54 protein-coding genes (2 of these 54 running past the window's edge) are annotated in these 55,951 nt (G+C 63.7%); 40 read left to right on the forward strand and 14 right to left on the reverse strand.

Features of this window, described 5'->3' with window-relative positions; all coding sequences use genetic code 11:
• Positions 1-748, reverse strand: the 5' portion of a protein-coding gene (locus tag ACIP02_RS09550; RefSeq protein ID WP_400615565.1) for an inner membrane protein YpjD. Its footprint begins 62 nt before the window's first position; only the first 748 of its 810 coding nucleotides appear in the window; its start codon is at positions 746-748; its stop codon lies beyond the left edge, outside the window.
• Between the two features lie 374 nt (positions 749-1,122).
• Between ACIP02_RS09550 and ffh the strand changes: the two genes are divergently transcribed.
• The 12 genes from ffh (at position 1,123) to ACIP02_RS09610 (ending at position 11,094) form a co-directional block, all read left to right on the forward strand.
• On the forward strand, positions 1,123-2,499 hold the full coding sequence (ffh, locus tag ACIP02_RS09555; RefSeq protein ID WP_012270758.1) for a signal recognition particle protein: 1,377 nt from the start codon (positions 1,123-1,125) through the stop codon (positions 2,497-2,499).
• Between the two features lie 234 nt (positions 2,500-2,733).
• Positions 2,734-2,985 carry a 30S ribosomal protein S16 gene (gene rpsP / locus ACIP02_RS09560; RefSeq protein ID WP_008094480.1) on the forward strand — a complete coding sequence of 84 codons (252 nt, stop codon included), beginning with the start codon at positions 2,734-2,736 and terminating at the stop codon, positions 2,983-2,985.
• Between the two features lie 5 nt (positions 2,986-2,990).
• Positions 2,991-3,527 (forward strand): ribosome maturation factor RimM, encoded by a 537-nt coding sequence (gene rimM, locus ACIP02_RS09565; RefSeq protein WP_201207780.1) that lies wholly within the window; start codon positions 2,991-2,993, stop codon positions 3,525-3,527.
• A gap of 3 nt (positions 3,528-3,530) precedes the next feature.
• The gene (gene trmD / locus ACIP02_RS09570) at positions 3,531-4,283 is read left to right on the forward strand and encodes a tRNA (guanosine(37)-N1)-methyltransferase TrmD (RefSeq protein ID WP_008094486.1); all 753 of its coding nucleotides are present in this window, start codon (positions 3,531-3,533) and stop codon (positions 4,281-4,283) included.
• Positions 4,284-4,325: 42 nt separating this feature from the next.
• On the forward strand, positions 4,326-4,676 hold the full coding sequence (gene rplS, locus ACIP02_RS09575) for a 50S ribosomal protein L19 (RefSeq protein ID WP_003252148.1): 351 nt from the start codon (positions 4,326-4,328) through the stop codon (positions 4,674-4,676).
• A gap of 95 nt (positions 4,677-4,771) precedes the next feature.
• Positions 4,772-5,179, forward strand: a complete 408-nt coding sequence (locus tag ACIP02_RS09580) for an acyl-CoA thioesterase (RefSeq protein WP_201207781.1) — start codon at positions 4,772-4,774, stop codon at positions 5,177-5,179.
• Between the two features lie 252 nt (positions 5,180-5,431).
• Complete coding sequence (xerD, locus tag ACIP02_RS09585; RefSeq protein ID WP_400615570.1) at positions 5,432-6,328, forward strand: site-specific tyrosine recombinase XerD; 897 nt, start codon at positions 5,432-5,434, stop codon at positions 6,326-6,328.
• Positions 6,329-6,481: 153 nt separating this feature from the next.
• Positions 6,482-7,225, forward strand: coding sequence for a thioredoxin fold domain-containing protein (locus tag ACIP02_RS09590; protein ID WP_201207839.1), 744 nt, complete (start codon positions 6,482-6,484; stop codon positions 7,223-7,225).
• A gap of 83 nt (positions 7,226-7,308) precedes the next feature.
• Entirely contained in the window at positions 7,309-8,613 is a 1,305-nt protein-coding gene (locus ACIP02_RS09595) for a homoserine dehydrogenase (RefSeq protein WP_400615572.1), read from the forward strand.
• A gap of 55 nt (positions 8,614-8,668) precedes the next feature.
• The gene (gene thrC, locus ACIP02_RS09600) at positions 8,669-10,078 is read left to right on the forward strand and encodes a threonine synthase (RefSeq protein ID WP_400615574.1); all 1,410 of its coding nucleotides are present in this window, start codon (positions 8,669-8,671) and stop codon (positions 10,076-10,078) included.
• 235 nt (positions 10,079-10,313) lie between these two features.
• Positions 10,314-10,733 (forward strand): histidine kinase, encoded by a 420-nt coding sequence (locus tag ACIP02_RS09605; protein WP_400615577.1) that lies wholly within the window; start codon positions 10,314-10,316, stop codon positions 10,731-10,733.
• 79 nt (positions 10,734-10,812) lie between these two features.
• Positions 10,813-11,094, forward strand: a complete 282-nt coding sequence (locus tag ACIP02_RS09610; protein ID WP_051096702.1) for a DUF3509 domain-containing protein — start codon at positions 10,813-10,815, stop codon at positions 11,092-11,094.
• A gap of 285 nt (positions 11,095-11,379) precedes the next feature.
• Here ACIP02_RS09610 and ACIP02_RS09615 read toward each other — a convergent pair whose 3' ends face one another.
• Positions 11,380-12,255: a TIGR02285 family protein gene (locus ACIP02_RS09615; RefSeq protein ID WP_400615580.1), complete on the reverse strand. Its 876-nt coding sequence runs from the start codon at positions 12,253-12,255 to the stop codon at positions 11,380-11,382.
• Positions 12,256-12,275: 20 nt separating this feature from the next.
• A complete protein-coding gene (locus ACIP02_RS09620; RefSeq protein WP_400615582.1) occupies positions 12,276-13,475 on the reverse strand; it encodes a CaiB/BaiF CoA transferase family protein in 1,200 nt (399 codons plus the stop codon).
• A 131-nt stretch (positions 13,476-13,606) separates the two neighbouring features.
• Between ACIP02_RS09620 and ACIP02_RS09625 the strand changes: the two genes are divergently transcribed.
• Both ACIP02_RS09625 and recJ read left to right on the forward strand, forming a co-directional pair.
• On the forward strand, positions 13,607-14,149 hold the full coding sequence (locus ACIP02_RS09625; protein ID WP_400615584.1) for a YaeQ family protein: 543 nt from the start codon (positions 13,607-13,609) through the stop codon (positions 14,147-14,149).
• Positions 14,150-14,157: 8 nt separating this feature from the next.
• Positions 14,158-15,867: a single-stranded-DNA-specific exonuclease RecJ gene (gene recJ / locus ACIP02_RS09630; RefSeq protein WP_400615586.1), complete on the forward strand. Its 1,710-nt coding sequence runs from the start codon at positions 14,158-14,160 to the stop codon at positions 15,865-15,867.
• A 219-nt stretch (positions 15,868-16,086) separates the two neighbouring features.
• Here the strand turns inward: recJ and ACIP02_RS09635 are convergent, their stop codons facing one another.
• On the reverse strand, positions 16,087-16,350 hold the full coding sequence (locus tag ACIP02_RS09635) for a DUF3077 domain-containing protein (protein ID WP_400615588.1): 264 nt from the start codon (positions 16,348-16,350) through the stop codon (positions 16,087-16,089).
• A 775-nt stretch (positions 16,351-17,125) separates the two neighbouring features.
• Between ACIP02_RS09635 and ACIP02_RS09640 the strand changes: the two genes are divergently transcribed.
• Entirely contained in the window at positions 17,126-18,232 is a 1,107-nt protein-coding gene (locus tag ACIP02_RS09640) for an NADH:flavin oxidoreductase/NADH oxidase (RefSeq protein ID WP_400615590.1), read from the forward strand.
• Between the two features lie 595 nt (positions 18,233-18,827).
• Here ACIP02_RS09640 and ACIP02_RS09645 read toward each other — a convergent pair.
• The 5 genes from ACIP02_RS09645 to ydcS all read right to left on the reverse strand — a co-directional run bounded on the left by ACIP02_RS09645 (position 18,828) and on the right by ydcS (position 24,312).
• The gene (locus ACIP02_RS09645) at positions 18,828-20,252 is read right to left on the reverse strand and encodes a gamma-aminobutyraldehyde dehydrogenase (RefSeq protein ID WP_400615593.1); all 1,425 of its coding nucleotides are present in this window, start codon (positions 20,250-20,252) and stop codon (positions 18,828-18,830) included.
• Positions 20,253-20,268: 16 nt separating this feature from the next.
• Positions 20,269-21,075, reverse strand: a complete 807-nt coding sequence (locus ACIP02_RS09650) for an ABC transporter permease (protein WP_400615596.1) — start codon at positions 21,073-21,075, stop codon at positions 20,269-20,271.
• Entirely contained in the window at positions 21,065-21,976 is a 912-nt protein-coding gene (locus ACIP02_RS09655) for an ABC transporter permease (RefSeq protein ID WP_400615599.1), read from the reverse strand. The genes ACIP02_RS09650 and ACIP02_RS09655 overlap by 11 nt, the downstream gene beginning before the upstream one ends.
• On the reverse strand, positions 21,973-23,010 hold the full coding sequence (locus ACIP02_RS09660; protein WP_400615601.1) for an ABC transporter ATP-binding protein: 1,038 nt from the start codon (positions 23,008-23,010) through the stop codon (positions 21,973-21,975). Before ACIP02_RS09660 ends, ACIP02_RS09655 begins: the two co-directional genes overlap by 4 nt.
• A gap of 150 nt (positions 23,011-23,160) precedes the next feature.
• Entirely contained in the window at positions 23,161-24,312 is a 1,152-nt protein-coding gene (gene ydcS, locus ACIP02_RS09665) for a putative ABC transporter substrate-binding protein YdcS (protein WP_400615604.1), read from the reverse strand.
• Positions 24,313-24,527: 215 nt separating this feature from the next.
• On the opposite strand from ydcS, the gene ACIP02_RS09670 reads away from it, so the two are divergent.
• The 15 genes from ACIP02_RS09670 to ACIP02_RS09740 all read left to right on the forward strand — a co-directional run bounded on the left by ACIP02_RS09670 (position 24,528) and on the right by ACIP02_RS09740 (position 40,986).
• Complete coding sequence (locus tag ACIP02_RS09670) at positions 24,528-25,211, forward strand: tellurite resistance TerB family protein (protein ID WP_400615606.1); 684 nt, start codon at positions 24,528-24,530, stop codon at positions 25,209-25,211.
• 243 nt (positions 25,212-25,454) lie between these two features.
• Positions 25,455-27,077: a methyl-accepting chemotaxis protein gene (locus ACIP02_RS09675; protein WP_400615608.1), complete on the forward strand. Its 1,623-nt coding sequence runs from the start codon at positions 25,455-25,457 to the stop codon at positions 27,075-27,077.
• A gap of 5 nt (positions 27,078-27,082) precedes the next feature.
• Positions 27,083-27,589, forward strand: coding sequence for a chemotaxis protein CheW (locus ACIP02_RS09680; protein ID WP_400615610.1), 507 nt, complete (start codon positions 27,083-27,085; stop codon positions 27,587-27,589).
• Complete coding sequence (locus tag ACIP02_RS09685; protein ID WP_400615612.1) at positions 27,586-28,872, forward strand: CheR family methyltransferase; 1,287 nt, start codon at positions 27,586-27,588, stop codon at positions 28,870-28,872. Before ACIP02_RS09680 ends, ACIP02_RS09685 begins: the two co-directional genes overlap by 4 nt.
• Positions 28,869-29,534 (forward strand): chemotaxis protein CheW, encoded by a 666-nt coding sequence (locus ACIP02_RS09690; RefSeq protein ID WP_400615614.1) that lies wholly within the window; start codon positions 28,869-28,871, stop codon positions 29,532-29,534. Before ACIP02_RS09685 ends, ACIP02_RS09690 begins: the two co-directional genes overlap by 4 nt.
• The gene (locus tag ACIP02_RS09695) at positions 29,531-31,852 is read left to right on the forward strand and encodes a hybrid sensor histidine kinase/response regulator (protein WP_400615616.1); all 2,322 of its coding nucleotides are present in this window, start codon (positions 29,531-29,533) and stop codon (positions 31,850-31,852) included. Before ACIP02_RS09690 ends, ACIP02_RS09695 begins: the two co-directional genes overlap by 4 nt.
• Entirely contained in the window at positions 31,849-32,862 is a 1,014-nt protein-coding gene (wspF, locus tag ACIP02_RS09700; RefSeq protein ID WP_400615619.1) for a Wsp signal transduction system protein-glutamate methylesterase WspF, read from the forward strand. Before ACIP02_RS09695 ends, wspF begins: the two co-directional genes overlap by 4 nt.
• A 51-nt stretch (positions 32,863-32,913) precedes the next feature.
• Positions 32,914-33,918 (forward strand): Wsp signal transduction system regulator diguanylate cyclase WspR, encoded by a 1,005-nt coding sequence (gene wspR, locus ACIP02_RS09705; RefSeq protein ID WP_400615622.1) that lies wholly within the window; start codon positions 32,914-32,916, stop codon positions 33,916-33,918.
• A gap of 249 nt (positions 33,919-34,167) precedes the next feature.
• A protein-coding gene (gene prfB, locus ACIP02_RS09710; protein WP_400615624.1) for a peptide chain release factor 2 occupies positions 34,168-35,263 on the forward strand; the annotation gives its coding sequence in 2 pieces (ribosomal slippage) (positions 34,168-34,239 and positions 34,241-35,263; 1,095 coding nt in all).
• A gap of 92 nt (positions 35,264-35,355) precedes the next feature.
• Complete coding sequence (lysS, locus tag ACIP02_RS09715) at positions 35,356-36,858, forward strand: lysine--tRNA ligase (protein ID WP_012270790.1); 1,503 nt, start codon at positions 35,356-35,358, stop codon at positions 36,856-36,858.
• Between the two features lie 208 nt (positions 36,859-37,066).
• Complete coding sequence (locus tag ACIP02_RS09720; RefSeq protein WP_400615741.1) at positions 37,067-37,771, forward strand: TetR/AcrR family transcriptional regulator; 705 nt, start codon at positions 37,067-37,069, stop codon at positions 37,769-37,771.
• Between the two features lie 28 nt (positions 37,772-37,799).
• Positions 37,800-38,348, forward strand: coding sequence for a hypothetical protein (locus ACIP02_RS09725; protein WP_400615626.1), 549 nt, complete (start codon positions 37,800-37,802; stop codon positions 38,346-38,348).
• A gap of 142 nt (positions 38,349-38,490) precedes the next feature.
• Entirely contained in the window at positions 38,491-39,768 is a 1,278-nt protein-coding gene (locus ACIP02_RS09730) for a flavohemoglobin expression-modulating QEGLA motif protein (protein WP_400615628.1), read from the forward strand.
• A complete protein-coding gene (locus tag ACIP02_RS09735; protein WP_400615631.1) occupies positions 39,740-40,663 on the forward strand; it encodes an alpha/beta hydrolase in 924 nt (307 codons plus the stop codon). Before ACIP02_RS09730 ends, ACIP02_RS09735 begins: the two co-directional genes overlap by 29 nt.
• A complete protein-coding gene (locus ACIP02_RS09740; RefSeq protein WP_125857655.1) occupies positions 40,660-40,986 on the forward strand; it encodes a hypothetical protein in 327 nt (108 codons plus the stop codon). Before ACIP02_RS09735 ends, ACIP02_RS09740 begins: the two co-directional genes overlap by 4 nt.
• A 332-nt stretch (positions 40,987-41,318) precedes the next feature.
• On the opposite strand, the gene ACIP02_RS09745 is transcribed toward ACIP02_RS09740, so the two are convergent.
• The 3 genes from ACIP02_RS09745 to ACIP02_RS09755 form a co-directional block, all read right to left on the reverse strand.
• Positions 41,319-42,110: an OmpA family protein gene (locus tag ACIP02_RS09745; protein ID WP_400615634.1), complete on the reverse strand. Its 792-nt coding sequence runs from the start codon at positions 42,108-42,110 to the stop codon at positions 41,319-41,321.
• 50 nt (positions 42,111-42,160) lie between these two features.
• Positions 42,161-42,574 carry a DUF4398 domain-containing protein gene (locus tag ACIP02_RS09750; protein WP_400615636.1) on the reverse strand — a complete coding sequence of 138 codons (414 nt, stop codon included), beginning with the start codon at positions 42,572-42,574 and terminating at the stop codon, positions 42,161-42,163.
• Between the two features lie 273 nt (positions 42,575-42,847).
• The gene (locus tag ACIP02_RS09755) at positions 42,848-43,192 is read right to left on the reverse strand and encodes a pilin assembly protein (RefSeq protein WP_400615638.1); all 345 of its coding nucleotides are present in this window, start codon (positions 43,190-43,192) and stop codon (positions 42,848-42,850) included.
• 258 nt (positions 43,193-43,450) lie between these two features.
• Here ACIP02_RS09755 and ppc point away from each other — a divergent pair, with 258 nt between their 5' ends.
• The 7 genes from ppc (at position 43,451) to ACIP02_RS09790 (ending at position 50,803) form a co-directional block, all read left to right on the forward strand.
• Positions 43,451-46,078, forward strand: coding sequence for a phosphoenolpyruvate carboxylase (gene ppc / locus ACIP02_RS09760; protein ID WP_400615640.1), 2,628 nt, complete (start codon positions 43,451-43,453; stop codon positions 46,076-46,078).
• Positions 46,079-46,335: 257 nt separating this feature from the next.
• The gene (gene adk / locus ACIP02_RS09765; protein ID WP_029885102.1) at positions 46,336-46,986 is read left to right on the forward strand and encodes an adenylate kinase; all 651 of its coding nucleotides are present in this window, start codon (positions 46,336-46,338) and stop codon (positions 46,984-46,986) included.
• Positions 46,987-47,285: 299 nt separating this feature from the next.
• Positions 47,286-47,960, forward strand: a complete 675-nt coding sequence (gene tsaB, locus ACIP02_RS09770) for a tRNA (adenosine(37)-N6)-threonylcarbamoyltransferase complex dimerization subunit type 1 TsaB (protein WP_400615642.1) — start codon at positions 47,286-47,288, stop codon at positions 47,958-47,960.
• A gap of 131 nt (positions 47,961-48,091) precedes the next feature.
• Positions 48,092-48,382, forward strand: a complete 291-nt coding sequence (locus ACIP02_RS09775; protein ID WP_400615645.1) for a hypothetical protein — start codon at positions 48,092-48,094, stop codon at positions 48,380-48,382.
• 3 nt (positions 48,383-48,385) lie between these two features.
• Positions 48,386-49,255: a DUF72 domain-containing protein gene (locus ACIP02_RS09780; protein WP_400615648.1), complete on the forward strand. Its 870-nt coding sequence runs from the start codon at positions 48,386-48,388 to the stop codon at positions 49,253-49,255.
• 28 nt (positions 49,256-49,283) lie between these two features.
• Positions 49,284-50,114, forward strand: coding sequence for an oxaloacetate decarboxylase (locus ACIP02_RS09785; RefSeq protein WP_400615651.1), 831 nt, complete (start codon positions 49,284-49,286; stop codon positions 50,112-50,114).
• Positions 50,114-50,803 (forward strand): extensin family protein, encoded by a 690-nt coding sequence (locus ACIP02_RS09790; protein ID WP_400615653.1) that lies wholly within the window; start codon positions 50,114-50,116, stop codon positions 50,801-50,803. Before ACIP02_RS09785 ends, ACIP02_RS09790 begins: the two co-directional genes overlap by 1 nt.
• A 2-nt stretch (positions 50,804-50,805) precedes the next feature.
• Here the strand turns inward: ACIP02_RS09790 and ACIP02_RS09795 are convergent, their stop codons facing one another.
• The gene (locus tag ACIP02_RS09795) at positions 50,806-51,426 is read right to left on the reverse strand and encodes an energy transducer TonB (protein ID WP_400615655.1); all 621 of its coding nucleotides are present in this window, start codon (positions 51,424-51,426) and stop codon (positions 50,806-50,808) included.
• A 103-nt stretch (positions 51,427-51,529) separates the two neighbouring features.
• Between ACIP02_RS09795 and ACIP02_RS09800 the strand changes: the two genes are divergently transcribed.
• A complete protein-coding gene (locus ACIP02_RS09800) occupies positions 51,530-52,306 on the forward strand; it encodes a class I SAM-dependent methyltransferase (RefSeq protein WP_400615657.1) in 777 nt (258 codons plus the stop codon).
• Positions 52,307-52,424: 118 nt separating this feature from the next.
• Here the strand turns inward: ACIP02_RS09800 and ACIP02_RS09805 are convergent, their stop codons facing one another.
• The gene (locus ACIP02_RS09805) at positions 52,425-53,066 is read right to left on the reverse strand and encodes a TetR/AcrR family transcriptional regulator (protein WP_400615660.1); all 642 of its coding nucleotides are present in this window, start codon (positions 53,064-53,066) and stop codon (positions 52,425-52,427) included.
• A gap of 533 nt (positions 53,067-53,599) precedes the next feature.
• On the opposite strand from ACIP02_RS09805, the gene ACIP02_RS09810 reads away from it, so the two are divergent.
• Together ACIP02_RS09810 and ACIP02_RS09815 are read left to right on the forward strand one after the other, a co-directional pair.
• The gene (locus ACIP02_RS09810) at positions 53,600-54,700 is read left to right on the forward strand and encodes an efflux RND transporter periplasmic adaptor subunit (protein WP_400615663.1); all 1,101 of its coding nucleotides are present in this window, start codon (positions 53,600-53,602) and stop codon (positions 54,698-54,700) included.
• Between the two features lie 6 nt (positions 54,701-54,706).
• A protein-coding gene (locus ACIP02_RS09815; protein WP_400615666.1) for an efflux RND transporter permease subunit crosses the window boundary here: on the forward strand, positions 54,707-55,951 show its 5' portion. Its footprint extends 1,821 nt past the window's final position; only the first 1,245 of its 3,066 coding nucleotides appear in the window; its start codon is at positions 54,707-54,709; its stop codon lies off the right edge, out of view.

Here is a 55,951-nt window from a genome sequence, read left to right on the forward strand (position 1 = left end):
AGAAACCGGCCAGCGTCCAGCGGATGGCCTTGTGGCCACGCCAGCCCAGCCGCGTGCGGCCCCACAGCAGCACGCTGAACACCACCCAGGCCACGCAGGCCAGCAAGGTCTTGTGCACCAGGTGCTGGGCAAACAGGTTGTCGAGGAACAGCCAGCCGGAGATCAGCGACAGCGACAGCAGGCACCAGCCGGCCCAGAGGAAGCCAAACAGCAGGCTTTCCATGGTTTGCAGGGGCGGGAAGTTGCGGATCAGCCCGGACGGGTGCTTGTTCTTCAGCTGGCGGTCCTGCAGCAGCAGCAGCAGCGACTGGAACACCGCGATGGTGAACAGCCCGTAGGCCAGGATCGACAGCAGGATATGCGCAAGGATGCCCGGTTCTTCGTTGATCAGCGGCACCGTGCCGGGCGGCGCGAACTGCGCCAGCAGGGCGGTTACGGCGCCCAGCGGGAACAGCAGCATCAGCAGGTTTTCTACCGGTATGCGCAGGCAGGCCAGCAGGGTCAGGGCAATGACCGCCACGGCAATCAGGCTGGCGGCGCTGAAGAAGTCCAGGCTCAGGCCCAGCGGCGTAATCAGCTGAAAGAACAGCGCGCCGGCCTGGGCCAGCACCGCGACGGCACCCAGCAGGCCAAGCAGGCGCTTGTCGGCCTTGCGGCCCTGGGCCAGGTGCGAGCCCTGGTAGATGGCCGCAGCTATATAAAGGCCGGCGGCGATCAGGTTGGGGATGAGGCTGGGTGAGGAGACCATAAGTCCTGGTTGGCGAGCCTTAAAGAGACGGAGTTTGGCATAGTGAGCTGCAAGCTGGAAGCTGCAAGCCTGAAGCTGCAAGCTTTAAGCTGCAAGCTTCAAGAAAAAGCAGCCATCCCGCGCATCGGCTCTCGCTTGTAGCTTGTAGCTTGTAGCTTGTAGCTTGTAGCTTGAAGCTTGAAGCTTGAAGCTTGAAGCTTGAAGCTTGAAGCTTGCAGCTTGCAGCTTGCAGCTTGCAGCTTGCCGCTCGGAAGCCAAGGTGTGCGCCGCCGCCGCACTTCGCTATAATCGCCGCCTTGCTGTGCCCGGCGGGTGTGCATTACCCCGCGGGCGCCTGACAAACCTCGGCTTTTACTGGGCCTGAAAGGATCACCATGTTCGAAAACCTGACCGACCGCCTGTCACAGACGCTGCGCCATGTCACTGGCAAGGCCAAGCTGACCGAAGACAACATCAAGGACACGCTGCGCGAAGTGCGCATGGCCCTGCTCGAGGCCGACGTTGCCCTGCCGGTGGTCAAGGATTTCGTCAATAGCGTCAAGGAGCGTGCGGTCGGCACCGAAGTGTCGCGCAGCCTCACCCCGGGCCAGGCGTTCGTGAAGATTGTCCAGGCCGAGCTGGAAAGCCTGATGGGCGCGGCCAACGAAGACCTCGCGCTGAACGCCGCCCCGCCCGCCGTGGTTCTGATGGCCGGCCTGCAGGGTGCCGGTAAGACCACCACCGCCGGCAAGCTGGCGCGCTTCCTTAAAGAGCGCAAGAAAAAGAGCGTGATGGTGGTGTCCGCCGACGTCTACCGCCCGGCGGCGATCAAGCAGCTGGAAACCCTGGCCAACGATATCGGCGTCACGTTCTTCCCGTCCGACATCAGCCAGAAGCCGGTGGCCATTGCCGAAGCGGCCATCCGTGAAGCCAAGCTGAAGTTCATCGACGTGGTCATCGTCGACACCGCCGGCCGCCTGCATATCGACGCCGACATGATGGACGAGATCAAGGCGCTGCACGCTGCGGTCAAGCCGATCGAGACCCTGTTCGTGGTCGACGCCATGACCGGCCAGGACGCCGCCAACACCGCCAAGGCGTTTGGCGAGGCGCTGCCGCTGACCGGCGTGGTGCTGACCAAGGTCGACGGTGACGCCCGTGGCGGTGCTGCGCTGTCGGTGCGTGCCATTACCGGCAAGCCGATCAAGTTCATCGGTATGGGTGAGAAGACCGAGGCCCTCGAGCCGTTCCACCCTGACCGCGTCGCTTCGCGCATCCTCGGCATGGGTGACGTGCTCAGCCTGATCGAGCAGGCCGAGCAGACCATCGACAAGGCCAAGGCCGACAAACTGGCCAAGAAGCTGAAGAAGGGCAAGGGCTTCGACCTTGAAGACTTCCGCGACCAGCTGCAACAAATGAAGAACATGGGCGGCCTCGGCGGCCTGATGGACAAGCTGCCGAGCATCGGCGGGGTCAACCTGTCGCAAATGGGCAATGCCCAGGGCGCGGCCGAGAAGCAGTTCAAGCAGATGGAAGCGATCATCAACTCCATGACCCCGGCCGAGCGCCGCGACCCTGACCTGATCAGCGGTTCGCGCAAGCGCCGTATCGCCTTGGGTTCCGGCACCCAGGTGCAGGACATCGGCCGGCTGATCAAGCAGCACAAGCAGATGCAGAAGATGATGAAGAAGTTCTCTGCCAAAGGCGGCATGGCCAAGATGATGCGCGGCCTTGGCGGCATGCTGCCAGGCGGCGGTATGCCGAAGCTGTAATACCTGATTCGGGTGCCTGCCTCTGCTGAGGTGGGCGCCCAGACCCCCGCTACGGCGGGGCAACGGCCGTGGATTTCACGGCTTAACCGGCAAATCTGATCGGTAAGGCAAAGCCTTGCCGAAAAAGTCATTTGCAAATGTCCGTGTATTCCTCGAGAATATGCGGCCTTTTGGGCACCCGTGTGCCTATTTGGCATTCAGATTTGCAGTACCGACTATAGGAACAATGTTCACATGGTAACCATTCGTCTTGCCCGTGGCGGCTCGAAAAAGCGCCCATTCTACCACCTGACCGTGACCAACTCGCGTAACGCCCGTGACGGCCGTTTCGTTGAGCGCGTAGGCTTCTTCAACCCGATCGCATCGGGCGCCGAAGTCAAGCTGTCGGTCAACCAGGAGCGCGTCACCTACTGGCTGAGCCAGGGTGCACAGCCGTCTGAGCGCGTTGCTCAGCTGCTGAAGGACGCTGCCAAGGCTGCTGCCTAAATAGTATGAACGCGACGCCAGAAAAGGCTGACGACCTCATCGTCGTTGGCAAGATTTTTTCGGTTCACGGCGTTCGCGGCGAGGTGAAGGTGTATTCCTTTACCGATCCGATTGAAAACCTGTTGGATTATCCACGCTGGACGCTTCGGCACGAAGGCAAGGTAAAGCAGGTCGAGCTGGTCAGCGGTCGTGGCTCCCAAAAGGGCCTGGTCGTGAAACTGAAAGGCCTCGAAGATCGTGATGAAGCCCGTCTTCTGAGCGGTTACGAAATCTGCATTGCGCGGAGCCTTTTGCCCAACCTGGCTGCCGACGAGTACTACTGGTACCAGTTGGAAGGCCTGAAGGTCATCAACCAGGACGAACAGCTGTTCGGCAAGGTCGATCACCTGTTGGAGACCGGTGCGAACGATGTAATGGTGGTCAAACCTTGCGCAGGCAGCCTGGATGATCGCGAGCGTCTGTTGCCCTATACGGAGCAATGCGTGCTGGCAATCGACCTGGAAGCAGGCACGATGCGGGTTGAGTGGGACGCGGACTTCTAAACGATGGGTAACCTTCGCGTAGACGTCATCACGTTGTTCCCCGAGATGTTCTCGGCCATCACTGAGTACGGCATTACCAGCCGCGCGGTGAAACAGGGGTTGCTTCAGGTGACTTGCTGGAACCCGCGGGACTACACCACAGATCGTCACCACACGGTAGATGATCGGCCGTTTGGCGGTGGTCCGGGCATGGTGATGAAAATCAAGCCTCTGGAAGACGCACTGGTTAGCGCCAGGCAAGCGACCGGAGCATCGGCAAAGGTAATCTACCTTTCGCCGCAAGGCCGCAAGCTGACTCAGCAGGCGGTCAAAGGCCTGGCCGAACAGGAATCGTTGATCCTGATCGCCGGTCGTTATGAAGGCATTGACGAGCGCTTTATAGAGGCTCATGTCGATGAGGAGTGGTCGATTGGTGACTATGTGCTTTCCGGTGGCGAGCTGCCGGCCATGGTTCTGATCGATGCGGTTACGCGGCTGCTGCCCGGAGCTTTAGGGCATGTGGACTCGGCGGAGGAAGATTCCTTTACCGACGGTCTGCTTGATTGCCCGCACTACACCCGACCTGAGGTGTATGCGGATCAGCGTGTTCCCGACGTGTTGCTAAGTGGCAACCATGCACATATCCGGCGTTGGAGGATGAAGCAGTCCCTTGGTAGGACCTTCGAACGACGCGCCGATCTTCTGGAAAGTCGCTCGCTTTCTGGAGAAGAGAAGAAGCTGCTCGAGGAATATCTCCGCGAGCGGGACGATAGTTAAACGTATCGATGGTGGATCGCGTATCCATCTTAGGAGCACAGCATGACCAACAAGATCATCCAGCAGCTCGAAGCCGAGCAGATGAGCAAGGAAATCCCGACCTTCGCACCAGGCGACACCGTTGTCGTTCAGGTTAAAGTGAAGGAAGGTGAGCGTTCCCGTCTGCAGGCGTTCGAAGGCGTTGTTATCGCCAAGCGTAACCGCGGTCTGAACAGCGCCTTCACCGTGCGCAAGATCTCCAGCGGCGTTGGCGTAGAGCGTACCTTCCAGACCTACAGCCCGCAAATCGACAGCCTGGCCGTGAAACGTCGTGGTGACGTGCGTAAAGCCAAGCTGTACTACCTGCGCGACCTGTCCGGCAAAGCCGCTCGCATCAAGGAAAAACTGTCCTGAGTACAGTTTGCCCGGTGGCCAAGGCCGCCTAGCGAGAAAAAAGCAGCCTTCGGGCTGCTTTTTTGCGTTTTGAACCTTCAAAAGACCTGATTGCCATGACTACCCGAGACCAGGAAATCCAGCGCCGCACCGAGTTGTCGGTAACCCGCGTGACCAAGGCAGTGTTCCCCAACACCACCAACCACCACAACACCTTGTTCGGCGGCACCGCCCTGGCCTGGATGGACGAAGTGTCGTTCATTGCCGCCACGCGCTTCTGCCGCCTGCCGCTGGTGACCGTGTCCACCGACCGCATCGACTTCAAGCACCCGATCCCGGCGGGCTCGATCGTCGAACTGGTGGGTTCTGTGGTCAAGGTCGGCAATACCAGCTTGCAGGTACAGGTGGACGTGTTCGTCGAGAATATGTACCTGGACGGCCGCGAGCGGGCAATCCACGGGGTGTTCAGCTTCGTCGCCATCGACGAGGACAAGCGCCCGGTGCCAGTGTTGCCCCAGGCCTGAGTCTTTCTCAGGTGCGACTTGCTGTGTTCGGCTGACGCGGTCCCTGTAGGAGCGGCCTTGTGTCGCGATGGGCTGCGCAGCAGCCCCGGGATTTCAGCGGCGCTGCACCATTTCTGGGGCTGCTGCGCAGCCCATCGCGACACAAGGCCGCTCCTACAGGGAGCGCGTCAGCCGTTCAATGTCCGATTGATCACGACAACCCCCAAGCGGCTGTGAAACACTAACCCCACCTCCAACACCCAGCAGCCCCGAATGCCCGCCCTAGACCACCCCCTGATCGACCAGTTCCTCGACGCCCTATGGCTTGAAAAAGGCCTGGCCGACAACACCCGCGTTTCCTACCGCAGCGACCTGGCCCTGTTCAATGGCTGGCTGCAGGAGCGTTCGGTGTCGCTGCCCGACGCGGGTCGCGAGCTGATCCTCGACCACTTGGCCTGGCGCCTCGACCAGGGCTACAAGCCGCGCTCCACGGCGCGCTTCATCTCTGGCCTGCGCGGCTTCTTCCGCTACCTGCTACGGGAAAAGCTGGTGGCCATCGACCCGACCCTGCAAGTCGACATGCCCCAGCTGGGCAAGCCACTGCCCAAGTCGCTGTCCGAGGCTGACGTAGAAGCCCTGCTGCAAGCCCCAGACCTGGGCGAAGCCATCGGCCAGCGCGATCGCGCCATGCTCGAAGTGCTGTATGCCTGCGGCCTGCGCGTCACCGAACTGGTCAGCCTCACCCTCGACCAGGTCAACCTGCGCCAAGGCGTACTGCGGGTAATGGGCAAGGGCAGCAAGGAGCGCCTGGTGCCCATGGGCGAAGAGGCGGTGGTGTGGTTGGAACGCTACCTGCGCGATGGCCGTGCCGAGCTGCTCAATGGCCGCCCCAGTGACGTGCTGTTCCCCAGCCTGCGCGGCGAGCAGATGACCCGCCAGACCTTCTGGCACCGCATCAAGCACCATGCCCAGGTAGCCGGCATCGACAAACCGCTGTCACCGCACACCCTGCGCCATGCCTTCGCCACCCACCTGCTCAACCACGGCGCCGACCTGCGGGTGGTGCAGATGCTGCTGGGCCACAGCGACCTGTCGACCACGCAGATCTACACCCACGTGGCAAAGGCCCGCCTGCAGCAGCTGCACGCCCAGCACCACCCGCGTGGATGAATGTTTTTCATGTTCCGCCGACCGGTCCTTGCAAGCCCCTTCACCGGTAGCGTGATGTGGTAGGCTTGGGCGGTTTGCACCAAGGGCCGCACGGCCACCGCGTATTTTCCGCAGGTGGCGCCCTCCGGCCCCTGTCCGCCTTCAGGAGTTCCCATGCGCGTGACCCAGTTTTTCGCCGCCGCCGCGTTGGCGCTGGCCAGTACCTTTGCCGTTGCCGCGGCAACCGATAGCAATGCCGGTGCCGAGCAGGCCATCCGTAAATCGTTGCAAAACCTTGAGCTGGAAGTGCCCGTGGAAAGCGTGGCCAGCAGCCCGCTGAACGGCCTGTACGAAGTCAAGCTGCAAGGCGGCCGTGTGCTGTACGCCAGCGCTGATGGCCAGTTCGTGATGCAGGGCTACCTGTTCCAGATCCAGGACGGCAAGCCGGTCAACCTCACTGAAAAAACCGAGCGTCAGGGCATCGCCAAGCTCATCAACGGCATTCCAGCCGCCGAGATGGTGGTTTATCCTGCCAAGGGCGAGACCAAGTCGCACATCACCGTGTTCACCGATACCACCTGCCCGTACTGCCACAAGCTGCATGCCGAAGTGCCCGAGCTGAACCGCCGCGGTATCGAAGTGCGCTACGTCGCCTTCCCGCGTCAGGGCCTCGGCTCGCCGGGTGACCAGCAGTTGCAGGCGGTGTGGTGCTCCAGCGACCGCCGTGGGGCAATGGACAAGATGGTCGAAGGCGAAGAAATCAAGGCTGCCAAGTGCGCCAACCCGGTTGGCAAGCAGTTCCAGCTGGGCCAGTCGATCGGCGTCAACGGTACGCCAGCCATCGTGCTGGAAAGCGGCCAGGTCATTCCGGGCTACCAGCCGGCACCGCAGGTTGCCAAGCTGGCACTGGCCAAGTAATTCAATTCAGTACGCCGTCGTCATGGGGTGACGGTATGTTTCACGGTCGGCAAAGGTGCCGGCCGTTCAATGGGGAGTTCACAGTGAAACCGGTCAAAGTAGGCATCTGTGGGTTGGGGACCGTCGGTGGCGGAACCTTCAATGTACTTCAGCGCAACGCCGAGGAGATTGCCCGCCGTGCCGGGCGCGGTATTGAAGTGGCACAGATCGCCATGCGCTCGCAGAACCCGAACTGCCAGATTACCGGTACCCCCATTACCGCTGACGTGTTCGAAGTTGCGAGCAACCCGGAGATCGACATTGTCATCGAGCTGATCGGTGGCTATACCATCGCCCGCGACCTGGTGCTCAAGGCCATCGAAAACGGCAAGCACGTGGTCACCGCCAACAAGGCGCTGATCGCCGTGCACGGTAACGAAATCTTCGCCAAGGCCCGCGAGAAGGGTGTCATCGTTGCCTTCGAAGCAGCTGTGGCCGGCGGCATCCCGGTGATCAAGGCCATCCGCGAAGGCCTGTCGGCCAACCGCATCAACTGGCTGGCCGGCATCATCAACGGCACCGGCAATTTCATCCTCACCGAAATGCGCGAAAAGGGCCGTGCCTTCCCGGACGTGCTGGCCGAAGCCCAGGCGCTGGGCTATGCCGAAGCCGATCCGACCTTCGACGTCGAGGGCATCGATGCTGCACACAAGCTGACCATCCTGGCGTCCATCGCCTTTGGTATCCCGCTGCAGTTCGACAAGGCCTACACCGAAGGCATCACCCAGCTGACCACTGCTGACGTGAACTACGCTGAAGCGCTGGGCTACCGCATCAAGCACCTGGGCGTGGCCCGCCGCACTGCCGAAGGCATCGAGCTGCGCGTGCACCCGACGCTGATCCCGGCCGACCGCCTGATCGCCAACGTCAACGGCGTAATGAACGCGGTCATGGTCAACGGCGACGCTGCCGGTTCTACCCTGTACTACGGCGCCGGTGCCGGCATGGAGCCTACGGCTTCGTCGGTGGTGGGCGACCTGGTCGACGTGGTCCGCGCGATGACTTCCGACCCGGAAAACCGTGTGCCGCACCTGGCCTTCCAGCCAGATTCGCTGTCGGCCCACCCGATCCTGCCGATCGAAGCCTGCCAGAGCGCCTACTACCTGCGCATCCAGGCCAAGGATCATCCGGGCGTACTGGCCCAGGTGGCCAGCATTCTCTCGGAGCGGGGCATCAACATAGAGTCGATCATGCAGAAGGAAGCCGAGGAACAGGACGGCCTGGTGCCGATGATCCTGCTGACCCATGGCGTGGTCGAGCAGCGTATCAACGACGCCATCGTCGCCCTGGAAGCCCTGCAGGACGTAGTCGGCAACGTTGTGCGCATCCGCGTCGAACAGCTCAACTAATTTTGTTCTCGGGCCGCCCGCGCGGCCTGGGCCTCAGCATCGAAGGTTTGCACCCATGCGCTATATCAGTACTCGCGGCCAGGCACCGGCCCTGAATTTCGAAGACGTGCTGCTGGCTGGCCTGGCCAGCGACGGCGGCCTGTACGTGCCGGAAAACCTGCCACGCTTCACCCAGGAAGAAATCGCCTCGTGGGCCGGCCTGCCGTACCACGAGCTGGCCTTCCGGGTCATGCGCCCGTTCGTCGAAGGCAGCATTGCCGACGCCGACTTCAAGAAGATCCTCGAAGAAACCTACGGCGAGTTCTCCCACGCTGCGGTGGCCCCGCTGCGTCAGCTGAACAGCAACGAGTGGGTACTGGAGCTGTTCCACGGCCCGACCTTGGCGTTCAAGGACTTTGCCCTGCAACTGCTCGGCCGCCTGCTCGACCACGTACTGGCCAAGCGCAACGAGCGCGTGGTGATTGTCGGCGCCACCAGTGGCGACACCGGCTCTGCCGCCATCGAAGGTTGCCGCCGTTGCGACAACGTCGACATCTTCATCCTGCACCCGCACCAGCGCGTGTCGGAAGTGCAGCGCCGGCAGATGACCACCCTCTTCGGCGACAACATCCACAACATCGCCATTGAAGGCAACTTCGATGACTGCCAGGAAATGGTCAAGGCCAGCTTTGCCGACCAGTCGTTCCTCAAGGGTACCCGCCTGGTGGCAGTCAACTCGATCAACTGGGCGCGGATCATGGCCCAGATCGTCTACTACTTCCATGCAGCCCTGCAGCTGGGTGGCCCGGCGCGCTCGGTAGCGTTCTCGGTGCCCACTGGCAACTTCGGTGACATCTTCGCCGGTTACCTGGCGCGCAACATGGGCCTGCCGGTCAGCCAGCTGATCGTCGCCACCAACCGCAACGACATCCTGCACCGCTTCATGAGCGGCAATCAGTACGTCAAGGAAACCCTGCACGCGACCCTGTCGCCGTCGATGGACATCATGGTCTCGTCCAACTTCGAGCGCCTGCTGTTCGACCTGCACGGTCGCAACGGTGGTGCGATTGCCGAGCTGATGGCCAACTTCAAGCAAGGTGGCGGCTTCAGCGTCGAGCAAGACCGCTGGACCGAAGCGCGCAAGCTGTTCGACTCGCTGGCCGTCAGTGACGCGCAAACCTGCGAGACCATCGCCGAGGTATTCGCCGCTACCGGTGAAGTACTCGACCCGCACACCGCGATCGGTGTCAAGGCCGCCCGCGAGTGCCGTCGTAGCCTGGACACGCCGATGGTGGTACTGGGTACCGCACACCCGGTCAAATTCCCGGAAGCGGTCGAGAAGGCCGGTGTGGGCAAGGCGCTTGAGCTGCCGGCGCACCTCAGCGACCTGTTCAGCCGTGATGAGCGTTGCACGGTCCTGGCCAATGACCTGAAAGCGGTACAGGACTTTGTCAGCCAGCACGGTAACCGCGGCAAGCCGCTGTAACCGCGTAGCTTTCTGGGGCTGCTTCGCAGCCCTATCGCGACACAAGGCCGCTCCTACAGGCGACCGCGTCCCATGTAGCTGACGCGTTCCCCTGTAGGAGCGGCCTTGTGTCGCGATAGGGCCGCAAAGCGGCCCCAAAATCTAAGCCTTTTCTGAGGGCTCAATCAGAAACATCCTATTCAGCCGCACCCAGCGCAACACCTAGATTAGCCGGTCCTCCCACCAGGAGCGGCTCATGTACCAGACCTCCGTGTTGATCCACCAGGCACGCCCATCCCACCAGATCCTCCTGCACCAGGCCCTCAATGCCCAAGGTGTGTTCGACGTGCGCATCAGCGCAAGCAGCGCTGAACTGGATGCCTGTCTCGGCGCCAAACACCATCCCGACCTGTTGATACTCGACCACGCCATGCCGATCCAGGCCGGCCTTGCCTTGCTAACCCGGCAGCAACAGGTACGTGCACTGCTGTTCGTGGGTCAACCCATGCCTGAGCGCCACAACCTTGCCCAAGAGGCACGAAAGAAGGGCCTGTGGGTACTCGCCGAGCTGCCCTGGCCACTGTCGATGCCGCGCCTGCAGCATGCCCTGCAAACCCTGCAGGTGCGCCCGGGGCGGCGTATTCAAACTGTCATGTCAGCCCCGCATGCTCACTGAAACAGGTGCAGCATGACGAACTTTCCGCTGCGTCTGTTGGTCAGTTCCTGTATATCCCACCACGCAGCGAGTGAACCGGATGGAAAGAATCTGCAGCCTGCTCAACGACGCCCTGAGCCCTTACCAGACCCACCTCGGCATCGCCGATGCCAGCGGTAACCGCCAACTGACCGTTCATGACCGCCTCGCCGGCATTACCTTGCGGCGCACCGTCAGCGAGCGCCAGTTGCAGGAGCAACGCCTGTTGATCGACCTGGTGGATGGTTTGCACCGTGACCTGCAGATAGCCGAGGGGCGCTTGCAGCCCTGTGTGATCGCGGCACTGCAGCAGCGTCAGCAACCACAGGGAACCTTTGCCTGAGTGGCTCATCAGACACAGTAGGGCAGCCAGCCAGTGCTTTGCTCCGGTATTGGCAAGGCTGTCACGGGAAGTCCCCAAGGACTTTCGCTTGGCCCCGGGCGTCTTCCCCAGCGCCCGGGGTTTCTTTTTTCTGGGCTGCACAGTCCCCCTGTAGGAGCGGCCTTGTGTCGCGATGGGCCGCAAAGCGGCCCCAGATTTCCAGCTTCGCCGCATAAATTGCCGGGGCCGCTTCGCAGCCCTTTCGCGACACAAGGCCGCTCCTACAAAGGACCGCGTAGGGCGCAGCTATTGCGCTTCGAAGAACCGCTTGCTCTCTTCCAGGTAATTTTCCTGCAACGCCGGCTCCAGCCAGCGCGCATACAACCCCGGCAGCACATCCCGGCGCAGCGCCGGCAGCAACTGGTCGATATGCGCCACCGCAGCACGCCCCAGTTCGCTGTCCGAACACCCCACATGCAGAAACTGATAGCGCTCCACGCCCTGCACGGGGTGAAACTGGTAATCAGCCAGTGAGCCCCCTTGTTGCTGAATCAGATAGCGCACCTCCGGCCAGTAGCCGAGCACCAGGCGCAAGCGCCCCAGTTGCTGCATCTGCAGCAAGTTGGCGGTGGCATCGTTGCCGTAGTGGCGGCTGAGAGAGGTGTCAGGCAACTGGCGCAGGATGCCATCGATCTGCGTGCCATAGCTGCGCTCGGCAACAATCCCAAGCTTCAACGGGGTCTTGCTCAGCATGCCGTGCAGGTCCACCTGCTGGCCGTCGAGGTAGGGCGCCACCAGCGCCTGATTTTCCTTGCGCAGCACCAGGCCACCGCTGAGCACGCCCAGCGATGGCATGGAAAAACGCACATACTCGGCACGTTGCGGGGTCCATAGCAGGGTCGGGTCGCAGGTGAAACTGTTGGGGTCTTGCAGCATCTGGATGCCACGGGCGCGGTTGACCCGCACGATGCTGTGGTCGTACTCGGGCATTTGCCCGATCAGCAGCGGTAACAGTTGGTCGACCACGCCCTGGCCTTTTTCCGGGCCTTCAAAAATGGTGAACGGCGGCAGGTCGCGTACCAGCCAGAACAGGCGCTCTTTGGCGCTGGCCGGTTGCAGCAGCAAAGCAGCCAACAGTCCGCACAGCAGGGCCAGGTGGCGACGGCAGTGGGCAGCGCGCATGGAGCCGGGCCGCGCCAGGGTCAGACCGTGCCTGCTGCGCGCAGGCTGGCGATGGCCGCCGCGTCGTAACCGAGGCTGCCGAGCAATGCCTCGGTGTGCTCGCCCAGTGCCGGGCCTACCCACTCGGTAGAACCGGGGGTGTCCGACAGCTTGGGTACGATGCCGGGCATCTTGAACGGTTTGCCGTCCGGCAGTTTGGCCTGCAAGAACATTTCCCGCGCCAGGTACTGCGGGTCGTTGAACATGTCCTCGGCGGAATAAATGCGGCTGGCCGGGACTTCGGCCGTGTTCAGCACCTGCATCAACTGTTCCAGCGGCAGGCTGTTGGCCCAGCGGTCGATCACCCCGTACAGCTCATCGCGGCGCAGGTCGCGGCCATCGTTGGTGGCCAGCGTCGGGTCATTGGCCAGATCGTCGCGGCCGATGGCCTGCATGAAGCGTTTGAAGATTGCGTCGCCATTGGCGCCGATCTGCACATGCTTGCCGTCGGCACTGGTGTGGATGGAGGAGGGGGTGATGCCGGGCATGATGTTACCGGTGCGCTCGCGAATGAACCCGAACACATCGAATTCCGGGACCATGCTTTCCATCATGGCGAATATCGCCTCGTACAGCGCCACGTCCACCACCTGGCCCTGGCCGCCGTTGACTTCCCGGTGGCGCAGCGCCATCAGCGCACCGATCACCCCCCACAGGGCGGCAATCGAGTCACCGATGGAAATGCCGGTACGCACAGGTGGGCGGTCGTCGAAGCCGGTGATGTAGCGCAGGCCGCCCATCGACTCGCCTACCGCGCCGAAGCCTGGTTGGTCTTTCATCGGCCCGGTCTGACCAAAGCCTGACAGGCGCACCATGACCAGGCGCGGGTTCAGCGCATGCAGCACGTCCCAGCCCAGGCCAAGCTTTTCCAGCACGCCTGGGCGGAAGTTCTCGATCAGGATGTCGGCTTCGGCCAGCAGCTTCTTCAGCACCTCGCGGCCTTCGGGGTGCTTGAGGTTGAGGGTGAGCGACTGCTTGTTGCGCGCCTGCACGAACCACCACAGCGAGGTGCCCTCGTACAGCTTGCGCCACTTGCGCAGCGGGTCGCCGCCATCGGGCGATTCGACCTTGACCACCTCGGCACCGAATTCGGCGCAGATCCGCGAAGCGAACGGCCCGGCGATCAGGGTGCCGAGTTCGACAACTTTAAGGCCGGCGAGGGGTTTGCTGGGCGTCGACATGGGGCATCCGTGGCAGTTGGGCAGAGCCGTGGTTTTATCACACGTCGGTTTCGCCGGGTACTGCTGCGGCGCATGGAGGGTGCGGATGGGTTAGACTGTGCCACTTTTCTTTTGCACGAAGCCCGTCGACCATGGCCCAGCCGTCCACCACCTACAAGTTCGAACTGAATCTCACCGACCTTGATCGCAACGTCTACGAAAGCGTCAAGCAAACCATTGCGCGTCACCCTTCGGAAACCGAAGAGCGCATGGCGGTTCGGCTGCTGGCGTATGCGCTCTGGTACAACGAGAACTTGTCGTTTGGCCGTGGCCTGTCGGATGTCGATGAACCGGCGCTGTGGGAAAAGAGCTTGGACGACCGTGTGCTGCACTGGATCGAAGTCGGCCAACCGGATGCCGACCGCCTGACCTGGTGCTCGCGTCGCACCGAACGCACCAGCCTGCTGGCCTACGGCAGCCTGCGGGTGTGGGAAGGCAAAGTGGTGCCGGCAGTCAAGAACCTGAAGAACCTGAACATTGCCGCTGTGCCGCAAGAAGTGCTGGAAACCCTGGCCACCGACATGCCGCGCAGCATCAAGTGGGACGTGATGATCAGCGAAGGTACGGTTTTCGTCACCGACGACCGTGGCCAGCACGAAGTGCAACTGCAGTGGCTGCTCGGTGAGCGTGGCTGAAGCAACCCATGCGCATCGAACCCCGCCCACTGCCATCGACCCTGCCATTTCTGGGTAACCTGCCACCCTTGCTGACCCGCCTGTACGCCGCACGCGGCGTGCAGAGCGAGGCCGAGCTGGACAAAAGCCTGGCGCGCCTGCTGCCTTACCAGCAGCTCAAGGGCATCGAGGCTGGCGTCGACCTGCTGGTCGAGGCCCTCGACCAGCGCCAGCGCATCCTGATCGTCGGCGACTTCGATGCCGATGGCGCCACGGCCAGCACCGTCGGCGTGCTGGGCCTGCGCCTGCTGGGTGCGGCCCATGTCGATTACCTGGTGCCCAACCGCTTCGAGTACGGTTACGGCCTGACCCCGGAAATCGTCGAGGTGGCGTTGCAGCGCCAGCCGCAGTTGCTGATTACTGTGGACAACGGCATTTCCAGCGTCGACGGTGTGGCCGCCGCCAAGGCTGCCGGGCTCAAGGTGCTGGTGACCGACCACCACTTGCCGGGCGCCGAGTTGCCCGACGCCGATGCCATCATCAACCCCAATCAGCCGGGCTGCAGCTTTCCGAGCAAGTCGCTGGCCGGGGTAGGGGTGATCTTCTATGTGCTGATGGCCCTGCGTGCACGCTTGCGCAGCCTGGGCCGTTACGAGGCGCAGCCGCAGCCGAACATCGGTGAACTGCTCGACCTGGTTGCCCTGGGCAGCGTCGCCGACGTGGTGCCGCTGGATGCCAACAACCGCATCCTGGTGCACCAGGGCCTGGAGCGCATCCGCGCCGGCCGCGCCCGCCCGGGGCTGAAGGCCATTCTTGAAGTGGCACGTCGTGATCACCGGCGCATCACCTCGACTGACCTCGGCTTCATCCTCGGCCCACGGCTGAACGCCGCCGGGCGGCTGGATGACATGAGCTTGGGTATCGAGTGCCTGCTGTGCGAAGACGCGGCGCTGGCCCAGGACATGGCCCAGCAGCTGGACGACCTCAACCAGGACCGCAAGTCCATCGAGCAGGGCATGCAGCGCGAGGCCCTGGCCCAGCTCAAGGACCTGCCGGTCGAGTCGATGCCGTATGGCCTGTGCCTGTTCGATGCTGACTGGCACCAGGGCGTGATCGGTATTCTGGCTTCGCGGCTGAAGGAGCGGTACCACCGCCCGACCATTGCTTTTGCTGATGCCGGCGAGGGCATGCTCAAAGGTTCGGCGCGTTCGGTGCCGGGGTTTCATATTCGCGATGCGCTGGATGCCGTGGCCGCGCGCCATCCGCAACTGATCAGCAAGTTCGGTGGCCACGCCATGGCGGCCGGGTTGTCGTTGCCTGAAGGCCATTTCCCGGCCTTTGCCGAGGCGTTTGACGAAGAAGTGCGGCGCCAGCTGCGCGAAGAGGACCTGACCGGTCGGCTGCTGTCCGATGGCAGCCTGGCCGTGGAGGAATTCCACCTCGAACTGGCCAAGGCCCTGCGCCATGCCGGGCCTTGGGGCCAGCACTTCCCTGAGCCGTTGTTCCATGGCGTGTTCCAGCTGGTGGAGCAGCGTGTGGTTGGCGAACGGCACCTGAAGGTGGTGCTCAAGAGCGAATGTGGCTCGGTGCGGCTGGATGGCATTGCCTTCGGCATTGACCGCGAAGTGTGGCCGAACCCGACGGTGCGTTGGGTGGAATTGGCTTACAAGCTGGATGTGAACGAGTTTCGCGGTAATGAGAGTGTGCAGTTGATGATTGCGCACATGGAGCCGCGCTGAGGGTAGGCTGCATCGCTCCCCCAATTGTGCAGGCATGGCGCAGAACACTCATGGGAGGGTGTTTGGCTGTGGCGGTGGTTGGGGCTACCAGGTGCCAGCCTTGATAGTGATGTCGCCTATGAGATCGAGCGCCGCCCGCGCGGCGCTCGATCTCACAGGCGCTGCAAACCTGTCGGCGTAAACCTGGCGGCCATCACGCGAACAACGACCACACCAACCTCAACGCGACATACCTAACTCGGCATCATCCATCAAAGCCTTGGCCATCGCACTCAGGTAATGGGCAGCCCAGATCATCATGGGTTTCTCATCCATCAGGCCGACGATGGTCAGTTCTCGCACATAGCCCATCAATTCGGATGCCTGATCACGGGCGTCGCGGCAGGGTATGCCTGCTTCGATGCGGAACAGGGGGTGGGTTTGGTTTTCACCTTGGAAGAAGGTGGTTTTGCCGACGGTGAGTTGGGTGTCTTCTGTAGTCATTTCTATAGCAATTCCTTGAAGGTTTAAGGAGTTGCCACCGCCGTTTCCACACGAAGGGCGGCAACTGTATGCAGGGTGGAAAACCGGTCTTCAAGGACCCGGTAGGCCAAAAGGCCTCCCGCATACAGCTGCCATTACAACAGGCACTTGAAGATTGGCCGGGTTTCCACACCCGCATCGCTAGATTTCAGCGACCTGGAAAGCCTAAGTGGCAGAGTTTCCAAGAACAATCAGACGCCAGTCGACAGGACTTGTAGGGTATTTCCTCAGACTGGGAATCACCATATCTGGGGTGTAGGGGATATCTGAAATGCCTGTCTGAGTGTTTGGCTGTAGCGGCGGATGGGGCTGACAGGTGCCTGCCTTTAGTGTGATGTCGCCTATCAGATCGAGCGCCGCCCGCGCGGCGCTTCGCGGGGCAAGCCCGCTCCCACATCTGTTTCGGGCCAATTAATCCTGTGGCATCTTCGCGCGCCCCTTGGAGCATGGCTCGATATCGAGTCGTACAAACAAGGGGCGCGCGCTAAAGGCACAGGCATTACTGGCCCGAAATAGATGTGGGAGCGGGCTTGCCCCGCGAAGCGCCGCGCGGGCGGCGCTCGATCTCATAGGCGACATCACTCTCAAGACAATCACCCCCGCCCCCCACCCAAAATCCCATGGAACCTTCCCCCCAACCATTCTGGTCTAGTCTGAATACTGACCGGACCCGGGCCAGGGACGTGTAATTGAGTGCTCGGGCCGGATCACCATTGGAGTCCTTGGGAGGTGCCCCATGAGCCTGCTGCTCGAGCCTTACACCCTGCGTCAGCTGACGCTGCCCAACCGCATCGCCGTGTCGCCGATGTGCCAGTATTCCGCTGTCGATGGCTTGGCCAACGACTGGCACCTTGTTCATCTAGGCAGCCGCGCCGTAGGTGGCGCGGGCCTGGTGATCACCGAAGCCGTAGCGGTCACCGCCGATGGCCGAATCACCGCCGAAGACCTTGGCCTGTGGGGCGATGCGCAGATCGCCCCGCTGCAACGCATCACCCGCTTCATCACCGCCCAGGGCGCCGTGCCGGGCATCCAGCTGGCCCACGCCGGGCGTAAGGCCAGCACCTATCGCCCGTGGCTGGGCAAACAAGGTAGCGTCAAGCTGGAGGAGGGCGGCTGGCAGCCGGTGGGGCCGTCGAAAATCGCCTTCGACCCGCAACACACAGCGCCACGCGAGTTGAGCCAGGACGAGATACAGGATGTGATTGGGGCCTTTGTCGCCTCGACCGAACGCGCCTTGAAGGCCGGTTTCAAGGTGGTGGAAATCCACGCCGCGCATGGCTACCTATTGCATCAATTCCTCTCGCCACTGAGCAACCAGCGCCGTGACGAGTACGGCAGCTGCTTCGAAAACCGCATCCGCCTGACCTTGCAGGTGGTCGAGGCTGTGCGCAAGGTCTGGCCTACCGAACTGCCGCTGCTGGTGCGGGTTTCGGCAACCGATTGGGTGGAGGATGGCTGGAACCCGGATGAAACCGTCGAACTGGCGCGGCGCCTGCGCGGTTTGGGTGTCGACCTGATCGACGTGTCCTCCGGCGGCACCTCGGTCAATGCCGAAATCCCCACCGGTCCCGGCTACCAGACCCGCTTCGCCGAGCGCGTGCGCAAGGAATCGGAAATTGCCACCGGCACCGTGGGCATGATCACCGAACCGGCCCAGGCCGAGCACATCCTGCGCACCGGCCAGGCCGACATCATCTTCCTCGCCCGCGAACTGCTGCGCGACCCGTACTGGCCGCTGCACGCCGACGACGACCTGGGCGGCAACAAGGCCACCTGGCCAGCGCAATACCAACGCGCCACCAGCCGGGCCAACCCGATTCACGAGTCGGATTTGCGCGACTAGGGGCTACCTGTACTGGCCTCTTCGCGGGCTTGCCCGCTCCCACAGGTACATCACCAACCTCAAGGGCTGTGATGTACCTGTGGGAGATCAACCAGCCCTTCATGCTGCGTTGCCGCGCAGGGAACTCTGCCCGCAAGCCCGCCGCATTCGGTGTGGGAGCCGCGCTTGCCGGCGAAGGGCTGCGCAGCGGCCCCAAAGTCTCAAATCACTCACAATCCGTCAGAATTGTGTTGGCTGTATTGGGGCTGCTTCGCAGCCCATCGCCGGCAAGCGCGGCTCCCACAGGGAACGCTCAAGATCAGGACTTATTTCCAGATAGTCGTCCACTGCCTCCTTGAATGCGGCAGACAGCATCCTGCGTGACCGAGCATGAAACCCGACGATTTCGTGGGTTGTGCAAAGGTGACCGACCCATAAGCGGTCTTCCTTGCTGTATTTCACCGTTGCTCTTTGTCCTCGATACTCCATGTCATCTGGCCCTTTGCTCATCCCATTTCGATGGCCGCAAGATAAAGGATTTGGCATTGGGAATGGGCTGAGCCGCTTGTAGGAAAGCGCCTGGATTGAGGTGCGGGCCGCAATCCAGGCTTCACGCTCAATGCTTGATCATCACATGCCGCACACAGGTGTAATCCTCCAGCCCATACATCGACATATCCTTGCCATACCCCGAATGCTTCTGCCCGCCATGGGGCATTTCGCTGACCAGCATGAAGTGGGTATTCACCCAGGTGCAGCCATACTGCAGGCGCGCGGCCAGGCGGTGGGCGCGGCCGGTGTCACGGGTCCAGACCGATGAGGCCAGGCCATAATTGGAGTCGTTGGCCCATTCCAGTGCCTGCGCTTCATCGGTGAAGCGGGTGACCGACACCACCGGCCCGAACACTTCGTTGCGCACGATTTCGTCATCCTGCAGGGCATCGGCCAGCACGGTCGGCTGGAAGAAGAAACCCTCACCCTCGATGGCCTTGCCGCCAGTCACCAGGCGGATGTGCGGCTGGGCGATGGCGCGCTGCACCAGGCCGGCGACCTTGTCGCGGTGCTGGGCGCTGATCAGTGGCCCCAGTTCAGTATCCTCGGCGTCCTGCAGGCCGGGTTTCAGGGTAGCGACCGCTTCACCCAGGCGCTCGACAAAACGCTCGTAGATGCCGTCCTGCACATACAGGCGACACGCTGCCGTGCAATCCTGGCCAGCGTTGTAGAAGCCGAACGTGCGAATGCCGTCGATGGCCGCGTCGATGTCGGCATCGTCGAACACCAGCACCGGCGCCTTGCCGCCCAGTTCCATGTGCATGCGCTTCACGCTGTCGGCGGTGGCGCTGATGATGTGCGCGCCGGTGGGGATCGAGCCGGTCAGCGAGACCATGCGCACCTTGGGGTGGGTGACCAGCGGGTTGCCAACCGTTTGGCCACGGCCAAAGAGAATGTTCAGCACCCCCGGTGGCAGCAGGCCCTGTGCCAGTTCGCCCAGGCGCAGGGCGGTCAGTGGGGTCAGCTCGGAGGGTTTGATCACCACCGTGTTGCCGGCGGCCAGGGCCGGGGCGATCTTCCACGCCAGCATCATCAACGGGTAGTTCCACGGTGCTATCGAGGCCACCACCCCCAGCGGGTCGCGGCGGATCATCGACGTGTGGCCCGGCAGGTACTCGCCCGCCGCCGAGCCGCCCAGGCAGCGTGCGGCACCGGCAAAGTAGCGGAACACGTCGGCAATCGCCGGGATCTCATCGTTGAGCGCGGCGCTCAGTGGTTTGCCACAGTTCTGCGACTCCAGCCGGGCCAGTTCATCAGCATGCGCTTCAATGGTGTCGGCCAGGTTCAGCAGGGCCTGCGAACGCTCCTTGGGGCTGGTTTGCGACCAGCTGTCGAAGGCCTGGTCGGCAGCGCGCACAGCGCTGTCCACCTGCGCTTCGGTGGCTTCGTTGATCTGCGCCAGGGCTGTGCCCTGCGCCGGGTTGAGCACGGTCCAGGTCGGGCCTTGGCCGGCGACCAGCTGGCCATTGATCAGCATCTGCGTTTGCATCGGAACTCCTCCAGGGTCATTTGCCGCTGCCCGCGACGCTTTCGCCGCCACGGGTCAGGTAATAGGCGCCAAGGATCGGCAGCATGGTCACCAGCATCACCAGCATGGCGACCACGTTGGTTACCGGCACGTCGCGCGGGCGGCTGAGCTGGTTCAACAGCCAGATCGGCAGGGTGCGTTCGTGGCCGGCGGTAAAGGTGGTGACGATGATTTCATCGAACGACAGGGCAAAAGCCAGCATGCCGCCAGCCAGCAGTGCCGAGCCGAGGTTGGGCAGGATGATGTAGCGGAAGGTCTGCCAGCCATCGGCGCCGAGGTCCATCGAGGCTTCGATCAGGCTCTGCGAGGTCCGCCGCAGGCGGGCGATCACGTTGTTGTAGACGATCACCACGCAAAAGGTGGCGTGGCCGACCACGATGGTGATCACCCCGGGTTCTATGCCCAAGGCCTTGAACGCCGAGAGCAGGGCGATGCCGGTGATGATGCCGGGCAGGGCGATGGGCAGAATCAGCATCAGCGAAATGCTCTCCTTGCCGAAAAAGCTGCGCCGGTACAGCGCCGCCGAAGCCAGTGTGCCCAGCACCAGCGCGATCAGTGTGGCCAGGCAGGCCACTTGCAGCGACAGCTTGATCGCCTCCAGCACATCGGGGCGGGCGAAGGCCACGGCAAACCACTTCAGGGTAAAGCCCTTGGGCGGGAAGCTGAACGCGGCGTCTTCGGTGTTGAAGGCGTACAGGAAGATGATCAGGATCGGGAAATGCAGGAACACCAGCCCGCCCCAGGCCGCCAGGCGCAGCCCGGTTGACGCTTTTTCAGAGTGCATCGAAGGCCCCCAGGCGCTTGACGATGGACAGGTACACGGCGATCAGCACGATCGGCACCAGAGTGAAGGCGGCGGCCATCGGCATGTTGCCGATCGCCCCTTGCTGGGCATAGACCATGCTGCCGATGAAGTAACCCGGCGGGCCGACCAGTTGCGGCACGATGAAGTCGCCCAGGGTGAGCGAGAAGGTGAAGATCGAGCCGGCGGCGATACCGGGGATCGACAGCGGCAGGATCACCTGCCAAAAAGTTTGCCCGGGGCGGGCGCCGAGGTCTGCCGAGGCCTGTAGCAAGGACGGCGGCAAGCGCTCCAGCGCAGCCTGGATCGGCAGAATCATGAACGGCAGCCAGATGTATACGAACACCATGAAGCGCCCCAGGTGCGAAGTCGACAGGGTGCTGCCACCCACACCGGGTACCGTCAGTACCAGCTGCAGCAGGCCGTCCAGATGCAGCTGCTGGACGAACCACTGAGCCACCCCGCCCTTGGCCAGCAGCAGGGTCCAGGCGTAGGTCTTGACGATGTAGCTGGCCCACATCGGCATCATCACCGCAATGTAGAAAAACGCCTTGGTCTTGCCGCTGGTGTAACGCGCCATGTAGTAGGCGATGGGGAAGGCCAGCACGGCGCTGGCCAGCGACACCGCCACCGCCATGCACAAGGTGCGCAGGATGATGTCGAAGTTCGACGGGTTGAACAGCGCGGCGAAGTTGCCCAGGGTCAGATCCGGGGTAACCGCCATGGTGAAATCGTCGAAGGTGTAGAAACCTTGCCACAACAGGTTCAACAGCGAGCCCAGGTAGATCGCGCCGAACCAGGTCAGCGGCGGAATCAGCAGCAGTGCCAGGTACAGGTTGGGGCGCCGGTACAGCACGTTGGACAGACCGCGCAGGGTGCTCATGGCAACGGCCCTGCGGTGTCTTGCAGCACGGTCATTGCCTCGCGTGGCCAGTGAGCCTGCACCCGTTGCCCGGGTTGCCAGGCCTGTGCCTGTGCCTGCCAGCGGTCGTTGGCCTGGCTGACTGCAAGCAGTTGGCCATTGTCCAGTTGCAACTCGTAGCGGGTGGCGCTGCCCTGGTACTGCACATCGCGCAAAAGCCCGCTGACCTGCACTTCATGGCTGGTTACCACCGGGTCGCCCAGGCGGATATGTTCGGGGCGGATGGAGAACGGCGCCGCGCTGCCGTTCAGCGCCACCGCCAGCTCGCCACGCACCACGTTGGAGGTGCCGACGAACTCGGCGACGAAGGTGGTGGCGGGCTTCATGTACAGGTTGCGCGGGGTGTCGACCTGCTCGATGCGGCCGCGGTTGAATACCGCTACCCGGTCGGACATCGACAGCGCCTCGGTCTGGTCGTGAGTGACAAAGATGAAGGTGATGCCCAGCTGGCGCTGCAGCTTTTTCAGCTCGCCCTGCATCTGTTCGCGCAGCTTCAGGTCCAGCGCGCCGAGCGGTTCGTCCAGCAGCAGCACCCGCGGCCGGTTGACCAGCGCCCGGGCCAGGGCCACGCGCTGGCGCTGGCCACCCGACAGCTGCGCCGGCTTGCGTGCGCCGTAGCCGGCCAGGGCGACCATCGCCAGGGCTTCTTCGGCGCGGCTGTGGCGTTCGGCCTTGGCCACGCCTTTTACTTTCAGGCCGTAGGCGATGTTGTCCAGCACGTTCATGTGCGGGAACAGCGCGTAGTCCTGGAACACGGTGTTGACGTCACGCTGGTAGGGCGGCACGCCGGCGGCCTCCACCCCGTGGATGCGGATCGAGCCGCTGGAGGGTTGTTCGAAGCCGGCGATCAGGCGCAGGCAGGTGGTCTTGCCCGAGCCGGACGGGCCGAGCATGGAGAAGAACTCGCCATCGATGATGTCGATGCTGACGTGGTCGACGGCCTTGACCTCGCCGAAGGTGCGGGAAACCTGGGTGAACTGGACGGCTAGGGGCATGCGTGGGCTCCGGAAAACTGGCTTACTCCTGTTGTGGCCTCTTCGCGGGTAAACCCGCTCCTACAGGAGAAGCGCCACCCTCCCAGGCGGTAAAAAACCTGTAGGAGCGGGTTTACCCGCGAAGAGGCCGCAACAGGCATTCAGGCAACCTCAGCGCCCACCCATGATCGCAATGTAATCCTGGGTCCAGCGGCTATATGGCACGAACTTGCCCCCTTGGGCCTGCGGGGTTTTCCAGAAGGCGATCTTGTCGAAGTTGTCGAAACCGTTGGTCTTGCAACCCTCGGCCCCCAGCAGCTCACTGCCGGTGCATGCCGCCGGCACTGCCGGCAACGAACCGAACCAGGCGGCCACGTCACCCTGTACCTTCGGCTGCAGTGACCAGTCCATCCACTTGTAGGCGCAGTTGGGGTGCTTGGCCTCGGCGTGCAGCATGGTGGTGTCGGCCCAGCCGGTCGCACCCTCCTTGGGAATGGTCGAGGCCACCGGCTGGTTCTCGGCCTTCAGGCCGTTGACCATGTAGCCCCACGAGCTGGAGGCGACCACGCCTTCGTTCTTCACGTCGCTCATCTGCACCGTGGCGTCATGCCAGTAACGATGGATCAGCGGCTGCTGCTGGCGCAGCAGTTCGAGCACCGCCTTGTACTGCTCTTCATTCAGCTCGTACGGGTCCTTGATGCCCAGTTCAGGTTTGGCCGACTTCAGGTACAGCGCCGCGTCGGCGATGTAGATCGGCCCGTCGTAGGCCTGCACGCGGCCCTTGTTCGGCTTGCCGTCAGGCAGGTCCTGCGGCTCGAACACCACGCCCCAGCTGGTGGGTGCCTGCTTGAAGGTGTTGGTGTTGTACAGCAGCACGTTCGGCCCCCACTGGTACGGGGTGCCATACACCTGCTTGTCGACCACGTACCAGCCACCGTTCTGCAGGCGCGGGTCGATGTTCTTCCAGTTGGGGATCAGCGCGGTGTTGATCGGCTGCACCCGCTTGCCGACGATCAGCCGCAGCGAAGCATCGCCCGAGGCGGTGACCAGGTCGTAGCCGCCCTTGGTCATCAGGCTGACCATCTCGTCCGAGGTGGCGGCGGTTTTCACGCTGACCTTGCAGCCGGTTTCCTTTTCGAAGCCGGTCACCCAGTCGTAGGCCTTGTCGCTCTCACCGCGCTCGATGTAGCCGGGCCAGGCGACGATGTCCAGGCGCCCCTCGCCGGGCCCCAGGGCCTTGGGCGGCTCGGCGGCCTGCAGGCTGGCGCTGGCCAGCACGGCGCAGGTGGCGGCGCCGAGCAATGCGGTCTTGTGCACTGACATGTTGTTCCCTCTTTATTGGCGATCTTGTTCGGGGCAGACATCAAGCAAGCAGTGAAGCAAGTTATAAGCGTAGTGCGCAGGTGCGGGGTATTGGCGATATCGAGTCTAGTTGGCTTTTGGCCCGCTAACGCAACATCCGGAAGCAAATCCTCGCTGGCGCGTGATTCGCCAAGCCTTACTCTGGCGGTTGAATTCCGTTATGTGGAGACGCGCGCATGAATACCCGTGGCCTGCTTGACCAACTGCTCCGATCCGGCCAGCAACTGCTCGACAAGAAAGCCGGCCCGGCCAACGCCAGTGGTGCTGCCGGGGGCCTTGGCGGGCTGCTGTCGGGGGCGGGCGGTGGCCTGTTGGGCGGTGGTGCCCTGGGCCTGTTGCTGGGGAGCAAGAAGGCCCGCAAGTATGGCGGCAAGGCATTGACCTACGGTGGCCTGGCCGCACTGGGCGTGCTGGCCTACAAAGCCTATGGCAACTGGCAGGCCAACCAGCAGGTGGCCGCCGCCGAGCCGCAGACCCTCGACCGTTTGCCCCCGGCCCAGGCCGAGCAGCACAGCCAGGCGGTACTGCGCGCGCTGGTAGCGGCGGCCAAGTCCGACGGCCATATCGATGAACGTGAGCGGGCGTTGATCGAGGGTGAATTCACCCGCCTCGACAGTGACCGCGAACTGCAGCACTGGCTGCATGCCGAACTGAACAAGCCGCTAGACCCGGCCGAAGTGGCCCGCGCCGCGCAAACGCCGGAAATGGCCGCCGAGATGTACCTGGCCAGTGTGATGATGGTCGATCAGGATAACTTCATGGAACGTGCCTACCTGGATGAGCTGGCCCGCCAGCTGCGCCTGGACCCGGGGTTGCGTCAGGAGCTGGAAAGCCAGGTGCGGTTGGCTGCAGGCCAGTAAGCGACGCGGTCCGAGTGTAGGAGCGGCCTTGTGTCGCGATCGGGCCGCAGCGCGGCCCCGGCGATATTTGCCATGATGCTGGGCCTTGGGGCCGCTATGCGGCCCGATCGCGACACAAGGCCGCGCCTACCAATAAGATGCGCCTACTGTGTCGCCAGCCGCACTTCACCCGCATAACCGTAAGGCCTCTAGGCTATACTTCGGCGATTTTTCCCGCTCGTTGTGAATTCCTGAGGGCTGAATGTGAAGAACTGGACCTTGCGCCAACGGATCCTGGCAAGTTTCGCCGTGATCATTGCCATCATGCTGCTGATGATCGTGGCCGCCTACTCGCGGTTGGTGGCCATCGAAACTGCTGAGGAGGCGGTGGGCACCGACAGCATCCCCGGGGTCTACTACAGCTCGATGATCCGCAGCGCCTGGGTCGACAGTTACGTCACCAGCCAGCAGTTGGTGGGGCTGTCCAACCGCCGCGAAATCACTTCAACCGACATGGAGCTGTTCAAGGGCTTCGAAGACCGCTTGAAGCAGCACATGGCCAGCTACCAGTCCACCATCCAGGACCAGGACGACCAGGCCCGTTTCAACCAATTCATCCAGCTGGAAGAAACCTACGTGAAGATCGTTGGCCAGGTGCTGGACGCCTACCGCCAGCACAACTACGACGAAGCGCAGCGGTTGATCACCGAGGTGCTCACACCGGCTTGGGTGGAAGGGCGCAAGCACCTGAACGAAGTGATCGAACACAACCGCGCCGCCGCCGACGCGGCCACCAACGATATCGTCAGCGCAGTGAGTACGGCCAAGGGCAGCATGATGGTTTCGCTGTTGCTGGCAATCATCGCCGCCGGTATCTGCGGCCTCTTGCTGATGCGCGCGATCAGCGCACCCATGCAGCGTATCGTGCACGCCCTTGACAAACTGCGCTCGGGCGATCTGAGCGTGCGCCTGAGCTTGGACCGCAAAGACGAATTCGGTGCCATCGAAAGCGGCTTCAACGAAATGGCCGAGGCCATCGCTACCCTCGTAGCCCAAGCCCAGCGTTCGTCGGTACAGGTGACCACTTCCGTGACCGAAATTGCTGCCACGTCCAAGCAGCAACAGGCCACCGCAACCGAAACCGCCGCCACCACCACCGAAATCGGTGCCACCTCGCGGGAAATCGCCGCCACCTCGCGTGACTTGGTGCGCACCATGACCGAGGTCACTTCTGCCGCCGACCAGGCTTCCAGCCTGGCAGGTTCCGGCCAGCAGGGCCTGGCGCGCATGGAAGAAACCATGCACCAGGTGATGGGTGCCGCCGACCTGGTCAACGCCAAGCTCGGCATCCTCAACGAGAAGGCCAGCAACATCACCCAGATGGTGGTGACCATCGTCAAGGTCGCCGACCAGACCAACCTGCTGTCGCTCAACGCCGCCATCGAAGCGGAAAAGGCCGGCGAGTACGGCCGCGGCTTTGCCGTGGTGGCCACCGAAGTGCGGCGCCTGGCCGACCAGACCGCCGTGGCCACCTACGACATCGAGCAGATGGTGCGCGAGATCCAGTCGGCGGTGTCGGCCGGGGTCATGGGCATGGACAAGTTCTCCGAAGAAGTGCGCCGCGGTATGTTCGAGGTGCAGCAGGTGGGCGAGCAACTGAGCCAGATCATTCACCAGGTGCAGGCCCTGGCGCCGCGCGTGCTGATGGTCAACGAAGGCATGCAGGCCCAGGCCACCGGCGCCGAACAGATCAACCAGGCGCTGGCCCAGCTCAGCGATGCCAGCACCCAGACCGTCGAGTCGCTGCGCCAGGCCAGTTTTGCCATCGATGAGCTGAGCCAGGTGGCCGCCGGCCTGCGTGGCGGCGTGTCGCGCTTCAAAGTCTGACCGTGATGAACGACTTGCAACCGCACGGCGCGCGGGCGGAAAACGCCAAGGGGGCGCTGTACCTGCAGTTTCGTATCAAGGACCAGCGCTTTGCCCTGAGCGTGCACGAGGTCATCGAGGTGCTGCCGCGTCAGCCGCTCAAGCCCATTGCCCGGGCACCGGCCTGGGTGGCGGGCATTGTTGCCCACCGCGGCTTGCTGGTACCGGTCATCGACCTTGCCGCGTTGAGCTTTGGCACGCCAGCGGCGCACCGCACCAGCACGCGTCTGGTACTGGTGCATTACCGTGTCGGCCTGCAGCTTGGCCTGATCCTGGAACAAGCCACCGAAACCCTGCGCTGCCACCCCGAAGAATTTCAGCCTTATGGGGTGGACAGCGGCCAGGCGCCGTACCTGGGGCCGGTGCGTCAGGATGCCCAGGGGCTGTTGCAGCGCATCGAGGTCAATGACCTGCTGCCCGACGCCGTGCACGGATTGTTGTACACGCAAGACCCGACAGGGATGCCGACATGATCGAACAGCGTTTCTTCCGCTTCTTGCGCGAGCGCATTGGCCTGGACGTGGACTCGGTGGGCGCGCCCATGGTCGAGCGTGCGTTGCGCCAGCGTTGCGTGGCCGTGGGCGCCACGGACCTGGACGATTACTGGCTGCGCCTGCAGCAGTCGAACGACGAGCAACAGGCACTGATCGAGGCGGTGATCGTTCCGGAAACCTGGTTCTTCCGTTACCCCGAATCCTTCACCGCGCTGGCCAGCCTGGCGCACAAACGCCAGGCCGAACTGGCCGGGGCACGACCGCTGCGGCTGCTCAGCTTGCCATGCTCCACTGGCGAGGAACCCTATTCGCTGGCCATGGCTTTGCTCGACGCCGGCATGGCACCGGCTGCGTTCCTGATCGACGGCATGGACATCAGCCCCGGCTCAGTGGCCAAGGCCGCGCATGCGGTATATGGGCGCAATGCCTTCCGTGGCAGCGACCTGGGCTTTCGCGAGCGCCATTTCGAGGCCCTCGATGAGGGCCACCGCCTGCATGAGCGGGTGCAGCAGCAAGTCAGCCTGCAAGTGGGCAATGTGCTCGACCCGGCGCTGAGCAGCCGTGACGGCCTGTACGACTTCGTGTTTTGCCGCAATTTGTTGATTTATTTCGACGTGCCCACCCAGCAACGCGTGTTCGAAGTGCTCAAGCGCTTGCTGCACCCACAGGGCGTGCTGTTCATCGGCCCGGCCGAGGGCAGCTTGCTGGCACGCCTGGGCATGCGCCCGCTGGGGGTCGCCCAGTCGTTTGCCTATGTGCGTCAGGAAGGCGCCAGCGCGCCATTGTCAGCGCCACCGCCGCCGCCACCGCCGCCACCCGCCAGGCGCACGATGGCGGCGCCGGTGGTACCGGCTTACCCGCCGCCGAATCCGCCAATGCCACGCCCGTTGCGTGTGCTGCCGGTGGTGGCCAAGCCAGCGCCAGCCCATGAGTACCAGCACGAGGCCGCCAGCGAGTTGCTGGCAAATATTGCCCAGCTGGCCAATGCCGGTGCCAGCGAGCAGGCCCGGGCCGAATGCCAGCGCTATCTGGGCCAGTTCGCGCCTTCGGCGCAGGTGTACTACTGGCTGGGGCTGCTCAGTGATACCGAAGGCGATGCGCAACAGGCGCTGACGCACTATCGCAAAGCGCTGTACCTGCAACCGCAACACCCCGAGGCGTTGGTGCACCTGGCGGCCCTGCTGGCGGCGCAGGGTGACCTGGCCGGCGCTCGGCGCCTGCAGGAACGGGCGGCACGGGCTGGCCGGGAGCCTGAACGATGAACAGTGAATCCGCGATGCAGCTGCTGGCTGAGGATGACGCGCACATCGACGACTGCTGGAACCGTATTGGCGTGCATGGCGACAAGCAATGCCCGCTGCTGGAGCGGCACGTGCATTGCCGCAACTGCGAGGTGTATGCCGCAGCGGCCACACGGCTGCTCGACCGCTATGCGCTGATGCAGGATCACCCGGCCGCAGCGCAGCCGGCGGTCGAGGACCACGCTGGCCGCTCCATGCTGCTGTTCCGCCTGGGCGAAGAATGGCTGGCGCTGGCGACCGCGTGCCTGGCCGAGATCGCCCCTTTGCAGGCCGTGCACTCGCTGCCGCACCAGCGCTCGCGCCTGCTGCAGGGGGTAGCCAACGTGCGCGGCGCACTGGTGCCGTGCCTGTCGCTGGCTGACTTGCTGGGTGTGCAGGCTGGCGCTGCCGAGCAACGAAGCGGCCGGGCGATGCCGCGCATGCTGATTTTGGCCAGCGAAGGTGGGCCGGTGGTGATGGCCGTCGAAGAAATCGATGGTATTCACCGGCTCGACCCACTGCTGCTGGGCAGTGGCCAGGACGCCACGCGCTTTACCGCCGCCGTTCTGCAATGGCGTGGGCGCAGCGTACGGGTGCTGGACGATCAACACTTACTGTCTGCCGTGCAGCGGAGCCTGTCATGACCCCAGAGCAAATGCGCGACGCATCGTTGCTCGAGCTGTTCAGCCTGGAGGCCGAGGCGCAGACCCAGGTGCTCAGCGCCGGCCTGATGGCACTTGAGCGCAACCCTACCCAGGCCGATCAGCTCGAAGCCTGCATGCGCGCCGCCCACTCGCTCAAGGGCGCTGCGCGTATCGTCGGCGTGGACGCAGGCGTCAGCGTCGCTCACGTCATGGAAGATTGCCTGGTGGCCGCCCAGGAGGGCCGCCTGCGGTTGAGTGCCGAGCATATCGACGCGCTGTTGCAGGGTACCGACTTGCTGATGCGTATCGCCACGCCAGGCGATAGCGGGGCGCAGGCGACCCTGCCGGTGTTCCTTGCGCAAATGGCCAGCCTGCTCGACCTGGAGGCGCCCGCCGTGCCTGCACCGCCACCGGCTGCAGGGGGGCAACCCGCGCAGCCCCTGGCGCCGTCGCCGCTCGCCTTGCCAGCTGAGCCGCTGCGGTTACCCAGCGAGCCGTCGGAGCCAGAAGCAGAGCCAGAGTCTGAACCGGCCTTGCGGCGCAAGGCTGGCAAGCGCGGTGGCGAAGGGGGGGAGCGGGTGCTGCGGGTCACCGCCGACCGCCTCAACAGCCTGCTCGACCTGTCCAGCAAGTCGTTGGTGGAAACCCAGCGCCTCAAGCCTTACCTGGCCACCCTGCAGCGCCTCAAGCGCATGCACGGCCAGGGCATGCAGGCACTCGACGGCTTGCGCATGCAACTGGAGGACAGTGGCCAGAGCAGCGAAGTGCTCGAAGCCTTGGCGCAAACCCAGCGTCTGCTGGCAGAAACCCAGCAGATCCTGCAACAGCAGGCGGCCGACCTCGACGAGTTCGGCTGGCAGGCCAGCCAGCGCGCACAGTTGCTGTACGACACCGCCCTGGCTTGCCGGATGCGGCCGTTTGCCGACGTGCTGGCCGGCCAGAGCCGCATGGTCCGCGACCTTGGCCGCTCTCTCGGCAAGCCGGTGCGGCTGGTGGTGGACGGGGAAAAGACCCAGGTCGACCGCGATGTGCTGGAAAAGCTCGAAGCACCGTTGACCCACCTGTTGCGCAACGCCGTCGACCACGGTATCGAAGCGCCGGAACGGCGCCTGTTGGCGGGCAAACCGGACGAAGGCGTGGTCCGCCTGCGCGCCTCGCACCAGGCCGGCATGCTCAGCCTGGAACTGATCGACGACGGCGCCGGTATCGATCTGGAGCGCCTGCGCAGCAGTATTGTCGAGCGCGCCCTGTCGCCTGCCGATACGGTGGCGCGCATGAGCGAGGCGGAGCTGTTGACGTTCCTGTTCCTGCCCGGTTTCAGCCTGCGCGACAAAGTTACCGAAGTGTCCGGGCGAGGCGTCGGGCTGGATGCGGTGCAACACATGATCCGCGAGTTGCGCGGCTCGATCGAGTTGACCCAGGTGGCGGGGCAGGGGTGCCGCTTCCATCTGCAGGTGCCGTTGACCCTGTCGGTGGTGCGCAGCCTGGTGGTCGAGGTGGGCGGCGAGGCCTACGCCTTCCCACTGGCCCATATCGAGCGCACCCTGGAAGTGACCGCCGAACAGATCGTGCAGATCGAAGGGCGCCAACACTTCTGGCACGAGGGCCGGCACATCGGCCTGGTGGCAGCCAGCCAGTTGCTCAACCGCCCAATCGGGCAAAGCGACGAAGCCAGGCTGCGGGTGGTGGTAATCCGTGAGCGTGAGCAACTGTACGGTGTGGCCGTGGAGCGGCTGGTGGGCGAACGGGTGCTGGTGGTGATGCCGCTCGACCCACGGCTGGGCAAGGTGCAGGACATCTCTTCCGGCGCGTTGCTGGATGATGGCTCGGTGGTGCTGATCGTCGATGTCGAGGACTTGCTGCGCTCGGTGGAAAAACTGCTCAGTACCGGTAGCCTGGAGCGCATCGAGCGCGGCAACAGCGCTGCCCGTGGCGTGGCCCGCAAACGCATCCTGGTCGTCGACGATTCGCTGACCGTGCGCGAACTGCAGCGCAAGCTGCTGGGCCACCGTGGCTACGACGTGGCGGTGGCGGTGGATGGCATGGACGGCTGGAACGCCCTGCGCAGCGACGACTTCGACCTGCTGATTACCGATATCGACATGCCGCGCATGGACGGTATCGAGCTGGTTACCCTGGTGCGCCGCGACCAGCGCCTGCAATCGTTGCCAGTGATGGTGGTGTCCTATAAAGACCGTGAGGAAGACCGACGGCGTGGCCTGGATGCTGGCGCCGACTACTATTTGGCAAAGGCCAGTTTCCACGACGATGCGTTGCTGGATGCTGTGGTGGAGCTGATCGGAGGTGCTCAGGGATGAAGATCGCCATCGTCAATGACATGCCAATGGCTGTGGAGGCACTGCGCCGGGCGCTCGCTTTCGAGCCCGCACACCAGGTGGTGTGGGTGGCCAGCAATGGCGCCGAGGCGGTGCAGCGCTGTACCGAGCAACTGCCGGACCTGATCCTCATGGACCTGATCATGCCGGTCATGGACGGCGTCGAGGCAACCCGGCGGATCATGGCCGAAACCCCGTGTGCCATCGTCATTGTCACGGTCGACCGCCAGCAGAACGTGCACCGGGTATTCGAGGCCATGGGCCACGGTGCGCTCGATGTGGTCGATACCCCGGCACTGGGCGCGGGTGACCCCCGCGAAGCGGCAGCCCCCTTGCTGCGCAAGATCCTCAATATCGGCTGGCTGATCGGCCAGCAGCGTGTGCCGGCCGCGCGCCCGGTGGCTGCGCCGCTGCGCGAAGCTTCGCAGCGCCGCGGCCTGGTGGCGATCGGCTCGTCGGCCGGTGGCCCGGCGGCCCTGGAACTACTGCTCAAGGGGTTGCCGCGGGCGTTCCCGGCGGCCATCGTGCTGGTCCAGCATGTCGATCAGGTGTTTGCCGCGGGCATGGCCGAATGGCTCAGCAGTGCCGCCGGCCTGCCGGTGCGCCTGGCTCGTGAAGGCGAGCCGCCGCAACCGGGCCAGGTGCTGCTGGCCGGTACCAACCACCATATTCGTCTGCTACAGAACGGCCAACTGGCCTACACTGCCGAGCCTGTCAATGAAATCTACCGGCCCTCGATCGATGTGTTCTTCGAGAGCGTGGCGCGTTACTGGAGCGGTGAAGCGGTAGGGGTTCTGCTCACCGGCATGGGCCGCGATGGTGCACAGGGCCTGAAACAGATGCGTCAGCAAGGCTTTCTGACGATCGCCCAGGACCAGGCCAGCAGTGCCGTGTACGGCATGCCCAAAGCCGCTGCGGCCATCGATGCCGCCGTGGAAATCCGCCCGCTGGAACGCATAGCCGGGCGCTTGATGGAAATTTTCGGAAAATGACGACATGTATTGAATCACGCCGCCAAGCCGGTAGTGATCGGGTGAGCAGCTATGAGTGATTTACCGATCGAAGGTTTTGCGAGCAGCAACGACAACTCGGCGATGGTGCTGCTGGTCGATGACCAGGCCATGATCGGCGAGGCGGTGCGGCGTGGTCTGGCCAACGAGGACAACATCGACTTCCACTTCTGTGCCGACCCGCACCAGGCGGTGGCGCAGGCCATGCGCATCAAGCCCACGGTGATTCTTCAAGACCTGGTCATGCCTGGGCTGGATGGCCTGACCCTGGTGCGCGAGTACCGCAACAACCCGGCCACCCAGGACATTCCGATCATCGTCCTGTCAACCAAGGAAGACCCGCTGGTCAAGAGTGCGGCGTTTGCTGCCGGTGCCAACGATTACCTGGTCAAGCTGCCCGATACCATCGAACTGGTGGCACGCATTCGCTACCACTCGCGCTCCTATCTGACCTTGCTGCAGCGTGACGAGGCCTACCGTGCCCTGCGCGTCAGCCAGCAGCAATTGCTGGATTCCAACCTGATGCTGCAGCGGTTGATGAACTCCGATGGCCTGACCGGGCTGTCCAACCGTCGTCACTTCGACGAATACCTGGAGCTGGAGTGGCGCCGGGCCATGCGCGAACAGCAGCAGCTGTCGTTACTGATGATCGACGTCGACTACTTCAAGGCCTACAACGACAGCTTCGGTCACTTGGCCGGCGACGAAGCCTTGCGCCAAGTGGCCGAGGCCATCCGAGGGTCGTGCTCGCGGCCGACCGACCTGCCGGCGCGCTACGGTGGCGAAGAGTTCGCCCTGGTCCTGCCCAATACCTCGCCCGGCGGGGCGCGGCTGGTGGCCGAAAAACTGCGCCAGACCGTGCTCGGCCTGGGCATCCCGCATACCGCGCCGGTGGCTGACTCGTTCCTGACCGTGAGTATCGGCCTGGCGACCCAGACCCCAGCCGTTGGCAGCCACTGCCGGCAGCTGATCTCGGCAGCGGACAAGGGCCTGTACCAGGCCAAGGACGGCGGGCGCAACCAGGTCGGCATAGCCTGACAACCCAAACCCCTGAGGCTGATGCGCCCCCCTGTAGGAGCGGCCTTGTGTCGCGATGGGCCGCACAGCGGCCCCTACAACTTTTGCTGCGAAGCTGAAATCCTGGGGCCGCTGCGCGCCCCATCGCGACACAAGGCCGCTCCTACAGGGGTAATTGGGGCAATTCGGGCGCCCGGCGGGTCTGCCGCCCTGCGGCGGACTCGGTTATACTCGCAGGCTTTTCACCGAATTCGTGCGAGTAGTCAGCCCATGGAAATCCAACCGATCCTGAACACCATCAAGGACCTCACCGAGCGTTCCCAGTCAATTCGGGGGTATCTTTGACTACGATCACAAGCATGACCGCCTGATCGAAGTCAACCGCGAGCTGGAAGACCCCAACGTCTGGAACAAGCCCGAGTACGCACAGGCCCTGGGCCGCGAGCGTGCCATGCTGGCGCAGGTGGTCGAAACCCTGGACAAGATGTCCAATGGTCTGTCTGACTGCAAAGACCTGCTCGACATGGCCGTCGAGGAAGAAGACGAAGGCGCCGTGGGCGACGTCGTGACCGAGCTGGAAGGCCTGGAAGAAAGCCTGGCCCAGCTTGAGTTCCGTCGCATGTTCAGCGGCGAGATGGACATGAACAACGCCTACCTGGACATCCAGGCCGGCTCCGGTGGTACCGAAGCGCAGGACTGGGCCAACATCCTGCTGCGCATGTACCTGCGCTGGGCCGACAAGCGTGGTTTCGATGCCACCATCATCGAGCTTTCCGAAGGTGAAGTGGCCGGCATCAAGGGTGCCACCGTGCACATCAAGGGCGAGTACGCCTTTGGCTGGCTGCGTACCGAAATCGGTGTGCACCGCCTGGTACGCAAAAGCCCGTTCGACTCCGGCGCCCGTCGCCACACCTCGTTCTCGGCGGTGTTCGTCTCGCCCGAGATCGACGACAAGGTCGAGATCGATATCAACCCGTCCGACCTGCGCATCGATACCTATCGCTCCTCCGGTGCCGGTGGTCAGCACGTAAACACCACCGACTCGGCGGTACGTATCACCCACGTGCCGACCAACACCGTGGTGGCCTGCCAGAACGAACGCTCGCAGCACGCCAACAAGGACACCGCCATGAAAATGCTGCGGGCCAAGTTGTACGAGCTGGAAATGCAGAAGCGCAACGCCGCTTCGCAGGCACTGGAAGACAGCAAGTCGGACATCGGCTGGGGCCACCAGATCCGCTCCTACGTGCTGGATGACTCGCGCATCAAAGACCTGCGTACCGGCGTCGAGCGCAGCGACTGCAACAAGGTTCTGGACGGCGACATCGACCAGTACCTGGAAGCGAGCCTCAAGCAGGGCCTGTAAGCCGCACACCACTGCCGCGCTACCGGCCAACCGCCGGTAGCGCGTGCCCTGCCCGAAAAGGGCAACGAATACCTGATGGAAAGAATGACGACATGAGCGACCTCAAGACCGAATCGCAAGACCTGCAACAGGAAGAAAATGCCCTGATCGCCCTGCGCAAGGAAAAACTTGCCGCCGAGCGCGCCAAGGGCAATGCCTTCCCCAATGACTTCCGTCGCGACAGCTACTGCAACGACCTGCAGAAGCAGTACGCGGACAAGACCAAGGAAGAGCTGGAAGCAGCCGCGATCCCGGTCAAGGTGGCTGGCCGCATCATGCTCAACCGTGGCTCGTTCATGGTCATTCAGGACATGACTGGCCGCATCCAAGTCTACGTCAACCGCAAGACCCTGCCGGAAGAAACCCTGGCAGCGGTCAAGACCTGGGACCTGGGCGATATCATCAGTGCCGAAGGTACCCTGGCCCGTTCCGGCAAGGGCGACCTGTACGTCGAGATGACCAACGTGCGCCTGCTGACCAAGTCGCTGCGCCCGCTGCCCGACAAGCACCACGGCCTGACCGACACCGAGCAGCGCTACCGCCAGCGTTATGTCGACCTGATGGTCAACGAAGAAACCCGCCACACCTTCCGTGTGCGTTCGCAGGTGATCTCGCACATTCGCAAGTTTCTCATCGAGCGCGACTTCCTCGAAGTCGAAACGCCGATGCTGCAGACCATCCCGGGCGGTGCCGCGGCCAAGCCGTTCGAAACCCACCACAACGCCCTGGACATGGCCATGTTCTTGCGCATTGCGCCAGAGCTGTACCTCAAGCGCCTGGTGGTTGGCGGCTTTGAAAAAGTGTTCGAGATCAACCGCAACTTCCGCAACGAAGGCGTTTCGACTCGTCACAACCCAGAATTCACCATGCTCGAGTTCTACCAGGCCTACGCTGACTACCGCGACAACATGGACCTCACCGAGGAACTGTTCCGCGAACTGGCGCAGCTGGTACTGGGCAGCACCGATGTGCCATACGGCGACAAGGTGTTCCACTTCGGCGAGCCGTTCGTGCGCCTGTCGGTGTTCGACTCGATCCTCAAGTACAACCCTGAGCTGACCGCTGCCGACCTGCAGGACGTCGACCGTGCCCGCGACATCGCGAAGAAGGCCGGTGCCAAGGTGCTGGGCCACGAAGGCCTGGGCAAGCTGCAGGTGATGATTTTCGAAGAGCTGGTCGAGCACAAGCTGGAGCAGCCGCACTTCATCACCGAGTACCCGTTCGAAGTGTCGCCGCTGGCCCGTCGCAACGACGACAACCCGGCCGTTACCGACCGCTTCGAGCTGTTCATCGGTGGCCGCGAAATCGCCAACGCCTACTCCGAGCTCAACGATGCCGAAGACCAGGCCGAGCGTTTCCTCGCCCAGGTGGCCGAGAAGGACGCCGGTGACGACGAAGCCATGCACTACGACGCCGACTTCGTGCGCGCCCTGGAGTACGGCATGCCGCCGACTGCCGGTGAAGGCATCGGCATCGACCGCCTGGTGATGCTGCTGACCAACTCGCCGTCCATCCGCGACGTGATCCTGTTCCCGCACATGCGTCCGCAGGCCTGAGTGAATTGAACAAGCCGCCTTTCGAGGCGGCTTTTTCTTGCCTGAAGCATTATGTTGTCTGTACCGGCCTCTTCGCGGGTAAACCCGCTCCTACAGGGATTGCCACAGATCCTGAATGCTGTGCGGTCGTTGTAGGAGCGGCTTTAGCCGCGAAAGGGCCGGCACTGAAGAAACACTGCCCATGAGGTACCCCCCCGTGACACCCGCCATGCCTGACCAGGGCGCCGCCGGCATCGCCACCGCCGTCGCCGAAAGCGTGCAATACCAAGGCCGCAAGACTGCCCGCCAAGGCAGCGAGCAGCGCCGCCAGCTGATCCTCGACGCCGCCATGCGCATTGTCGTGCGCGACGGCGTGCGCGGTGTGCGTCACCGCGCCGTGGCCGCCGAGGCCGGTGTGCCATTGTCGGCCACCACGTATTACTTCAAGGATATCGAGGACCTGCTCACCGATACCTTCGCCCAGTACGTCGAGCGTAGCGCCGCTTACATGGCCAAGCTGTGGGCCAACACCGAAGTGGTGTTGCGCCAGTTGCTGGCCCAGGGCGATGGCAGCCCGCAGGCGCGGGCGCGGCTGGCGGACGAAGTGGCGCGCATGACCGCCGACTATGTGCAGCGCCAGTTGCTCAACCGCCGTGACTTCCTGATGGCCGAGCAGGCCTTCCGCCAGGAGGCGCTGCTGTGCCCGCGCCTGGCCGAGTTGGTGTGCGCCCATGAGCAGATCTTGCTGCACGGCACCCGGCAATTGCTGCAGGTGGTGGGTTCGCGGCAACCGGATCAGGACGCCCAAATGTTGACGGCGATTATCGAGCAGATGGAATATCAGGGCCTGCTCAAGGATGCCGATGCGCAAGCCGATGGGCAGATGCTCGCTATGCTTACCCGATACTTGCAACTGGTGCTGGCATCGGCCTGAGCGAGACCGACTTTTCAAGGAGAACCTGATGAAAGCCTGGCGTGTGGTGTTGTTGACTTTGTCATTCCTGCTGCTGAGCGGTTGTCTGGTGACCTTCCATGAGCCGTTGCCGAGCAACCAGGCGGCGCCCAAGGCCTTGCTTGGCAAGTGGAGCAGCAAGGACGCCTGGGGCGAGCCGCTGAAGCTTGTGATCAGCCGCAGCGGTGGCGGTGCCTACAAGGCGGTGGCCACGGCCAAGGGCAAGGCCCCTGAAGAATATGTGTTCACCGTGTCGCGCCACGGCAACCGCTGGTACTTGTCGGCCGGCGTGCCCAAGCGCCTGGGCGGCAATTTCCTGATCGGCGGGTTCGACATCGTCGATGGCAAGGAACTGGTGGTGTACAACCTGGATGTCGAGCAGGTGCAGCAGGCGGTGGACAAGAAGGAACTGACCGGGCGCAGTACCGAGGTGCCGGAAGACAACGGCGACGGCGTGCTGATCGACAGCCCGTCGGCGCGGGTGCTGGCGTACCTGGACGACCCGGCCAACTCCGACCTGTTCGTCGAAGTGGCGCGGTTCCAGCGCTCCGGCAAGTAATTACCTGTGCCGGCCCTTTCGCGGCTAAAGCCGCTCCTACATCGATATCACAGCCTTCAGCCCTGATGCAGTCGTTGTTGTAGGAGCGGCTTTAGCCGCGAAGAGGCCGGCACAGGTTTCTTGTACTAAAAAGGAGTCCCCGGTGGACGAATACCAGCAAACCATCCGCGCCCTGTCCGACCGCATCGTCGCGGCGCAGACCCCGATCCGGGTTCTGGACGCGGTGAAATGGGACGACAACATTCGCCAGGGCTTCCTCAAGGCCAAAGGCAAGGAGCCGCCAGCAGTCGACCGCGCCTATTACCAGTCGCGCCCGCTGGCGTTTGACTCCAGCGCGGTCAAGGCCGAGTTCCAGGGCATCGAGCGCGACATCATTCGCCAGCTCGGCCAGTTCAACCCGGTCGGGCAGATCATGAAACGCATGTGCCGCGAGTACCGCATGGTGGTGCGCATGCTCGAAGCGCGCGGTACCGAGGACTTCGGCCTGATCTCCCAGGAGCTTTATGGCGCGGCCTCGGATGCCTTCCACGCCGGTGACCCGACCCTGGCCGACCTCGGCATGATGTTCTCCGACTACCTGAACAACATCGACGGCCGGGGCGACCTCAAGGACGAACCGAAGAACCTGACAGCCAAAGAGGCCGTGGACATTCTCCAGCGCCGGCTGAACAAGGTGTTCGGCGAGGCCGAGGAGACCATTCGCGTATTCGAATCTGACGGCATCGTCGCCGATGCGGCGGCCGGTGCCGACTACATCAAGGTGCGCGCCGACGCGATGTTCAACGTCCGCGACGTGCGCGCCCTGGAGGTACACGAAGGGCTGGTGCACGTGGGCACAACGCTGAACGGCCAGAACCAGCCGATCTGCACGTTCCTGGCCAAAGGGCCGCCGTCATCGACCGTTACCCAGGAAGGCCTGGCCATCCTCATGGAGGTGATTGCCTTTGCCTCTTACCCCAGCCGCCTGCGCAAGCTCACTAACCGCACCCGCGCCATCCATATGGTGGAGGAGGGCGCCGATTTCCTCCAGGTGTACAACTTCTTCCGCGCCCAGGGCTTCGAGATGGAACAGAGCTACAGCAACGCCAGCCGGGTGTTCCGTGGCTCGGTACCCAATGGCCTGCCATTCACCAAGGACTTGTCCTACCTCAAGGGCTTCATCATGGTTTACAACTACATTCAGTTGGCCGTGAAGAAGGGCAAGCTTGAGCAGATTCCGTTGCTGTTCTGTGGCAAGACCACCCTGGAAGACATGCGCACCCTGCGCCAGCTGGTAGAGGAAGGCCTGGTCGAGCCGCCCAAGTACCTGCCTGAACAGTTCCGCGACCTCAACGCGCTGTCGGCCTGGATGTGCTTCTCCAACTTCCTCAACCACCTGAGCCTGGATCGCATTGAAGCCGATTACGCGAACATTCTCTGATGCCTGTCGCCTGCTGGTGCTGGGCCTGGCCCTGCTGGGCCTTGCCGGCTGCAGCAGCCTGTTGTTCTACCCCGAACCTGGCCAGGCCTTCACGCCTGAACGGGCCAAGCTGCAATACCGTGATGTCACCCTTGTGACTGCGGACGGCCTGCGCTTGCACGGCTGGTGGCTGCCGGCCAAGGCCGGGGTCGAGGTCAAGGGCACAGTGCTGCACCTGCATGGCAATGGCGGCAACCTGCCAGGGCACCTGGGGGCCAGCTACTGGTTGCCGGAGCAGGGTTATCAGGTGCTGATGATCGATTACCGCGGCTATGGCTTGTCCGAGGGCCAGCCGAGCCTGCCAGCCGTGTACAAGGACATCGATGCGGCCATGGCCTGGCTGGACCAGGCCCCCGAGGTCAAAGGCAAGCCGCTGGCGCTGCTGGGGCAGAGCTTGGGCGGCGCCCTGGCCATTCACTACCTGGCCGCTCATCCCGAGCAGCGCCAGCGTTTCAGTGCCCTGGTGTTCGATGGCGTGCCGGCCAGTTACCGTGCGGTGGGGCGATATGCCCTCAGCACCTCATGGCTGACCTGGCCGTTGCAAGTGCCGTTGTCGTGGCTGGTGCCGGACGGCGACAGCGCAATCCGCTCGATCGAGCAACTGAGCAGCCCGCCCAAGCTGTTCTTCCACAGCATCGACGACAACCTGGTGCCGATGGACAACGGCATCCGCCTGTACCAGCACGCGCCACCGCCGCGGGTGCTGCAACTGACCCGAGGTGGCCACGTGCAGACCTTCGCCGACCCGACGTGGCGCCAGGTGATGCTGCGTTTCCTCGATGACCCCAGCCATTTCAACGGCCTGCGGCGGCTTGCCGAAGTGCCCAATTTCCCTGACGAGAAGAACAAGCAATGAGTGAAGAACGCAACGCCATCCCGCTGATCCTGACCGGCGTCGGTAGCATCATCGTGACAGTGGGGGCCTTGTGGTACTACGGTTACCTGCATTTCGCCAAGCCCGAAGATGCCCTGCTGCTGCAGGACTTCACCATGCTCAAGACCATCCCGGGCGAGGATTACAAGGTATCGCTGGACCCGGCGCCACAGGTGGCCCAGTGCCTGGATGGTGTGCTGGTGCTGTTCGACACCCAGCAAAAAGGCCTGACCGGCGTGCTGGTGGACAACCGCAAGCGCGCGGTGCGCTGCATGGGTGAGGAAACACCGCAGCAGGTGCAGTGAGGGATCGACGTGATTTTGGTAGCGCCTGGGAAATCGAGCGCCGCCCGCGCGGCGCATCGCGGATAAATCCGCTCCTACATTTGTTGCAACGTGCCGAACCTGTTATGCCATGGTCGCCTGCACTGGTGCATGTCTTGAGTCTTGCAAACCGCTGACAACCATGGCCTGGCAGGCATGGCCACGTTGCAACAAATGTAGGAGCGGATTTATCCGCGATGCGCCGCGCGGGCGGCGCTCGATTCCCCAGGCACCACACCTCTAAAGACATGAGACCAAACGCCCAAACAAAAACCCCGCCATGAAGGCGGGGTTCCGGGTTCACCCAACCGGTCTTACTGGCTGACCTGGCTCACCGAGCGTGGCGCCACCGGCTGGTTGTCGTTGGAAATGGTCACTTCCACCCGACGGTTCTGCGCACGGCCCGAGTTGCTGCCGTTGTCCGCTACCGGGTACTCCTTGCCATAACCCTGGGACACGACACGCGCCGGGTCTACGCCAGCGCGTACCAGCGCCATGCGCACGCTGTTGGCGCGGCGCTCGGAAAGGCTTTGGTTGTAATTGGCCGAGCCGACGCTGTCGGTGTAGCCCTCGACGATCACCTTGCGCTCAGGGTTTTCCTGGAGGAACTGCGCCAGCTTGGTGATGTTCGGGTAGGCGTTGCTCTTGAGTTCGGCCTTGTTGAAGTCGAACAGCACGTCACCGAAGGTTACCAGCGTACCGCGGTCGGTCTGCTTGGCGTTAAGGCTGTCCTGCAGCTTGGCGATTTGGGCGTCGCGGGCGTCCAGCTTGGCCTGGGCGCGCTGGGCCGAGGCGTTTTTCAGCTCACCCTCGGCGGTGCGCAGGGCGATAGTCTGCTTGGCCACCTCGACGCGCTGGTTGGTCAGGTAGGCCAGCTGGTCGACCTTCTTCTGGTCTTCACGGTCCATGTAGGCCTTGTCGGCCTTGTTCAGCCAATCTTGGGCGTCCTTGGTTTCCAGCGCCGCCACCTTGCTCGATTGCGGGTCGCTTTGCAGCGCCGAGAAGTTGGTACGGGCCGATTCGAGGTTGGCGTTCGGGTCGTGCGAGCAGGCAGCGAGACCGACGCTCAGGGCCAGCAGGGCGGGAATCATGACGTAATTGCGCATAGTGTTCATCCTTTGATCGTGTGCGAAGGCTAAGGTTGGCAGGGCAGGGCTCACTGAGCGCTGCGCAGGCCTTCCTCACGTACGTCCTGAACACCCTGGCGGGCATCCTGCACGGCCTTCTGGGCCTTGGCCGCCTGGGCCTTGCGTTCGGCGAGGCGCGCGTCCCACTCGGCCTGTTCGGCCAGGCGCTTGGCGTCGTCGTACTTCTTGTCGTGCATGGCGATTTCGGCCTGCTTGAACTTGTCCTGCGCCGCTTTCATTTCCACGGCGGCAAACTCGGTGCCACCAGCGCTGACAGCCGAGTTCACGGCGGATTGGGTAACTGCATACTGCTCGGTGGGCGGGTTGCCCGCACAGCCGGCCAGGACCAGGCTACTGCCCAGGGCCAGCGCGGCCAGCTTGAACCCGCGCACATGAGTGAATGACAGTTTGCTAGTGCGGGTTTTCATGGTGGTCAGCTCCATTGGATCACTCCTGATAACGATGTCCGTAGCAGTCCATCGCTCATTCCCTGACAAGTCCGCGCGCTGAAATCAACGGTGCACAACGGCAGGTGTGCAGGGTTTTAGCGTGATGGCTATTGGCTGTGACTGGGGCGTTTTTCGGATAGTTCAGAAAAAAGTGCCGATTGCGGGCAACTATTTCTGACTGATCGGTCAGTGTGTTTTTTCTGGAACTTTCTCTGGCTGAAACGGTATTCCGGGCCGTGGCATGGCCCGGAACAATGATGCAGGCTGTTAATTGTTGCTGTCGTCGGTGGGGTTGCTCAAGGTGTGCAAGTGCTGCCGGGAGAGGGACAAAAAGCGCGGCGTAGGGCCGATGTCTTCGTACAGCGGGTCGCCCTCTTCGTCGGTGGCGATGACTTGGCGGCCCTGCACGTATGGGAAGCTGGCTTCCACTTCTTCAAGCGCGGCCGCCACCAGTTCGCCGAGCAATTCCTCTGCTGTGCGTTTGGGGTACATGTCGATCAACGCGGCCAGGCGCGCCTCGGACTCAAGGTCCAGGTGCAGGACATGGCCCGTGCGGCTGAGGGTGCCGGCGGCATTCTGTTCCCAGTGCTGGGCGAGTTCACGGATTTTCATGATGACCTCAGTAAGCGCCTCGTAGGGCATGCATAGCTTCGGAGTGCTGTGCTTTCATTTTAGTTTGCTTTGGCTGATCACGGCTTGCCATCGTTGCCCGGCTGTGGGCACTCTTGGGCCATGTACCACGCACTCTCTGTGGGAGCGGGCGTGCCCGCGAAGAGTCCAGCGCGGTGCCTGGCACCGGCTGCGCCGGTGTTCGCGGGCAAGCCCACAGGGATCGCGTGAAGCCGGCAAGGGATGTTACGGAGAGGGCCAATGACCGATATCGATGTGCGTTTGCGTGAAGATGTCCATGTGTTGGGTGAGCTGCTAGGCGAAACCATCCGCCAGCAGCATGGCGATGCGTTCCTGCAGAAGATCGAAGCCATCCGCCACAGCGCCAAGGCAGACCGCCGTGGCCCTGGGGAGCAGCTGAGCTCGACCCTGGCGGACCTCGCCGAAGAAGACCTGCTGCCGGTGGCCAGGGCCTTCAACCAGTTTCTCAACCTGGCCAACATGGCCGAGCAGTACCAGTTGATTCGCCGTCGCGATGCCGACCAGCCTGAGCCGTTCGAGGCGCGGGTGCTGCCCGAGCTGCTTGCGCGCCTCAAACAGGCCGGCCACAGCAACGATGCCCTGGCTCGGCAACTGGCCAAGCTCGACATCCAGCTGGTACTCACCGCACACCCCACCGAAGTGGCCCGGCGCACGCTGATCCAGAAATACGACGCCATTGCCGGCCAGTTGGCCGCACAGGACCACCGCGACCTGACCCCGACCGAACGCCAGCAGGTACGCGAACGCCTACGCCGGTTGATCGCCGAGGCCTGGCACACCGAGGAAATCCGCCGCACCCGGCCAACCCCGGTCGACGAAGCGAAGTGGGGCTTTGCGGTAATCGAGCATTCGCTGTGGCACGCCATCCCCAGCCACCTGCGCAAGGTCGACAAAGCCCTGCTCGAGGCCACCGGCCTGCGCCTGCCGCTGGAGGCCGCACCGATTCGCTTTGCCTCGTGGATGGGCGGTGACCGGGACGGCAACCCCAACGTGACCGCCGTGGTCACCCGGGAGGTCTTGTTGCTGGCGCGCTGGATGGCCGCCGACCTGTTCCTGCGTGACATTGACGCGTTGGCCGCCGAACTGTCCATGCAGCAGGCCAATGACGCCCTGCGCGAGCGGGCCGGCGACAGCGCCGAACCCTACCGCGCCGTGCTCAAGCAATTGCGCGACCGCCTGCGCGCGACGCGTGCCTGGGCGCATTCGGCCCTGACCAGCAGCCAGCCGGCCAGCGCCGAGGTACTGGTAGACAACCGCGACCTGATTGCGCCGCTGGAGCTGTGCTACCACTCGTTGCACGAATGCGGCATGGGCGTGATTGCCGAAGGCCCGCTGCTCGACTGCCTGCGTCGCGCCGTCACCTTCGGCTTGTTCCTCGGCCGCCTGGACGTGCGCCAGGACGCGGCCCGCCACCGTGATGCACTCACCGAAATCACCGACTACCTGGGCCTGGGGCGTTATGCCGACTGGGATGAAGAGCAGCGTATCGAGTTCCTCCAGGCCGAATTGAAAAACCGCCGGCCGCTGTTGTCTGCGCATTTCAAGCCGCAGGCGGATACCGCCGAAGTGCTGGCCACCTGCCGGGAAGTGGCGGCAGCACCGGCAGCCTCGCTGGGTTCCTATGTCATTTCCATGGCCGGTGCCGCCTCGGACGTGCTGGCGGTGCAGTTGCTGCTCAAAGAAGCCGGCCTGACCCGGCCGATGCGCGTAGTGCCGCTGTTCGAAACCCTGGCCGACCTCGACAATGCTGGCCCGGTGATGCAGCGCCTGCTGGGTCTGCCGGGCTACCGCGCTGGCCTGCGCGGCCCGCAGGAGGTAATGATCGGCTACTCCGACTCGGCCAAGGACGCCGGTACCACGGCTGCTGCCTGGGCGCAGTACCGGGCCCAGGAAAACCTGGTGCGCATCTGCGCCGAGCACCAGGTCGAACTGCTGCTGTTCCACGGCCGTGGCGGCACGGTCGGGCGCGGTGGTGGCCCGGCCCATGCGGCGATCCTGTCGCAGCCACCCGGCTCAGTGGCGGGGCGTTTCCGCACTACCGAGCAGGGCGAGATGATCCGCTTCAAGTTCGGCTTGCCGGGCATTGCCGAGCAAAACCTCAACCTGTACCTGGCTGCCGTACTCGAAGCCACGCTGCTGCCACCCCCGCCACCGCAGCCAGCCTGGCGCGAGGTAATGGACCAACTGGCCGCCGATGGCGTCAAGGCTTACCGCAGCGTCGTGCGGGAAAACCCCGACTTTGTAGAGTACTTCCGCCAGTCGACGCCGGAACAGGAACTGGGGCGCCTGCCGCTCGGTAGCCGCCCGGCCAAGCGCCGCGCCGGTGGTATCGAAAGCCTGCGGGCCATCCCGTGGATTTTCGGCTGGACCCAGACCCGGCTGATGTTGCCGGCCTGGCTGGGCTGGGAAACCGCGCTGAGCAATGCCCTGGCGCGCGGCCAAGGTGAACTGCTGGCGCAGATGCGCGAGCAATGGCCATTCTTTCGCACCCGCATCGACATGCTGGAAATGGTGTTGGCCAAGGCCGATGCGCAAATCGCCGAGGCCTACGACGAACGTCTGGTGCAACCGCACCTGCTTGCTTTGGGCGCGCATCTGCGCGACCTATTGTCGCAGTCGTGCCAGGTGGTGCTGGGCCTGACCGGGCAACCGGTGCTACTGGCCCACAGCCCCGAGACGCTGGAATTCATCAGCTTGCGCAACACCTACCTGGACCCGCTGCACCGCCTGCAGGCCGAGTTGCTGGCCCGCTCGCGCAGCCGCGAAGCCGCTCTGGACAGCCCGTTGGAGCAGGCCTTGCTGGTGACCGTGGCGGGTATCGCCGCAGGCTTGCGTAACACCGGCTGAAGGCACGCCAGGGCCATGCCAGGTGTGTGCCGTGCAGGCTCGGCGCAAGGACGGGGAGGGTGGTTGCGCCGGGCGCAACCGCCTGCCTGGTCAGCCGCAAGTGGCGCATTCCTGCAACTTTGGGACGCTTGTCTGGCTGCCGGGCGCTGTGTATCTTGAGCAGCCTTCTGACCGATTTATGGTCATACCCGATTTTCCGGACTTGGCCCAGGTTGCCGAATCCATTGAATTTCATAAAAAAATTTGAGGAGCACGAGATGCGCGTAATTCTGCTGGGAGCTCCCGGGGCCGGTAAAGGTACTCAGGCAAAGTTCATCACCGAAAAGTTCGGTATCCCCCAGATCTCCACCGGTGACATGCTGCGTGCCGCCGTCAAGGCCGGCACCCCGCTGGGCCTGGAACTGAAGAAAGTCATGGATGCCGGCCAGCTGGTTTCCGACGAGCTGATCATCAGCCTGGTCAAGGAGCGCATCGCCCAGCCTGATTGCGCCAATGGCTGCCTGTTCGACGGTTTCCCACGCACCATTCCGCAAGCCGAGGCCATGGTCGCTGCCGGTGTCGACATCGACGCCGTGGTCGAAATTGCCGTGGACGACGAAGAAATCGTCGGCCGCATGGCTGGCCGCCGCGTGCACCTGGCCTCGGGCCGTACCTACCACATTCAGTACAACCCGCCGAAAGTGGAAGGCAAGGACGACGTTACTGGCGAAGACCTGATCCAGCGCGACGACGACAAGGAAGAAACCGTTCGCCATCGCCTGTCGGTCTACCACAGCCAGACCAAGCCGCTGGTGGACTTCTACCAGAAGCTGTCGGCTGCCAATGCCGGCAAGCCGAAGTACAGCCACATCGAAGGCGTTGGCTCGGTTGAAGCCATTACCGCCAAGGTCCTGGCAGCCCTGAGCTGATCCACACCTGACGCACCTCGACAACGGCCCGCTTGCGGGCCGTTGTTGTTTCTGGCTTTGGCCTGACGCGGTCCCTGTAGGGGCGGCCTTGTGTCGCGATGGGCCGCACAGCGGCCCCGGCGATTTCTGCGGCGAAGCTGAAATTTTGGGGCCGCTGCGCGCCCCATCGCGACACAAGGCCGCTCCTACAGGGACCGTGTCAGGCTGAGGGCAATGCCCACACAGCACCCCCTTCGGGACACAACGCCGCCGCTGCTCTATACTGCCGCTCTTTTCATTCGCACCTGGATACCTGTTCGATGACCACCCTGCTGGCCCTGGATACCGCCACCGAAGCCTGTTCCGTCGCGCTGTTGCATGACGGCAAGGTAACCAGCCATTACGAGGTGATCCCGCGCATGCATGCCCAGAAGCTGCTGCCGATGATCAAGCAGCTGCTGGCCGACTCCGGCGTGGCGCTGAATGCGCTGGACGCCATTGCCTTTGGCCGTGGCCCGGGCGCGTTCACCGGTGTGCGTATCGCCATCGGCGTGGTCCAGGGCCTGGCCTTCGCCCTCGAACGCCCGGTGCTGCCGGTTTCCAACCTGGCCGCGCTGGCCCAGGGCGCGATGCGCGAACACGGTGCACAGCAGGTGGCGGCAGCCATCGATGCACGGATGGATGAAGTGTACTGGGGCTGCTACCAGGCCACGGCCGGCGAAATGCGCCTGGTCGGCCGCGAGGCCGTATTGCCGCCCGAGCAGGTTGCCCTGCCTGAAGGTAGCAATGGCGAGTGGTTCGGCGCCGGTACCGGCTGGGGCTATGCCGAGCGCCTGGCGGTACAGGCCGCGGCAAGCAATGCCAGCGCCTTGCCAAATGCTCTGGATGTACTCAGCCTGGCCAGCTTCGCCTGGGCACGTGGCGAGGCAATCGACGCCGAACAGGCGCAACCGGTCTACCTGCGCGATAATGTCGCTACGCCCAAGAAGCACTGAGTGCTGTTCGTCGGTTTGCGTTGGCGATACTAAAACCTTCTGTGCGATCTGTGGTCCAGTTATCACTTAAGCATTAGCGACGGAACCCTGATGCTGCTAAATTGCCATCATTGGTCCTGAGTGCTCATGCCATGCGTATCGAAGGTTTCTCATCGCAGTCCTACCCGATCAAGCGCGCCCCGCGCAAGGCAGCGGTGCGTGACGAGGCCATCGATGACGCCGAGCTGATCGAAGAAACCGAAGCGGCTGCGCAGGAAACCACCGCCCGCCGTCGCAGCGGTGGCCTGCCAGCCCGCCAGCAGGACATGGTGTTCCCCCGCGCCCGAGACCGGCGCACGGCCAACGCACTGGCCAGCTACCTGAGTACTGCCGGTTTTACCGACTGGGACATGGAAGTACTGGGGCTCGACCTGTACATTTGATGGATGAGTCCATCACCACTGCCTTACTTTCTCGGTTGCCCGTCATGGAGTGAAAACGCCTGGCGCGATTACCTGTACCCCGCCGACGCCAGCACCGGCCAGATGCTGGGCTTCTACAGCCAGGTGTTCAATGCGGTCGAGGGCAACACCACGTTCTATGCGCGGCCCGCGCCCGGCACCATCGCCCGCTGGGCGCAGGTGATGCCCGAGCACTTTCGTTTCACCGCCAAGTTCCCCCGCGACATCAGCCACGAAGGCGACCTACGTGATCAACTTGAGCCTGCCTTTGACTTTACCCGCCTGATGGCCCCGCTGGGCCAGCGCGTAGCGCCTTACTGGCTGCAGTTGCCGGCCCAATTCGGCCCCGCACGCCTGGGCGAGCTTTGCCATTTTCTTGATGAGATAGCCGTGCCGGTGGCCGTGGAAGTGCGCAACCCGGCGTTTTTCGCCAAGGGTGAAGAAGAACGGTTGCTCAACCGCCTGCTGCACGAGCGTGGCGTCGAGCGCATTTGCCTCGACCCGCGCGCGCTCTTCAGTTGCACCTCGCGCGAGCCTGCCGTGCTGCATGCGCAGTCGAAGAAGCCCAAGGTACCGCCGCGCCCTGCAGCCTTCAGCCAGCACCCGCAGGTGCGCTTCATCGGTCATCCGCAACTGGATGCCAACGAGGCGTTTCTCACCCCTTGGGTGGATAAGGTGGCCGGCTGGATCGAGGAAGGTCGCAGCCCCTACATCTTCCTGCATACCTCGGACAACCGACTGGCAGCGGCCCTGGCCAAGCGTTTCCACCAGCGCCTGATGCAGCGCTTGCCAGGCCTTGCAGCGCTGCCGGAATTGCCGCGCGCCCCTGAGGTCGAACAACTGGGTCTACTCTGACCTTTCCCCGACTGCTGGAGGTTCAACCATGGATGTGCAAACCCTGCGAGCCGAAGCCTTCAAGGCCCTGCACGAGCGCGATGGCGCGTTCGTCATCCCCAACCCATGGGATGCCGGGTCAGCGAAGCTGCTGGCCAGCCTGGGCTTCGAAGCGCTGGCCACTACCAGTGCCGGCCTGGCCTTCAGCCTGGGGCGCCCGGATGCCGAAGGTGCCTTGAGCCTCGACGATACTCTGGACAATGCCGGCGAAATCGTCGACGCCACCGCCTTGCCGGTTGCCGCCGACTTGGAGAACGGCTTTGGTGACTTGCCCGAGGACTGCGCACAAACCATTCTGCGCGCCGCCGAGGTTGGCCTGGTAGGCGGTTCCATCGAAGATGCCAGTGGCCGGAGTGACGCGCCCATCTATGACTTCGGCCTGGCCGTGGAGCGCGTGCGTGCTGCAGTGCAGGCCGCCCGTAGCCTGCCATTCCCCTTTACCCTGTGCGCCCGCGCAGAAAACCTGCTGCATGGGCGTATGGACCTGGATGACACCATCCTGCGCCTGCAAGCCTATGCCGAGGCAGGCGCCGACGTGCTCTACGCCCCTGGGCTGCGTACCGTCGAGGAAGTGCGCGCGGTGGTACAGGCCGTCGCCCCGCGGCCGGTGAACGTGCTGATGGGCATGGCCGGCGTGCCACTGAGCGTCAACCAGTTGCAAGACCTGGGCGTACGCCGCATCAGCGTTGGCTCATCGCTGGCCCGTGCGGCGCTCGGAGCCTTCCGCCGGGCCGCCCTGGAAATCCGTGATGAGGGCACGTTCGGCTACGGCGAGCAGGCGCTGCCGTTCGCCCAGCTCAACGACCTGTTCCGCCGCTGATGCGGGTCGTGCTGGCGCTGCTGGCTGGCCTGCTGTTACTGGCTGGCCTGGCCTGGCACTTCGGCTGGCGCCTGCCCGCGGTGTGGAACCCCTGGGCGCCGTTGGACGTGCGCCAACCGCCCAACCTGCTGACAAGTTACAAGCTTGCGCGGCTGCGCGATGACCCGGCGCTGTGCCGCCAAGCACTGGAAACCAGCCAGCTACGCTACCGGGCGCAGGCCGACAGCGCGGCCTCGGCCAATTGCCCGCTGCAAAATGTATGGCGTATCGAAGGTGGCCAGGCGCGCCTCAGCAGCAGCTTCCTGGCCAGTTGCCCGCTGGCGGTGGCCTATGCACTGTTCGAAAAGCATGGCTTGCAGCCGCTGGCACAGCGGGTGCTGGGCCAGCCGGTAGCACAGGTCGACCACCTGGGTAGCTTTGCCTGCCGCAACGTCTACCACCGCAAGCAAGGCCGACTGAGCCAGCACGCCACGGCCAACGCCCTGGACATCAGCGGTTTTCGCCTGCAGGACGGCCAGCGCATCGTATTGGCGCGCGACTGGCAGGCGGGCGGGCAGAAGGCGGAGTTTCTGCGTGAGGTGCAGCAGGCGGCGTGCGAAAGCTTCAGCACGGTATTGGGGCCGGATTACAACGCCGCGCACCACAACCACTTTCACCTGGACATGGGGCGCTGGCAGGTCTGTCGCTAGCCTCAGGCGTAAGCGCGGACGTTGTTCAGCACCACCGGGCGTGCCCAGTGAATGTCGAATTCAAGGTCGTTCTGCTGCTTGGCCAGGGTGGCACCGTCGAACGGTTCCGGGGCCGGGTCCAGCAGGTTGCTTTCCAGCTCGGCGATCGGCAGGAACAACGAACGTGGGGTCGGGCCTGGGCCAGGTTCGGCGATCGGCTGGCCCTGGCTCATCACCACCGGGCGCAGCCAGCTGTTGTTGATGTCCAGCTGGCGTTGCTGCTCGATCAGTTCCATGGCGCTGAACGGCTCAGGGGCTGGTGGCAGCAGCTTGGCTTCCAGCTCGGCCTTGGGCAGGAACAGCGGTTCGGGCGGTGCGACTACGGTGTCCTGCACCGGGCAGGCGCGCTGGGCGTCGATCATGGCCAGCGCGCGGGCGCCGCCGATGGGTTCGCCGCTGTCGTGGTCATACTGTACGAACGACTGGCTGACGCTGTCTGCCGGCTCTTCCTGCTGCTCGGCCATGGCCCGGGCAAAAAAATCCTGCCACAGGTGGCTGACGCCCCCGAGTGCCTGGGTGTTGTGCTGACTGTAGTTGCCGACTGGCGACAAATAGGTCAAGCCGATGGGAAGAGTATCTGACATGGCAGTCGCGCGCGTTGTGCTCTGGCAGAATAGCGGGATATTGCCTGTATCGGCCGTAATGGCCGTTACATGAGGGGCTGGGTTCAATTTCTAGGTGTGAATGATGGAAGAGCAGGGCACAGGTATCCGGGTCGAGGCGCTGTCGGCTGAATTCGAGGCGCAGGCCGCCGCGTGGGCCGAGCGCCTCGCGCTGCCATTGCAGGACGAGGACGCCGGTTTTGCCGTGCAGGTGGGCGTTGATGGCTTGCAGATCCAGCAATTGGGCCCGCAGGCACCGGGGCCGGTGCGGGTAGACTTCGTCGAGGGGCAGGCCGCGCATCGGCGCCAGTTCGGCGGTGGCAATGGGCAGATGATCGCCAAGGCGGTGGGCATCGCCCAAGGTGTGCGGCCGCAGGTGCTGGATGCCACGGCGGGGCTGGGCAAGGACGCGTTCGTGCTGGCCAGCCTGGGCTGCCAGATGACCCTGATCGAGCGCCAGCCGCTGATTGCCGCGTTGCTGGAGGATGGCCTGGCGCGCGGCCGGCTGGATGAAGGCGTGGGGCCGATTGTCGGGCGCATGCGCCTGCTGACCGGCAATGCCATCGAACGCATGCGCAGTTGGGAAGGCGAGGCGCCGCAGGTCATCTACCTTGACCCGATGTTCCCGCACCGCGACAAGAGCGCGCTGGTGAAAAAAGAAATGCGCGTGTTCCGGCCCTTGGTCGGGGATGACCTGGACGCCCCGGCGCTACTTGAAGCTGCCCTGGCACTGGCAAGCCACCGGGTGGTGGTGAAGCGCCCGCGCAAGGCGCCGATCATCGAAGGGCCGAAGCCGAGCCATAGCCTGGAGGGGAAGTCGAGCCGGTATGACATCTACCCGAAGAAGGCCCTGAAGGCCTGATCGCCGGTACCGGCCTCTTCGCGGCTAAAGCCGCTCCTACAGGGATATCACAGGCTTCAAGCACTGTACGGTTCCTGTAGGAGCGGGTTTAGCCGCGAAGAGGCCGGCACAGGCCGACTCAGGCCTTGAACGCCCGCAAGAACACCCCCACCACCTCCCGCACATGCGCCTCGGCCTCATCCCCCTCCAGCGGCCCCGCACAGCCCAGCAACAAGCGGTAATCCGGCGCCCCCTTGACCAGGCAGAAGAAGTGCTCCGCCGCCCGCAGCGGGTTATCGACACGCAGCAACCCGCGCTCATCCGCCCCGCGCAGCAGCGCTTCCATCCCGGCCAGCACACGCTTGGGCCCGGCTTCGTAGAAGTACTCGCCAAAACTCGGGTCCTGGCTGCCCTGCGCCATGATCAGGCGGCTGAGCTTGACCGCTTCGTCGCTGCTGATCAGCGCCTGGAAACCACGGGCGATGGACAGCAGCACCTCTTCCACCGGCGCCCCTTCGGGGTACTCGAACAGCAGGTCGGGCAGCTGTAACTGACAAGTGGCCATGACCGCCGAGCAGAACAGGGTCTGCTTGTCGGTGAAGTGGCTGTACACGGTGAGCTTTGAAACACCTGCCGCCGCAGCGACCGCATCCATGCTGGTGTTGGCGTAGCCAAGGCTTAAGAACAGCGACTTGGCCGCTTCGAGAATCGCCTCGCGCTTGGCCAGGTCCTTGGGCCGGCCCGGGCCGATGGGTGCGTCGTTGGACATTGTGATCTGCATCTGGTTGAAGAGTCGCTCATCTTAACGGGTCAGGCGCCATCCGGCTAAAGTCAGGCTGAATATCTGGCGCCGCAGATGTTCGCCGAAATATTTTCAGCGCCTGCGAGATCGAGCGCCGCCCGCGCGGCGCTTCGCGGCTAAAGCCGCTCCTACGTTTGTTTCGGGCCAGTCCATCCTGTGCCAGGCGCGCGCGACCGCCTTGTTTGCACGACGCGATATCGAGCCATGCGCCAAGGCGTTCGCGCGAAAATCCCACAGGCATAATTGGCCCGAAACAAACGTAGGAGCGGCTTTAGCCGCGAAGCTCCGCGCGGGCGGCGCTCGATTTCATAGGCGCTGAAAATTTTTCGGCGAACATCTACGGCGCTCGACCTCACAGGCGCTGCAAACTTAAAGCCCTACACCCGGGGCACCACACCCCTCAGCCATCTCCCCGCAAAAACCACCCGCCACACCCTTCCCGCCACCGCTCGCCTGACTTAATATACCCGCCAGTACAAATATTCGAAGTGCCCTCCGCGAAAGGATTCATCATGTTGCGCCATGCCTTGTCCATCGCCTTGCCTGCCGCCGCTGCCCTGCTTCTGGCGGCATGCGGCCAGGAAGCCGCCCCGCCTGCCGCGCCACGCCCGGCGCTGGTGGTGCAGCCGCAGCCAGCCGCCGCCGCTGCCGACAGCTACCCCGGTGAAGTGCGCGCGCGCTTCGAGCCGGAACTGGCCTTCCGCATTGGCGGCAAGGTCAGCAAGCGCCTGGTCGAAGAGGGGCAGCGGGTCAAGGCTGACCAAGCGCTGGCCGAGCTGGACCCACAGGACGTGCGCCTGCAACTGGAAGCCAACCGCGCCCAGATGGCAGCTGCCGAGGCCAACCTGTCGCTGGTGCGCGCCGAGCGCGACCGCTACCAGAAGCTGCTGGACCGGCAGATGGTCAGCCACTCCCAGTACGACAATGCCGAAAACCTGTACCGTGCAGGCCTTGCCCGCTTGAAGCAGGCCAAGGCCGAGTTCGACGTGGCCGGCAACCAGGCCGACTATGCCGTGCTGCGCGCACCGCAGGCCGGGGTGATTGCCAAGCGCCAGGTCGAAGTGGGCCAGGTGGTCGCCGCCGGGCAGACCGTGTTCACCCTGGCCGCCGATGGCGAGCGGGAAGTGGCCATCAGCTTGCCGGAGCAGCAGTTCGCCCGCTTCGCCGTAGGCCAGGTAGTGAGTGTGGAGCTGTGGTCCCACCCGCAGGAGCGCTTCCAGGGGCGCATCCGCGAGCTGTCGCCGGCCGCCGACCCGCGTTCGCGCACCTTTGCCGCGCGCATCGCCTTTACCACGGCGGCCACGCCGGCTGAGCTGGGCCAGAGCGCCCGCGTATTCATCGCCCATGATGGGGTGATCCCGCTGGCCGTGCCGCTTTCGGCGATTACTGCGGAGAACGGCCAGGCCTATGTCTGGCGGGTGAACAAGGACAGCCGCCTGGAGCGGGCCGTGGTGCGCCTGGGGGCCTATGGCAGCGAAAGCGTGCCGGTGCTCGAGGGCCTTGCCCCTGGTGACTGGGTAGTTGCCGCTGGCGGCCATGTGCTGCGTGAGGGGCAGCAGGTACGCCCCGTGGACCGTAGCAACCGCGTCGTGAACCTGACGGCTAAGGAGTAAGTCCCGATGGGTTTCAACCTTTCTGCCTGGGCGCTGCGCAACCGCCAGATCGTCCTGTTCCTGATGACTTTGCTGGCGGCCATCGGCGCCATGTCCTACACCAAGCTCGGCCAGAGCGAGGACCCGCCATTCACCTTCAAGGCCATGGTCATTCGTACGCTGTGGCCGGGTGCGACTGCCGAGGAAGTGTCGCGCCAGGTGACCGAGCGCATCGAGAAGAAACTGATGGAAACCGGCGAGTACGAGAAGATCGTCTCGTTCTCCCGCCCCGGCGAATCGCAAGTCACCTTCATGGCCCGCGACTCGTTGCATTCCAAGGATATCCCCGAGCTGTGGTACCAGATCCGCAAGAAGGTCGCGGACATCCGCCACACCTTGCCGCCGGAGATCCAGGGGCCGTTCTTCAACGACGAGTTTGGCACCACCTTCGGCAATATCTATGCGCTGACCGGCGAAGGTTTCGACTATGCCGTGCTGAAGGACTACGCCGACCGTATCCAGATCCAGCTGCAGCGGGTCAAGGACGTGGGCAAGGTCGAGCTGATCGGCCTGCAGGACGAAAAGGTCTGGATCGAGCTGTCCAACCTCAAGCTGGCCACCCTCGGCGTACCGCTGGAAGCGGTGCAGCAGGCCCTGCAGGAGCAGAACGCAGTCAGCACTGCCGGCTTCTTTGAAACCCCCAGCGAGCGCCTGCAACTGCGCGTGAGCGGGCGCTTCGACAGCGTCGAGCAGATTCGCCAGTTCCCCATTCGCGTGGGTGACCGCACCTTCCGTATCGGTGATGTCGCCGAAGTGCACCGGGGCTTCAACGACCCACCCGCACCGCGCATGCGCTTCATGGGCGAAGATGCCATTGGCCTGGCGGTGTCGATGAAGGATGGCGGCGATATCCTGGTGCTGGGCAAGGCCCTGGAAGGCGAGTTCGACCGGCTGGCGCACAACCTGCCGGCCGGCATGGAGTTGCGCAAGGTCTCGGACCAGCCGGCGGCGGTCAAGGCCGGTGTGGGCGAGTTTGTCCAAGTACTGGTCGAGGCGCTGGTCATCGTGTTGCTGGTGAGCTTCTTCTCCCTGGGGCTGCGCACTGGCCTGGTGGTGGCGCTGGCTATCCCGCTGGTGCTGGCCATGACTTTTGCTGCCATGCACTACTTTGGCATCGGCCTGCACAAGATCTCCCTTGGTGCACTGGTACTGGCCCTGGGCCTGCTGGTGGACGACGCGATCATTGCGGTGGAGATGATGGCGATCAAGATG

Source organism: Pseudomonas sp. NPDC089408 (assembly GCF_044749445.1).
Taxonomy (GTDB): domain Bacteria; phylum Pseudomonadota; class Gammaproteobacteria; order Pseudomonadales; family Pseudomonadaceae; genus Aquipseudomonas.

What these genes read in the sequence shown, in the direction of transcription:
- ffh (WP_012270758.1), top strand. Translation starts at nt 1,123, where the DNA reads ATGTTCGAAAACCTGACCGACCGCCTGTCACAGACGCTGCGCCATGTC.
- rpsP (WP_008094480.1), top strand. Translation starts at nt 2,734, where the DNA reads ATGGTAACCATTCGTCTTGCCCGTGGCGGCTCGAAAAAGCGCCCATTC.
- rimM (WP_201207780.1), top strand. Translation starts at nt 2,991, where the DNA reads ATGAACGCGACGCCAGAAAAGGCTGACGACCTCATCGTCGTTGGCAAG.
- trmD (WP_008094486.1), top strand. Translation starts at nt 3,531, where the DNA reads ATGGGTAACCTTCGCGTAGACGTCATCACGTTGTTCCCCGAGATGTTC.
- rplS (WP_003252148.1), top strand. Translation starts at nt 4,326, where the DNA reads ATGACCAACAAGATCATCCAGCAGCTCGAAGCCGAGCAGATGAGCAAG.
- ACIP02_RS09580 (WP_201207781.1), top strand. Translation starts at nt 4,772, where the DNA reads ATGACTACCCGAGACCAGGAAATCCAGCGCCGCACCGAGTTGTCGGTA.
- xerD (WP_400615570.1), top strand. Translation starts at nt 5,432, where the DNA reads ATGCCCGCCCTAGACCACCCCCTGATCGACCAGTTCCTCGACGCCCTA.
- ACIP02_RS09590 (WP_201207839.1), top strand. Translation starts at nt 6,482, where the DNA reads ATGCGCGTGACCCAGTTTTTCGCCGCCGCCGCGTTGGCGCTGGCCAGT.
- thrC (WP_400615574.1), top strand. Translation starts at nt 8,669, where the DNA reads ATGCGCTATATCAGTACTCGCGGCCAGGCACCGGCCCTGAATTTCGAA.
- ACIP02_RS09605 (WP_400615577.1), top strand. Translation starts at nt 10,314, where the DNA reads ATGTACCAGACCTCCGTGTTGATCCACCAGGCACGCCCATCCCACCAG.
- ACIP02_RS09610 (WP_051096702.1), top strand. Translation starts at nt 10,813, where the DNA reads ATGGAAAGAATCTGCAGCCTGCTCAACGACGCCCTGAGCCCTTACCAG.
- ACIP02_RS09615 (WP_400615580.1), bottom strand. Translation starts at nt 12,255, where the DNA reads ATGCGCGCTGCCCACTGCCGTCGCCACCTGGCCCTGCTGTGCGGACTG.
- ACIP02_RS09620 (WP_400615582.1), bottom strand. Translation starts at nt 13,475, where the DNA reads ATGTCGACGCCCAGCAAACCCCTCGCCGGCCTTAAAGTTGTCGAACTC.
- ACIP02_RS09625 (WP_400615584.1), top strand. Translation starts at nt 13,607, where the DNA reads ATGGCCCAGCCGTCCACCACCTACAAGTTCGAACTGAATCTCACCGAC.
- recJ (WP_400615586.1), top strand. Translation starts at nt 14,158, where the DNA reads ATGCGCATCGAACCCCGCCCACTGCCATCGACCCTGCCATTTCTGGGT.
- ACIP02_RS09635 (WP_400615588.1), bottom strand. Translation starts at nt 16,350, where the DNA reads ATGACTACAGAAGACACCCAACTCACCGTCGGCAAAACCACCTTCTTC.
- ACIP02_RS09640 (WP_400615590.1), top strand. Translation starts at nt 17,126, where the DNA reads ATGAGCCTGCTGCTCGAGCCTTACACCCTGCGTCAGCTGACGCTGCCC.
- ACIP02_RS09645 (WP_400615593.1), bottom strand. Translation starts at nt 20,252, where the DNA reads ATGCAAACGCAGATGCTGATCAATGGCCAGCTGGTCGCCGGCCAAGGC.
- ACIP02_RS09650 (WP_400615596.1), bottom strand. Translation starts at nt 21,075, where the DNA reads ATGCACTCTGAAAAAGCGTCAACCGGGCTGCGCCTGGCGGCCTGGGGC.
- ACIP02_RS09655 (WP_400615599.1), bottom strand. Translation starts at nt 21,976, where the DNA reads ATGAGCACCCTGCGCGGTCTGTCCAACGTGCTGTACCGGCGCCCCAAC.
- ACIP02_RS09660 (WP_400615601.1), bottom strand. Translation starts at nt 23,010, where the DNA reads ATGCCCCTAGCCGTCCAGTTCACCCAGGTTTCCCGCACCTTCGGCGAG.
- ydcS (WP_400615604.1), bottom strand. Translation starts at nt 24,312, where the DNA reads ATGTCAGTGCACAAGACCGCATTGCTCGGCGCCGCCACCTGCGCCGTG.
- ACIP02_RS09670 (WP_400615606.1), top strand. Translation starts at nt 24,528, where the DNA reads ATGAATACCCGTGGCCTGCTTGACCAACTGCTCCGATCCGGCCAGCAA.
- ACIP02_RS09680 (WP_400615610.1), top strand. Translation starts at nt 27,083, where the DNA reads ATGAACGACTTGCAACCGCACGGCGCGCGGGCGGAAAACGCCAAGGGG.
- ACIP02_RS09685 (WP_400615612.1), top strand. Translation starts at nt 27,586, where the DNA reads ATGATCGAACAGCGTTTCTTCCGCTTCTTGCGCGAGCGCATTGGCCTG.
- ACIP02_RS09690 (WP_400615614.1), top strand. Translation starts at nt 28,869, where the DNA reads ATGAACAGTGAATCCGCGATGCAGCTGCTGGCTGAGGATGACGCGCAC.
- ACIP02_RS09695 (WP_400615616.1), top strand. Translation starts at nt 29,531, where the DNA reads ATGACCCCAGAGCAAATGCGCGACGCATCGTTGCTCGAGCTGTTCAGC.
- wspF (WP_400615619.1), top strand. Translation starts at nt 31,849, where the DNA reads ATGAAGATCGCCATCGTCAATGACATGCCAATGGCTGTGGAGGCACTG.
- wspR (WP_400615622.1), top strand. Translation starts at nt 32,914, where the DNA reads ATGAGTGATTTACCGATCGAAGGTTTTGCGAGCAGCAACGACAACTCG.
- lysS (WP_012270790.1), top strand. Translation starts at nt 35,356, where the DNA reads ATGAGCGACCTCAAGACCGAATCGCAAGACCTGCAACAGGAAGAAAAT.
- ACIP02_RS09720 (WP_400615741.1), top strand. Translation starts at nt 37,067, where the DNA reads ATGCCTGACCAGGGCGCCGCCGGCATCGCCACCGCCGTCGCCGAAAGC.
- ACIP02_RS09725 (WP_400615626.1), top strand. Translation starts at nt 37,800, where the DNA reads ATGAAAGCCTGGCGTGTGGTGTTGTTGACTTTGTCATTCCTGCTGCTG.
- ACIP02_RS09740 (WP_125857655.1), top strand. Translation starts at nt 40,660, where the DNA reads ATGAGTGAAGAACGCAACGCCATCCCGCTGATCCTGACCGGCGTCGGT.
- ACIP02_RS09745 (WP_400615634.1), bottom strand. Translation starts at nt 42,110, where the DNA reads ATGCGCAATTACGTCATGATTCCCGCCCTGCTGGCCCTGAGCGTCGGT.
- ACIP02_RS09750 (WP_400615636.1), bottom strand. Translation starts at nt 42,574, where the DNA reads ATGGAGCTGACCACCATGAAAACCCGCACTAGCAAACTGTCATTCACT.
- ACIP02_RS09755 (WP_400615638.1), bottom strand. Translation starts at nt 43,192, where the DNA reads ATGAAAATCCGTGAACTCGCCCAGCACTGGGAACAGAATGCCGCCGGC.
- ppc (WP_400615640.1), top strand. Translation starts at nt 43,451, where the DNA reads ATGACCGATATCGATGTGCGTTTGCGTGAAGATGTCCATGTGTTGGGT.
- adk (WP_029885102.1), top strand. Translation starts at nt 46,336, where the DNA reads ATGCGCGTAATTCTGCTGGGAGCTCCCGGGGCCGGTAAAGGTACTCAG.
- tsaB (WP_400615642.1), top strand. Translation starts at nt 47,286, where the DNA reads ATGACCACCCTGCTGGCCCTGGATACCGCCACCGAAGCCTGTTCCGTC.
- ACIP02_RS09775 (WP_400615645.1), top strand. Translation starts at nt 48,092, where the DNA reads ATGCGTATCGAAGGTTTCTCATCGCAGTCCTACCCGATCAAGCGCGCC.
- ACIP02_RS09780 (WP_400615648.1), top strand. Translation starts at nt 48,386, where the DNA reads ATGAGTCCATCACCACTGCCTTACTTTCTCGGTTGCCCGTCATGGAGT.
- ACIP02_RS09785 (WP_400615651.1), top strand. Translation starts at nt 49,284, where the DNA reads ATGGATGTGCAAACCCTGCGAGCCGAAGCCTTCAAGGCCCTGCACGAG.
- ACIP02_RS09790 (WP_400615653.1), top strand. Translation starts at nt 50,114, where the DNA reads ATGCGGGTCGTGCTGGCGCTGCTGGCTGGCCTGCTGTTACTGGCTGGC.
- ACIP02_RS09795 (WP_400615655.1), bottom strand. Translation starts at nt 51,426, where the DNA reads ATGTCAGATACTCTTCCCATCGGCTTGACCTATTTGTCGCCAGTCGGC.
- ACIP02_RS09800 (WP_400615657.1), top strand. Translation starts at nt 51,530, where the DNA reads ATGGAAGAGCAGGGCACAGGTATCCGGGTCGAGGCGCTGTCGGCTGAA.
- ACIP02_RS09805 (WP_400615660.1), bottom strand. Translation starts at nt 53,066, where the DNA reads ATGCAGATCACAATGTCCAACGACGCACCCATCGGCCCGGGCCGGCCC.
- ACIP02_RS09810 (WP_400615663.1), top strand. Translation starts at nt 53,600, where the DNA reads ATGTTGCGCCATGCCTTGTCCATCGCCTTGCCTGCCGCCGCTGCCCTG.